Source organism: Pontibacter flavimaris (assembly GCF_001907195.1).
In the GTDB taxonomy this organism is placed as follows: Bacteria; Bacteroidota; Bacteroidia; order Cytophagales; family Hymenobacteraceae; genus Pontibacter; species Pontibacter flavimaris.
This window is the reverse complement of the sequence record NZ_LVWA01000004.1, coordinates 115,343-172,720: the sequence shown is the minus strand read 5'-3', so window position 1 is coordinate 172,720 and position 57,378 is coordinate 115,343. Positions and strand designations below refer to the sequence as shown.

Sequence of the window (57,378 nt, the reverse complement as noted above, 5' to 3'; positions counted from 1 at the left end):
TCAGCGTATACATGGTCAGCTTCACGTTCACCGACAGCATGTAGGGGATCACCATCAGGAAAAGGACCACCAGGTTGATGCCATACATGATGGCCGGCCCCAGGTACATGCGCACGCGGCTCACGTCCTCGGAGATGCGCGCCATCAGGTCGCCGGTGTTGTTCTTGCGGTAAAAACTCAGCGGCAGGCTCTGGTAGTGCGCGTAAATCTCGTTCTTGAGGTCGTTCTCTATCAAACGGCTCATCACGATGATGGTCTGGCGCACAAAGAAAAGGAACACGCCGCGCAGCAGCGCCATTAAAAGTATGATGACGCCGTAGACAAGTATACTTCGGGAGAAGATATCGTACACCAGCTCCTGCTGCGCCATGCCGCCAAAGAGGCCGTGCAGGTTAATGCCCTCTTTTATCAGGTTAAAGGCGTAGCGCACCACCTGCGCCGGCAGAATCTGGAAGAAGTTGGAGATGATGATGAAAACCAGCCCCAGCAGCAGCCTGTGCTTATACTTGAGGAGGTATTTATTTAAATATCGTAACGATTTCACAGTCAGAACTTGAAGCCTTTTGCGCTTTTACGCAGAGATAGCCCGCGCAAATTGAAATAACCAAAAAAAGATTTAATTTTGCAGCGCGAAACGGTGAGGGCGATCTTTTGCCTCCCCCTTCACAAAGATAGAAAACCCCTAATCAAAACTATCAATGGTGGAATTAAAAGAAGTTGAAGTGAAAAGAGACAAATCAGTCTTTGATCAGATATCAGAGCACAACCACGAGAAGGTTGTTTTCTGCCACGACAAGGAGACTGGTTTGAAAGCTATCATCGGCATACACAACACCGTGCTTGGCCCGGCGCTGGGTGGTACCCGCATGTGGTCTTACGCTTCGGAGGCCGAGGCGCTGGACGACGTGCTGCGTCTTTCCAGAGGCATGACCTACAAGGCGGCCATCTCAGGCCTGAACCTGGGTGGCGGCAAGGCCGTGATCATCGGCGACGCCAAGAAAGACAAGAGCGAGGCGTTTATGCGCCGGTACGGCCGCTTTGTGAAGAACCTGAACGGCGCCTACATCACCGCTGAGGACGTGGGCACCACGACCAAGGATATGGAGTACATCCGCATGGAGACGGAGCACGTGGCTGGCCTGCCTGAGTCTATGGGCGGTAGCGGCGACCCTTCTCCGGTAACGGCTTACGGCACGTACATGGGCATGAAGGCTGCCGCTAAAAAGGCATTCGGCTCCGATTCGCTGGAAGGCAAGAAGATCTCTGTGCAGGGTGTTGGCCACGTGGGTGGCTACCTGGTGGAGCTGCTGGCCAAGGAGAACGCCCAGATCTTCATCACCGACATTTACGAAGACCGCCTGCGCGAGGTGTCTGAGAAGTATGGCGCCAAAGTGGTGGGCATGGATGAGATCTACGACCTGGACGTGGACATCTACTCTCCGTGCGCCCTGGGCGGCACAGTGAACAACGATACCCTCAGCCGCCTGAAGTGCCAGGTGATTGCCGGCTCGGCCAACAACCAGCTGCGCGACGAGCTGGTGCACGGCCCTGCGCTGGTTGAGAAGGGCATCTTCTACGCCCCGGACTTCCTGATCAATGCCGGCGGCGTGATCAACGTGTACTCTGAGCTGATCGGCTACAACCGCGAGAGCGCCTATGCCCAGACAGAGCGTATCTACGGCTATACCCTGGATATCTTTGAGCTTGCCGAGAAAGAGGGCATCCATACCCAGGCTGCCGCTATGCAAATGGCCAAGAAGCGCATCGAGAGCATCGGCAAGGTGCATTCCACTTACTAAGTATACAGGTTCTGTACCGATACCGTTAAAGTCAAAAGTGCTGCATTAACCTGTGGCACTTTTGCTTTACATCCCCAAACTGCGGAACTATCGCCTGCCTTCTCCGCTTTTAAGTAGCAGGAAAAACGATTTACCGGGCCACCGGCCTAAATTATACTTTACCCAACACACGCTCTTTAAAATAAGATTATGCTCAACCGCAGAACATTACGAATTAAGGCGATGCAGGCGATCTATGCCTATCAGCAGGCCGTAAGTTCAGACTATCTGCTGGCCTTAGACCAGATAAACGAGGACTTCGCGCCCGATTTGAACTCCATGGAGGTGCAGGACCGAAAGCTGCTCGAGGGCAGAAAGCAAATGGCCACGCTGATGTTCAAGGAATGGTACGAGAAGCAGGAGTTCGATGCCGAAGGCGCCGACAAAGATGCCATTGACGCGGTGAACAGAGCGATCGTGTTCTACAAAAATGCCACCAAGAAGGACCTCCGGTACTACGGCAACCAGATGCTGAGCGCCGTGGAGCGCATCTACGACCACTACCTGGGCACGCTGCAGATACTGCAGGTGGTGGTGAGCCTGATAGAGGAGGAGGAAGAGAAAAAAGCCAACCGCTTTACCGCCTCCGAGGGCCCCGATACCACCGCCTTCCTGCGCAATGTTGTGGTGCAGCGCCTGCTACAGAGCAAGTCCTACCAGGACAGCATCATCCGCCGCAACATCAGTTGGGGCTCCGACATCAGCGAGATCCGCGCCGTTTACAAGAACATCCTGAAGAAGGACGAGGTGTTCCTGAGCTACGTCAGCCAGCCTGCCCATACCCTGGAAGAGGACGCTGAAGTGGTGAAACATATTTTTAAAAACATTATCTTTAAAGAAAAAAACTTACAATCTTTGTTTGAGGAGCAGGACTTGAACTGGGTGGAGAACAAGTCGATTGTACGAAGCCTGGTAAACAAAACCGTCAAGATTTTTGCCGAGGAGGCCGAGGAGGAAAAGCAACTGCTGGACCTGTCGGCCAACTGGGAGGATGACAGAGCCTTCTTCGAGGATTTATACTTTCAGACGGTAGAGCAGGACGAGAAGTATGAGGCCATGATCGCGGCCAGCGTAAAGAACTGGGACGTGGAGCGCGTGGCCCTGCTCGACAAGATCATCCTGAAGATGGCCCTCAGCGAGATGTACATCTTCCGCAGCATACCGGTAAAGGTAACCATCAACGAGTACATCGAGATTTCCAAGTTGTACAGCACCCCCAAGAGCAAGCAGTTTATCAACGGTGTGCTGGATAAGATGGCACAGGAACTGACGGCAAAAGGCGATATTCGCAAATCCGGCCGCGGCTTGATAGACAACAAGTAGGCCTGGTCCGGCAAAGGCGGCCTTTACGGCAATTTCTCCGTAGTATGAGAAAAAGTTTGTACCCGAGATAAATAAGCATACTAGACCTATGAGTAAGAAGACAAGTGCATTGCTGGCTTTTGTGTCCGGCGCCGCTGTAGGAGCCGTGGCCGGTATACTTTTCGCCCCTGAGAAAGGGCGCGAAACACGATACTGGCTGAGCTACCGCCTGGAGAAATACCGCGATACCCTATCAGACCTGCTGGAGCAGCTGATCGCCAAGGGCGAGAGCATGCCCACCACGGCCAAATCGGAGGGCCAGCGCGTGATACAGGACGCAAAGGAGAAAGCCGAGAAGCTGCTGGGCGATGTGGACTCACTCATTAATGAAATTAATAGCAGGAAAGAACTGTAAAATGAAACAAGTAACCCTGATACCCGGCGACGGGATAGGCCCTGAGATTACAGAAGCTGTAAAAGCGATATTCAGTGCTGCCAACGTTCCCGTAACCTGGGAAGAGGAAAACGCCGGGCAGACCACCTTTGACGCGATGGGGGAGTTGATCCCAACCACGCTGATCGCCTCCCTGGAGAAGAACAGGGTAGCCCTGAAAGGGCCGATCACCACGCCGGTGGGCAAAGGCTTTAAAAGTGTAAATGTGCAGCTGCGCCAGATGTTTGACCTCTACTCCAACGTAAGGCCGGCTAAAACCACCAAGGGCATCGAGACGCGCTTTGACAACGTGAACTCCGTGCTGTTCCGCGAGAACACCGAGGGCCTGTACTCCGGGCTGGAGATGTTCGACGAGCGCCTGCAGATCTCCGACTCTGTGGCCCGCCTGACGCGCGTAGGCTGCCGCAAGATTGTACGCGCCGCCTTTGCGTACGCAGATAAGCATGGCTGCAAAAGAGTAACGGCTGTGCATAAGGCCAATATCCTCAAGAGCGCGGGCGCTTTGTTCCTGGACGAGTTCAACACCACCGCCAAAGAGTATCCGCACATCCAGGCCGACGACAAGATCATCGACAACATGTGCATGCAACTGGTGGCCAAGCCGGAGCAGTTCGACGTGATCGTGACCACTAACCTGTTCGGCGATATCCTCTCCGACCTGTGCGCAGGCCTGGTGGGCGGCTTAGGCGTAGTGGCCGGTGCCAACATCGGCGACGACATGGCCATCTTTGAGGCCGTGCATGGCTCCGCACCCGACATTGCCGGCAGAGGCATTGCCAACCCAACGGCGCTGCTGCGCTCTGCCATCATGATGCTGCACCACATCGACCTGAAGGAGGAGGCGGACCGCATTGAGGTAGCTTTGGAGGCCACGCTGGCCAACAAAGAGGAGTGCACCGGCGATCTTGGCGGCAAGGCCAGCACCATGCAATTTGCGCAGAACATCATCTCAAAACTTTAACCAAGTATACTGATCATGAAAAAGAATCTGTTTCTGGTAGCAGGTATGGCAATTATGATGCTTGCCACAAGCTGCGAAAATAACAAGGCTGGCAACGATACGGTAGCTGAGAACACCACAGCGGCGGAAGCCCCGGTGCAGCCAATCGAGAACCCGAACGTGGTGGCCACGGCTACCCAGGGCGAGACCGCGGCTACGGGCAACTCAGCCGTGATGTCATTCGAGCAGACAGAGTATGACTTCGGCTCCATTCAGGAAGGCGAGACCATAGAGCATACCTTTGAGTTCACCAACACCGGCAGCACCCCGCTTGTCATCGAGAGCGCCACGGCTACCTGCGGCTGTACCGTGCCTGAGTGGACAAAGTCTCCGGTTGCCCCTGGCGAGAAAGGCTCTGTAGCCGTTAAGTTCAACAGCAACGGCAAGCCCGGCCAGCAGCAGCCAACCGTTACCATCCGTGCCAACACCGAGCCGAACATCGTGCGCGTGTCCATGAAAGGTAGCGTAGAGCCTAAGAACAGGATGCCTGTAGCGGGCTCAGACGGACCGGTGCGCCGCAACTAATTCATACTTCCAAAGAGCGTTTTTTCAAGAGAATACATCACACATGAATACGATACTTCTTCAGACTCCGGACGGTGGCATGCTGCCTCAGCTGCTCATGTTCGGGGCCATTATCCTAGTGTTCTACTTCTTCATGATCCGTCCGCAGCAGAAAAAGGTGCGCGACCAGAAGAAGTTCCGCGAGGAGCTGGCAAAAGGCATGACCGTGGTAACCATTGGTGGCCTGCACGGCAAGCTGATTGCACTAGACGACGATACCATCACCCTGGAAGTGGACAAGGGCGTACGCCTGACATTCGATAAAACCGCCGTCTCCATGGAAGCGACCATGAAGGTGCAAAACCCAGCCTAACATTGGCTTTAGAGGGAGTAAAAAATATAGCTTTATGGTTCATGAGGCCATTTCAGCCACGGACAAAGCAATACTGGCGCGTCGTATTGCTTTGTTTCATGGCGGCCTCTACCTTCTGGCTCCTGAATGCCCTCAATAAAAGCTACAGTACGCAGACCTCTTACCCCATCCGGTTTGTGTACGACGAGAATGAGCTGGTCCCCATCAAGCCGCTGCCGCAGGAGATCGCCATTAACGTGACCGGCAAGGGATGGAAGCTGCTGCGCAAGAGCCTGAGGGTGGAGGTGCAGCCGGCCGAGATCTACATCCGCGACCTGCCGCGCAACAACTACCTGCTGGGCTCCGCCCTGCGCCCCTCCCTGGTAAACGCCCTCGACGGCCTCCAGCTCAACTTCGTGGTAACCGATACCATTTACTTTGATTTCGACCCGAAGGTGCAGAAGCGCATGGCCCTGCGGCTGGACCCGAGCCAGAAACTGACCGACAACCAGCACGCCGTGGTGGGGCGGGTGCAAATCAGCCCCGACAGTATCACCTTTACCGGCCCCGCATCCCTGATCGACAGCCTGCCGGACCCTTTCCTACTGCGCCTGCCCGAGCAGACGCTGACCGAGCCATCCAAAGTGCCTGTCCCTATCAACTACAACTACAAGTCGTTGGTGGAGGCCGATGTGGAGGAGGCGCAGGTGACCGTGAACGTGAAGAGCCTGGTGTCGGAGGAGCGGCAGGTGCTGCCGGAGCTGGTGAACGTGCCGGAAGGGGCCTCGCTTACCCTGCGGCCGCCCATTGTGGTGCTGCGCTACCAGGTGCTGCAGGATTCCATGTCGCTGCTGAACCGATCCGCCTTTAAAGTGGTGCTCAACTACAACCGGTTCAACCCCATCGACTCCACGCTGGTGCCGGAGCTGGTACAGCAGCCGCGCGGGATACGCAACGTGCAGGTGTGGCCAAACCGCGTAAGGGTTTCCAGGAGATAGTATGCGGAGGATAGGAATAACCGGGGGCATAGGCACGGGCAAAACGATTGTGAGCCGCCTGTTCGCGGTGCTCGGCGTGCCGGTGTACGATGCCGACACCCGCGCCAAATGGGTGATGCACCACAACAAGGCGCTGCGGCAGGAGTTGCTGGAGGCCTTTGGCCCGGCCACCTATACTAATGCCGGGGAACTGGACCGGACATATTTAGCAAGTATGGTTTTCAATAACCCGCAGCGGCTGGAGCTGCTCAACAGCCTGGTGCACCCCCACGTCGGGAAGGACTTTGAAGTATGGGCAGCCTCGCATGCCGACAAGCCTTACGTGCTGAAGGAAGCCGCGCTGATGTTCGAGTCAGAGTCGTGGAGGCAGATGGATGAGGTGATTACCGTATACGCGCCACTGGCGCTGCGCCTCCAGCGCCTGCTCCAGCGCGACACCCACCGCACCGAAGCCGACATAAAAGCCATCTTGGCCCGCCAACTGAGCGAGGAGGAGAAAATGCGTCGCGCCCAGCACGTCATCTTCAACGACGACAAGCAACTCATCATTCCGCAGGTGCTTAGCCTGCACGAGCAGTTCTCTAAGGCCGGAGCCTAAGTATAAATCCTGATTTTTCTGGAGGAAGTGACTGACAGCCAGTGTGGCGGCAGGAGGGGTATACTATGCCTGAAGTTAAGCCGTTGGTAAAATATAACCAATGCTAAAGTATAAGCAGTGGGAGGGATAACGGAAAAGTATGGATATAAAAAAAGGACAACTTTGCAGTTGTCCTTTTGTGGGGCGTACTGGATTCGAACCAGTGACCCCCTGCTTGTAAGGCAGGTGCTCTGAACCAGCTGAGCTAACACCCCTTTTTTGTTTCCGTTGACCTTTTGTCCCCGTTTGATGATGCAAATATGAAGGTTATTTTTGAGACTGCAAAACATCTGCAAAAAAAATCTTAAAAAATTTCCCCATCCCGGGGCGCCTATTGCTCACTTGTTATTACTGCTGTACCTTTAGGGTTTGTAAGGTGCTAAAAATCTGAACTTTCGCCAGGTGAGAAAAGGAGTGGTAAGAAAAGTGCTATTTTACGGCGTCGCTATTCTGGTAGCGGCCCTGGGCCTGGCGTTGGCACTGGTTTATACTTATCAGGATAAAATAATCGAGCTCTTTGTGGCCGAGGCCAACAAGCACATCAAAACAAAGGTGGATGTGCGGCAGATTTCGCTCTCGCTTTTCGACAAGTTTCCGCAGGTGGCTGTTAGCCTGGACGAGGTGAACGTGCACGAGGGGCTGCCGGAGAGCCGGGAGTCGCTGGCGCGGGCCGATAAGCTATACTTTACCTTCAGCCTCTGGGACGTGCTGCGCGGCGAGTACAGCGTAAAGCAGTTTTACATGGAGCAGGGCGAAGTATACGTGAAGGTACTGCCCGACGGGAGCGTGAATTACGAGATTATCACCACCGACACCTCCTCCTCCGGCGACAGCGGCTTCTCCTTCGACCTGGAAAGTATAAACCTGCGCGAGGTGGCCATCCACTACATCGACCAGCAGCTGAAGCAAAGCTACGAGGTAAACGCGCACCAACTGGCCGCGGCGCTTGCCATCTCCCCCGAAACGATAGACATACAGGCCGAGGGCCAGGCCACCATCCATACCATCAAGATCGGCACCGGCGAGTATTTTAAGGGGAAGCAGGTAAACCTGAGTTCGGCGTTAAGTATAAACCGGCAAGCGCAGACCATCGCGCTGCAGCCATCGATGGTGCAGGTGGGGGAGGCGGCCTACGAGGTGGGCGGCGGCATTGCCTACGGCGGCGTAACGGAGCTGGACCTGAAAGTGGACGGCAAGAACACCAACGTCCAGTCGCTGCTCTCGCTGCTGCCCCAAAGTATAGCCGAGGAGTTTAGCCAGTACCGCAGCGAGGGCGAAGTATACTTTAACGGCACCGTGAAGGGCAAATCCTCCGGCAAGCATGTGCCAGGTATAAACGTCAGCTTCGGGGCACGCGACGCCTCGTTCTTCCACCCCGACGCAAAGCAGCGCGTGGAGAAGATCTTCCTGACAGGCAGTTTCACGAACGGGGAGAAGCAGAATGCCGCCAGTTCGGTGCTGGAGCTAAAGGAATTGAAAGGCATGCTGAACGGCAGGCCGTTCAAGGGCAACCTGAAGTATAGCAACTTCGATAACCCTTACATTGCCTTCGATGTGCAGGGGATGCTGGACGTGGCCTATGTGCTGGGACTGGCGAAGATCGAGCAGGTACGCAGCGGTAGTGGCCTGGCGGATGTGCGCATCGCTTTCTCGGGCAACCTGAACGAATTCAAGGCGCGGCCTGGCAACAGCACCCTCAACACCACCGGCGACATCACGCTGCACAACGTGTCGCTGACGCTGCAGGAAATGCCGCTGCCGCTGAGCAACCTCAACGGCAACTTCATGTTCAAGCGCAACGACGTGGCCGTGTCGGACTTTAAAGGCAAGCTGGGCGAGTCGGACTTTACCGTGAACGGGATGTTCCGGAACGTGATGGCCTGGTTGATTCTGGAGAACCAGCGCCTGCTGGTGGAGGCGGACTTTAAGAGCCGGTACCTGAACTTCGACCAGCTGCTGAGCGAGGAGCAGAACACGCCTGAGGGTGCCCGCACCGGCGAGAGCTACAAGCTGAACGTGTCCCCGAACATCGCCTTCGATCTGAGCGCCTCCATCGACAGGCTGCGGTTCAGGAGGTTCAGGGGCAAGAACATACAGGGGGAGGTGAAGCTGCGCAACCAGGTGGTTTCCTCGCCTAATATCTCCTTCCAGGCCATTGGCGGTAACTTTGCCGTGCGCGGCAACCTGGATGCCCGGTCCCCGAACCACATCAAGGTAAGCACCGCCGCCAAACTCAACAGCATGAGCGTGGACAGCCTGTTTTACGTGTTCGAGAACTTTCACCAGAACTTTATAGAGGAGCGCCACCTGCGCGGCCTGCTCACGGCCAACATCGTGTCGGATGTATACTTCGACAGCCAGCTCAACCCCAAGACCAACCTGCTGCAGGCCGAGATAGAGGCCACCGTGCGCGACGGGCAGCTGATCAGCTTCCCGCCCATGCAGAAGATGTCGGCGTTTGTGAAGCGCACCGAGCTGGCCAACATGCATTTTGCCGAGCTGCACAACTCGTTCTGGATACAGCAGGGCACCATTTACATTCCGGAGATGGATATCCGCTCCAACCTGTCGGCGGCGCCGGTGGTGTCGGTGTCGGGCACCCACACGTTCGACCAGAAGATGGACTACAAGATAAAGCTGCCGCTCTTCAGCAAGCAGCGCCCCGACAAGGACGCCCGCTTCGGCACGGTGGCCGAGGACCCGGATGCCGGCAACAGCAACCTCTTCCTGACGCTGCGGGGCAGCGAGCGCGATTTTAAGATCGCCTACGACGATGACCGGGTGCGCCAGAAGATAAAGACTGACCTGAAGCAGGAGGGGCAGGAACTGCGCGACCTGCTGCGCGGGAAAAAGCCGAAGCAAAAAGAGAAGGAAGTGGAGCTGGAGGAAGGCGAGTACTTTGACTTTGATTAACCGGCAAGGTTCCCCGGAAGCCCGCCTTGGGCGGCATAAAAGGAAGTATCCTTTAAAAATTCTATCCCTTTACTTATCAATTGGCCCTGTTTACCTTAAAATAAGGCCCATATAAGGGAAAAGTTATACTTAGAGTGTAACTATGAAATAAGGGGGCCGTTAAAGAAATCAACTCTGCAGGAAAAAGCTTGTAGCGCCTGAGGAATCAGGTTTACGGGGAGTGATTCCCGAACGCTTAAGAGGATAGTATAACCGTGTAATTCAGAAGAATTTAAGATATAAGGGTGAAAAAAAAGCCGGAGCTTCTCCGGCTTTTTTATTTTCAGTGGTTTTTACTCCAGGTCAGTCCCTCCCACGTACGGTCTCTCCGCGGGTTGCGTCGGAGCACCTTTCGGTGCCTGCTGCAAGTATAGCCTTTGTGTGGGCAAGGCGAACTCTGCCCCATAGTTTTCCACAATTTCCACGATCCTGTAGTTGATCTCTTCTTTGATGTCGATGAAGTCGAACCAGTCCATGGTATCCACAAAGTATAGCACCATCACATCCTTCGCGTCAGGGCTCAGCCCCAGAAAGCGGACGCGGCCATCATCGTTTGTGCGCGGGTGCTGGTCGATGTAGGCCTGTATGTCGCGGGTGATGTCGCGCAGCTGCTGAGAGGTGGTCTGGTAGGTCAGGCGCACATCGAACTTGGCGCGCCGGAAGGTGCGCAGCGTCAGGTTGTCGAGCGGCTTGTCGATCATCAGCTTGTTGGGCACCGTTACGAAGCTTTTCTCCAGCGTGCGGATGCGCGTGCTCCGGAAGCCCACTTTCTCTACGGTGCCGATCATCTCCCCCACCTGTACCAGATCGCCGGCCATGAAGGGTTTGTCCAGGAAGATGGTAAACGAAGCCAGGAGGTTCTCTATACTTTCCTTGGCGGCAAAGGCAACGGCCAAACCGCCCACGCCCAGACCTGCCACCAGTCCGGTAACGTTTACGCCAAACACCGACCCCAGCATGGCCATAAAGGAGAAGATGACGATCAATACCTTGGTGAAATCCTTGAAGAAAGGCACCAGTTGCTCATTGAGTTTGGAGGCTGACCGCTCGGTGCGGTGCTGGAACACAAGCCCCACAAAGTCGGCAAAGCGCAGCAGCACCCATGTAAGCGCCACGATGATGAACACCTGGTATGTCCGGAGCAGGAACGTCTTCAGGAACGGGTCGCCGGCCTTCAGGTCTCGCGGCTGCACCGGGTAATCCAGCACCTGGAAAGCAAAGTATAAAAACACCAGGAAAAGCAGCACCTCCAGCGGCTGTACCAGCAGGCGGCGGAACTCCGGCAAAGCGGCCTCCGGCCAGAACCGGCTTCCCAGCTTGTAAACCAGGCCCGAAAGCATTCTGGACAGCAGCGTGTTAAAGAGAAGTCCGAATAAAAGTATGGCTGCGGAAGTAAGGTACTCCGCCACGGTATTTCCTAAGAACTCGTGGCGGAGCCATTCGCTGTTAAGCAACTCTTGCATAGGTAAAAGGTATACTTTAGAGCAACTGGCTCAGGGCAATTTCAAAACTTGTTTTGGCGATCTCGGTCTTCTGGCCGTGCTTGCCGTGCGATTTCTCCAGGGCCTTCCGAATGATGTGGGAAGTATCGCTGAAGATGGCCTCGTCCGTGATCTCCACCTCGCTCTCCATCAGGTAAGCGAACACACGGGCCATGCCGCAGTTGGCGATAAAGTCGGGGATAACGGAGAGGTTGCGGTCGGCAAACTCGCCGGTTGGCCCAAAGAAGATCTCCGGGTCCTGAAAAGGCACGTTGGCGCCACAGGAGATCACCTGCATGCCGCTCCGGATCATCCGGTCCACCTGGTCGCGGGTGACGAGCCTGGAGGCGGCGGCAGGAATGAAGATCTCTGCCGGCAGGTCCCAGATGCGGCTGTTGGTATCTTCGAAGGTAAGTATGCCCGGTGTGGCCGGGTTCAGGGTGTTGCCCTGGCGGTTCAGGAACAGGTCCGTAATCTCCTCGAACGTGTAGCCGGTATCGTTTATCACCCCGCCGGCACGGTCCATAATGCCGACTATCTTCACGCCCTTGGAGGCCAGATAATAGCCTGCGGCGGCTCCTACGTTACCCCAGCCCTGGATGATGGCGCGCTTGCCCTCAAACTGGCCTCCCCAGATGTCGTAGTAGTGGCGCACGGCCTCCGCCACGCCAAACCCCGTGATCATGTCGGCCACCGTATACTTGCGGGCGGTGGAAGGGGAGAAGTGCGGGTCCTCGATCACCTTCACCACGCCCTGCCGCAGCTGGCCGATCTTGTTTATCTTTTGAGGCTCAGTGGCGTTAAAGTGGCCGTTCACCACCCCCTCCTGCGGATGCCACAGGCCATAGTCCTCCGTAATCGGGATTACCTCGTGTATCTCATCCACGTTCAGGTCGCCGCCGGTGCCGTAGTAGTTCTTCAGCAGCGGGATAACGGCCTTGTACCAACGCTCCAGCACGCCGCGCTTGCGCGGGTCTGCCGGGTCGAAGTTGATGCCGGACTTGGCACCCCCGATAGAAGGGCCGGATACGGTGAACTTCACTTCCATGGTCTTGGCCAGCGACTCCACCTCGCGCTTGTCCAGGCCCTTGCGCATGCGGGTGCCACCGCCCGCCGCGCCGCCGCGCAGCGAGTTGATCACCACCCATCCTTCGGCCTCGGTTTCAGGGTCTTTCCACTCAAAAACTATCTCGGGTCTCTTGTTCTCAAATTTAGCCAGTAAGTCTTTCATTCCAGTTAAGGGTGTATCAGGTGTATGGTGCAAAGGTAAATAAATTAAACAGGCCGGACTTATGCCAGGTAGATAGCGCCGCCTATGTTGTTGCGGCTGGCGCCCGTTACGCTGCTGAGGCAGTTGTGCTCTCCGCGCCAGCGCAGCACGCCCAGGAAGGCGAATATCAGCGCCTCCTTAAACGACACCACCTCCGGCGACGGCACCTCCACGTTATACATTGGCCCCAGCTGCTGCTGTATCTGCTCCACCAGGTAGCCGTTAAACGCGCCGCCACCCGTTAATAGTACACGGTGCTGCCCCTCGTGCAGCTTCGGCAGGGCATGCTGCAGCTGCTGGGCAATGTGGTGGCAAACGGTGTGCAGCTTGTCGGCTACGGAGGCATCGCTCTCCCCTATACTTTTCAGGCTGTGCGCCAGCACCCACTCCTTGCCCAGCGACTTGGGCGCCGGTGCCGAGAAGTAGGCTGGCTGGTTGAGGTCCTCTAATAATTTTGGATGCAACGTACCGGAGCGGGCCAGGGCACCGTTATCATCATAAGGGAGGCCCACACTGTTGGCCAGCGTGTTAAGCAGCATGTTGCAGGCGCTCGTGTCGAAGGCCAGGCGGGCGCCGTTGCGGTTGTAGGAAACATTGGCGATGCCCCCGAGGTTGATACAGTAGTCGTAGTGGCCGAACAGCAGCTCGTCGCCGATGGGCACGAGCGGGGCGCCCTGCCCGCCCAGGGCGATGTCGAGGGTGCGGAAGTCGCAGACGACGGGCAGCTGTGCGCCTGCGGCCAGGTAAGCACCGTGCCCCAGCTGCAGCGAGACGTGCTTTTCGGGCTGGTGAAAAATGGTATGTCCGTGAGAGGCAACAAAATCCGGGCGTATTGCGTGTTGTTGTACAAACTGGTGAACCTGCTGCCCCATAAACCTGCCAAAGGCGTGGTCCAGTTCCACCAGTTTCAGGCCGCTTGCAGACTCGGCTCCCCGGAGAGAGTCAATTAGAGTATCCGTATATGGTAATGTATTAGTATTTAGTATCTCATATATCCAATTATGAGATTTGTACGTAAATCTACAATAAGTAATATCGAGGCCGTCGAGCGACGTCCCGGACATTAAGCCGATTACATGATAAGAAGTATCCATTGGCCAAAAATACTAAATGCATGCCAATGATTTTCAGCCAAATAGTGCAGGCTTCGTATATATCTTATTATGAATAAGAATGAAAATTGATTTTAGAACTGTTAGGTATAATTTTAATTATGAAAAGTTTGTTGTCAAGAGTTGAATCGAAGAAGATAGATAAGGCGGCAGCCATGCTGAAGGTATTGGCGCACCCTAAAAGACTGGCGATTGTGGATTTGCTCGGAAAAGAGGATAAAATGACTGTTACGGAGATATATAAGCAGTTAGACCTTCCCCAAGCCATCGCATCGCAGCACCTCATTACACTGAAAGACAAGGGCGTGCTCTCGTCCTTTAAAGTGGGAACCAAGATCTATTACTCCCTGGCCATCCCCAAATTGATCGACGTGATTGATTGCCTGGAAGAATGCTGCATTGATATATAAGTCTGAGCCTGCACTCCGGTGCGGTTTTCTTTGCCAGTGGATGAAACAGCTGAGGCCCCCGTGCATCTCAGAAATGGGAGATTTGCGGAGGCCTCAGTTGTTTTTTCACTAAGAAAATTGTACTGTTTACTCAGTTTTTTGGTCTTCGCTTACCGGCTGATTCTCCAAATTGAAGAGGTCGTTGAGCAGGTCGATGAGGGTTTCGGCCTCGCCGCGCTTGCAGGCGGCCTTGAGTTGCAGCACCGGCAGCTTTATGATTTTTTGCATCATCGACTTGGTGATGCTGTCTACTAATTTTGTCTCTTTCGGCCCCAGCTTCTTCACGTAGCGGGCTATTTCCTCCTGCCGTATTGTTTCCAGCGCGCTCTTCAGGCGGTGGATCGTCGGCGACACCATCATCTCCTTCGACCAGTCGTTGAACTGGTCAATCGACTCGGCCACAATCTCCTTTACCTTCGGCACCGAGTTTATGCGACGCTGCAGCGCTTCGGAAGCTTTGTTCTGAATGGCATCGATGTTATACACCAGCACGCCAGGTATACTTTCCAGGTCGGATTCCACGCTGCGCGGCACAGACAGGTCTATAAAGAACTTGTAGGTAAGTATGTTCAGGCGCTTCACCATTTCCTTGGTGAAAAACGGCGTCTCGCGGGCGATGGAAGAGATGATCACGTCGGCCTCCTTCATGCCCGGCACGATCTCCTCGAACGGCAGGATCTCCATGTGGCACTCCTCGGCCAGGGCCTGCGCCTTCGCCTTGGTGCGGTTCGAGATCTTGACGTTCTTAAAGCCAAGGTCCTTCAGGTTGCGGCACACATCGGCACCAATCTCGCCCAGGCCCACCACCAGTATACTTGGATCGGCAATGTCGGCGGTCAGCTCCTCGATCAGCTCAATGGCGGCATAGGAGGTAGAGGCGGCGCCATCCCGAAAAGAAGTCTCCTGCACCACGCGCTTGTTGGTGAAGAAGATGGTATGCATCAGGCGGTGCAGGAACGGGCCGGCAGTTTCGTTGTCGGCGCTCCACTGGTAGGCCGTCTTCACCTGGTTCGAAATCTGCATATCGCCCACCACCTGCGACTCCAGCCCCATCGACACGTCGAAGAGGTGCTGCACGGCATCGTCGTGCCCGCTCAGGATGGTGAAGTAATCGAAGTACTGGGAGATGTTCTCGATGCCCTTGGTGATGCCCAGGAGCTTGACGATCTCCTGGCTGTAGTCGTTGTCGGAGTTGTAGTATACTTCGGTGCGGTTGCAGGTAGACAGTACCAGGATGTCAGAAGCCTGTATAAAGCCCTTGAGCGTCTGAAGGAAAAGTCTGCACGAGGATTCATCTAAGGCAATCAGCTCCCTGATATCCAGCGGCGCTTTCTTATACGACAGGCTGATTGCTTTAAAGTTCTGAAGCATAATAACGTGGGTTCTACTAAAGTGCAAAGTTAAGCCTCTAATTTTTAAAATGAAACTTACTTGCCCTCTATGTTCAATTTATACTAATTTCAAATAAATTACGTGATTACTGCATGATTCCCATCTACTCCCAGAAGAACAGGATAAAGCTTGTCGTTGTTATCATTGCCCTGATCATCGGTGCCGCCACCATTACCTATACCAACATACTTGTAAGTAAGTTATCGGAGCGGGAGCAGGAGCTGGTGCAGCTCTATGCCAAGGGCCTGCGCTACATGATCAACGCCCCCTCAGACGACAACATCGTGTTCATCGAGGAGGAGATCCTCTCGTCCAACACCACCGTGCCCGTTATACTTACGGATGAAAACGAGAACATCCTCGACTCCAAAAACATCAGCATCCCTGAAAACATTTCGGACAAGCCGGAGAAAATAAACGACTACCTGCAGGGCGAGATCGGGAAGATGAAGGAGCAGCATGCGCCGATTGTGGTGCCGTGGGCGGAGGGCTCGGTGAACTATGTCTTTTACAAGGACTCGGAGTTGCTCTCGCAGCTGCGCTTTTACCCTTACGTGCAGCTGATCGTGATCTCGTGCTTTGCGCTGGTGGCCTACTTTGCCTTCAGCTACTCGCGCCGCGCTGAGCAGAACCGGGTATGGGTGGGCCTGGCCAAGGAGACGGCGCACCAGCTGGGCACGCCGCTCTCGTCGCTGATGGCCTGGTATGAGTACATCAAGGGCAACCCGAAGTTTGAGAACGAGCCGATCCTGGAGGAGTTGGGAAAGGACGTGCGGCGGCTGGAGATCATTACCGAGCGTTTCTCCAACATCGGATCGGTGCCTACGCTGCGCGACGAGAACATCCTGCAGGTAACGCAGAATGCCATCAACTACCTGCAGAACCGCATCTCGCGCAAGGTCACCTTCACGGTGGAGTCCGCCTTCTCGCCCGACATCACGGCCAAGGTGAATGTGTCGCTGTATGACTGGGTGATCGAGAACATCTGCAAGAACGCCGTGGATGCCATGGAGGGCCGCGGGAGTATAACCATACAGATGGTGCTCCTGGGCAAAAGCAGCATCGCAGTGGATATTACCGACACCGGCAAGGGCATTCCCAAAAGCAAAGTCGATTCCGTGTTTCTGCCTGGCTTTACTACCAAGAAGCGCGGCTGGGGCCTGGGCCTTGCCCTTGCTAAGCGCATCATCGACAACTACCACGATGGCAGGCTCTACGTGAAGTGGTCGGAAGTGGGCAAGGGAACAACCTTCCGGATCGTGCTGAACAGGTAGTGGAAGTTAGAAAGCTTAGAAGTTAGAAGGTTAGAAAGTTAAAGGGTGTCTTTTGTCTCGCAGTCTTTTGTCAAGAGCATGGTTGAAGTAGTAAAGTATAACGGCAAGTATAAAGCCGAGTGGGATACATTTGTGCGGGCGTCAAAGAACGGCACGTTTATGCTGCTGCGCGATTACATGGAGTACCACGCCGACAGATTCACGGACCACTCGCTGCTGTTCTTCCGCAAGGACAGGCTGGTGGCGCTGCTGCCGGCAAACGAGGTAGGGCGGCAGGTGCAGAGTCACGGCGGCCTGAGCTACGGCGGGCTTATAACAGACAAGCGCATGAAGGCCGCGCTGATGCTGGAGGTGATGCAGGCCACGAAATCATACTTTCAGGAACTGGGTTTCCTGAGTATACTTTATAAGGTTATCCCCCATATCTACCACCAATTGCCTGCCGAGGAAGATCTGTACGCCTTGTTCCGCCACGGAGCCATACTTTGCCGGCGTGATGTAAATTCTGTGGTAGATGTTGCTGCAGGGCTTGGCTACAGCAGAACCCGGAGATGGGAGGTGAAGAACGCTTGGCGAGGAAATGTGCAGGTGCAACTATCAGAAGACTATATGGGCTTCATGCAGCTGGAGCGGGAGCTGCTGCAGGAGAAGTATAACATCCTGCCCGCGCACACCGCAGAGGAGATGACGCTGCTGGCCTCCCGCTTCCCGGAGAATATCAAACTTTATACTTCCACTGATGCGGATGAGCTGCTGGCCGGCGTGCTGGTGTATGAAACGCCGCAGGTGGTGCACTCGCAGTATATTGCCACCTCAGCGCGGGGCCGCAACCTGCACGCGCTGGATGTGCTTCTGGATTGGCTGCTAACGGAAGTATACCCGCACAAATCATACTTCAGCTTCGGGATTTCAACGGAGCAGGGGGGGCAGTTCCTGAACGAGGGGCTGGCCCAATACAAGGAAAGCTACGGCGCCCGCACCGTGGTGCATGACTTCTATGAGCTGAGGCTGGGGGAGTAACCAGCGTGAGCAGCAAGTATAAAAACAGCGGCGGCTGCTCTGGGTTGAGCAGCCGCCGCTGTTTTTATACTTGCTATACGTTAAGCCATTTCTGCGGCAGGCACAAACCTGACCTCGTTCTTTTTGCCAATAAGCCTGATCAGGCCCCAGAGCGTGGCGGCACCTATCACATACACCAGCGCCCAGTGCACGCCGAAGGCAGAGAGGTTAGTGCAAATGATGTTGGCAACCAACGCCACCGAAACAGCATAGGGCAGCTGCGTGTTCACGTGGTCTATGTGGTTGCAGCCCGAGGCAAGCGAGCTCAGGATGGTGGTGTCGGAGATAGGGGAGCAGTGATCGCCGAACACGGCGCCTGCCAGCACCACCGATATCACGTTATACATGATGGGCATGGTCTCGTCCATGGTAAAGCCCTGCTGCTGGCACACGTACCAGGCCGCCGGCATCATGAGCGGGTAAAGTATGGCCATGGTGCCCCAGCTGGATCCGGTGGAGAAAGCAATGGCCGCCGCCAGGAAGAACGTGATCTCCGGCAGGAAGTAGGGCGACACGTTGCCCGAGAGCAGCGAGGTGAGGTACTCGGCGGTGTAGAGCTCCTGTGTCACCGCCGCCAGCGACCAGGCCAGCACCAGTATCAGGATGGCGGGCAGCATCGTTTTAAAGCCCACCAACAGCGACTCCATTGTGGCTGTCATGCTCATGATGCGCTGGCCCACTGTCAGGGCTATCGCTACGATCACACCTCCCAGCGAGGCCCAGATCAGGGCAAGGTAAGAGTTGGAGTCGCCGATGGTGGCGGAGAGCTTGCGGAAGAAGCCCATGCCGGGGTCGGCCCAGACCTCCGGGCTATATCCGGTGTAAAGCAGGCCCGCCATGGTGCCGCCGATGACGGTGAGCACGGGCAGCAACGCATTGATAGCGTAGGTACGGGTGTCGTCAACCGGCTCGAACTCGGCCATCTCCTGCTCCTGCTTTTTCTGGCCGGCCTTGTCAAAACCTGCGGCTGTCACGGCTCCTGTTTCGCGGGCACGGATTTCAGCATGGTGCATCCCGCCAAAATCGCGGTTCATCAGGATCAGCATCAGCATAAACACCAGCGTCAGCACTGGATAATAAGCATATTCCAGGGAGTGGAAGAACAGCGAGTAAGCGCCCTCCTCGATGCCCAGCTTGGCGGCCGCGTCCTTTATGTAGCCCAGCTCGGCGCCGATCCAGGTGGTAACAAAGGCAATGGCCGCCACGGGGGCGGCGGTGCTGTCCACGATGTAGGCCAGCTTCTCCCGGGAGACCCGGTGCTTATCGGTTACGGGACGCATGGTGTTGCCCACAATCAGGGTGTTGGCGTAGTCATCGAAGAAAATGGCGATCCCCAGCACCCAGGTTACCACCTGCGAGCTTTTGGCGGAGCGGGCGTAGCGCGAGAGCAGGTTTACCACACCGGCCATGCCGCCGTTCTTGGAGATAATGGCCACCATGCCCCCAATCAGCATCGAGAAGATAATAACGGAGGCATGGTCGCTATCCACAAGGGCTTTGAGCAGGAAAGTGTCCGCAGCGGCCAACAGGCCTGTGAAGATGGACTTGAAGGACAAGCCGTAGACCACAAAGCCGCCCACCCAGATGCCCGCGAACAGCGCCAGGAGCACCTCCCGGAAAATGAGCGCCAGCACGATGGCAATGAGCGGCGGAAGTATGGACAGCCACATCGGGAACTCGCGCACGCCGCGCTCCTCCTCCACATCCAGGCGGTAGAGCCGGGCAATGGTATGCGTGCCCAGGTTGGCGCTCACCTGCACCAGTTCGGCTCTCTCAGGAAGCGAGAAAGTCGTTTCACCCTCCGTGAACTCGTTGTCCTGCATTTCCCCGTTGATGCGCAGCGGCAGCGTGCCGGTATACTTGGTCAGGTTGCCGGCCTCGGTAACGGTGCGCAGGGCAAAGGCGGTGTCGTTAATGGCCTGTAGCTGCAGTTCTTCTATTTCGTCTTTGGAGACCAGTTCTTGCGCCGGGGCTTGCACCGATACCAGCACAAGCAGCAAGAGGCTCAGGAGGGGCTTGTAAAGCTTCATTCAAATAGTTCAGGGATTTTTAAACTCCCTAATATAGAAAAGAATCAGGAAACCCAGAAATGCTTGTACATCGCTGCGCCGGGTATACGTAAAAAAATGAGCCCGTACGGCGCAAAGTATAGGGCATAGTTTGAAGTATAAAACTTAGCAAGTATACTTCCGGACAGGTGGTGCTGCTCCTGTGAAAGCGATATCCTACCTGGCCCGGTTCACGATAAACACGCCCAAAAGAATCACTAACATGCCGGCGTAGTGCCACACATGTATGGTTTCGCCATCGAGCACGCCCCACATGAGCGCCACAACAGGTATCAGGTAGGTGGTGGAACTGGCAAAGAGGGTGGTGGATATCTGGATGAGCCTGTTGAAAAGTATAAGCGCGATGGCGGTACTGAACACGGCCAGTAGGGCGATGTACAGGAGCGCCTCCCAGGCCCCGGGCACATGCTGCAGCTTGTACACAAAATCAGTGGTGAGCAGGTAGAGCAGCGCCACCGGGCCCACCGTGAGCAGCGCCAGGCTGGAGACGGCAATGGCCTTCATGCCCTGCAGGCGGTGCTTGATGATGTTGGCGCTGATGCCGTAGAAGATGGTGGCCAGCACAATGTACAGGCCATAGTACATGTTATCGAGGTCGGCGTTGCCATTGCCCGAGAAGATAAGTATGGCCGTGCCCGCAATCCCGATAGCAATGCCGAGCATGCGCAGCCAGGTGATGGACTGGCCGAAAAGCAGGGCTCCTGCCAGTAGCGTGAACAGGGCCGTGAGCGAGTTTAGCACGCCAGCCAGGCCGCTGGCCAGGCGCGTTTCGGCAATGGCGAACAGGAAAGCCGGGAAGAAGTTGCCCAGCAGGCCGGTGCCGAGCAGAAACTTCCAGCGGCTGGGCTCCACCTTCGGCAGGTTCTGAATAGCGAAGGGCAGCAGCGCGGCGCAGGCGATCACCATCCGCAGGGCCCCCACCTCATCAGATGCGAAAACCACCAGCCCCTTCTTGATAAGTATGAACGAGGTGCCCCAGATGAGGGCCAGTATAACGACCAGCAACCAGGCCAGCGCCGGTATAGCGGTTTCTTGAGCAGCGGGAGAAGCTTTAATAGTTAGAAAGTTTAGAAATTAGAAGGTTAGAAAGTAAAGACAAAAGTAAGGAGTTGGAACGTCAGATTCAGGTTTCTGATGTCCCAACTCCTCAGTTTTTTTGGTGATGTGGTAAAACGATGAGAGCAGCCGCAAGTATAGCGGGAGCGCAGCGTGCGGCTAAGTATAAGGCAGGTTTGCAAATGCTTTCTGCGGCGGCAGAAAAGATGCTTTAATCGCGACTTGCGTTTTATACTTTGAAAGCTGCTGATGTATCGCTTGTTGGTGATAACACCAACAAGGGCAGGAAAAGTATAAAACCTGAGTTGCAATATACACATGCAGTGCAGGTGTAAACCCACCCCTAACCCCTCCGAGGAGGGGAATCACTTACTCTTTTGCAAAATTCCCCTCCTGGGAGGGGAAGGGGCGGGTGAATCGCAACTCGAGTTATAAAGTATAACCAGCACCAGACAGCCCAAGCTTTTCAAAACAAAGAGCCGAATAATTCTGCCTAATGCTGCCACAAGTTGCGCTAACGCTACACCTGCGGCAGAACCGTACTCTTAACTTTCTAACTTTTTAACCTTCTAACTTCCTAACTCCCAAACTCTCCAACTTCTAAACTTCCACATAGCTCATCGTCTGGGCGATCTCATCCAGCGTATCGTAGATTTCCTGGATGTCCTCGGATTGCACCAGCTTCATGCGGAGCGGCTTGAAGTGCGGCAGCCCACGGAAGTAGTTGGTGTAGTGGCGCCGCATCTCAAAAATACCCAGCTTGTCGCCTTTCCACTCCAGCGAGTGGGTAAAGTGCTGGCGACATACTTCCACGCGCTCCTCCAGGGTTGGTCCCGGCAAAACCTCTCCGGTAGCCATGTAATGTTTGATCTCGTTGAAGATCCAGGGATAGCCGATGCTGGCGCGGCCGATCATGATGCCGTCCACGCCATACTTGTTGCGGTACTCCAGCGCCTTCTGCGGCGAGTCAATATCGCCGTTACCGAAGATGGGGATGTGCATGCGCGGGTTGTTCTTCACCTCGGCAATTAAAGTCCAGTCGGCCTCGCCTTTGTACATCTGCACGCGCGTGCGGCCGTGTATGCTCAGGGCTTTTATGCCGATGTCCTGCAGCCTTTCCGCTGTCTCCACAATATACTTGGTGTCCTCATCCCAGCCGAGGCGGGTTTTTACGGTAACCGGTAGGTTAGTCGCTTTCACGATCTCCTCGGTCATCTTCACCATCTTAGGCACATCGCGCAGCAAAGCGGCGCCCGCACCCTTGCAGGCCACGTTCTTCACGGGGCAGCCATAGTTGATGTCGATCAAATCCGGACCGGCCTGCGCCGACACAATAGCCGCCTCGCGCATCGACTCAATATCAGACCCGAAGATCTGGATGCCGATAGGGCGCTCGTAGTCAAAAATGTCGAGTTTTTGCACACTTTTGGCGGCATCACGTATCAAACCCTCAGAGGAGATAAACTCCGTGTACATCAGGTCGGCACCGTTGGCCTTGCATACTTTGCGGAACGGCGGATCACTCACGTCCTCCATCGGTGCCAGCAGCAACGGAAACTCCCCTAGCTCTATGTTAGCAATCTTTACCAAAGCAAAATCTAATTATTCGCGTAAATTTACGCCAATTAAACCTAAATCTCCCTATGAAAGGTTTCATCTCGAAGGATCTGCACCCAAGTTGGGTATTGTTACTGCTGATCGTATACATGGCCGGCGGCTACTTCGTGGCCATGTTTGTGGTGGGAATCCTCTCCAACTGGATCTTCGGGATCAGCTTTATTGAGCTGGCCGGCGTGGCCACCAACCCCGCCGACCACCCGCAGGGACCGCAGGTGATGCTGCTGCTGCAGGGCGTGCTGCAGTTCTTTGCGTTTGTCGTGGCGCCGCTGTTCCTGCTGCTCTCGCTTAACTACAGGCTCGGCGATTACCTGAACCAGAAACTACCTTCTCCGTGGCTGCTCGTGCTGCTCAGCGGCCTGCTGGTTGTTGCCATCATGCCGGCCAACTCGGTTATCATCAACTGGAACGCCAACATGAACTTCCCCGACTTTATGCGCCCCTTTGAGGAGTGGGCGCGGGCGCAGGAGGAGCAGCTGGCCGAGCTTACCAAGCTGATCACCAGGTTCAACTCGGTGCCGGAGCTGCTGATAGGCCTGGTGGTGTTTGCCCTTATCCCCGCCGTGGGCGAGGAGCTGGTTTTCCGGGGCATTGCGCAGCAACAGATTCACCGCTGGTCGGGCAACATCCATGTGGCCATCTGGGTTACGGGCATCATCTTCGCGGCCATACACGTGCAGTTTTTTGGGTTTTTGCCGCGGGCCATACTTGGCGCCCTGTTCGGATATTTATACTTTTGGTCGGGCCGCATCATCGTGCCGATCGTGGCGCACTTTGCCAACAACGGCTTCACCGTTTTCCTGCTGTACCTGCAGCAGACCCGCGCCATCGATGCCGACATAGAGAGCACCGAGGCCATGCCCTGGTACAGTATCGCGGTGTCGGCGCTGGTGAGCGCGGCTATCTTATACTTCCTCTACCAGGCCTACGGCCACGTTCCGCTGCGCAGGCAGCGTGTGGCAGAGGCTGCAGCGGCGGAAGACCGACTCTAAACACAACCCTAAACCCTTACACCCGTCGCCTGTTCCGGCGCAAGTCCTTTACATGAGTAACAAGCTATCAACCCTCAGTAACTTAAACCAACGGATCATAGTAGGGGTGCTGGGCGCCGCGGTGTTTGTAGGCGGCATCTGGTTTAGCGAGTGGACGTACTTCCTGCTGTTTCTGGGGCTCACGCTGCTGGGCATTTCCGAGTTTTATACGTTGGTGGGCGTGCAGGGCATGCGGCCCAACAAACCGCTGGGGCTCCTGCTTGGGTTCGTGTTCTTTTCCTCTATGTTCCTGGTGCAGAAGGAGGTGATGCCGCCTGAGCTGCTCTACCTCTCGCTGCCGCTGCTCTTCCTGGTGTTCATCGCCGAGATGTACCGCAAAAAACCGCAGCCCTTCACCAACATCGCCTTCACCATAACCGGCGTGATCTACATTGCCGTTCCGTTCGGGCTGCTGCACCTGCTGGGCTACCTGGGCGAGGAGTACAGCTGGCAGCCCATCCTCGGCCTCCTGCTGCTTATCTGGGCCGCCGACACGGGTGCGTACATCGCAGGCAAGAACTTCGGCAAGCACAAGCTATTCGAGCGCATCTCTCCGGGTAAAACTTGGGAGGGCTGGGTCGGCGGCACGCTGCTCACGGTGCTGGTGGGCTACGGCCTGTCGTACCTGTTCCTCGACCTGGAAGTATACCAGTGGGTGGGCGTGGCCGTGATCGTGGGGGTGATAGGGGTGCTGGGCGATCTCTCGGAGTCCATGCTCAAGCGCAGTTTGGGCGTGAAGGACTCGGGCACGCTGCTGCCCGGCCACGGCGGTATCCTCGACCGCTTCGACAGCCTGCTGCTGGTCGTTCCGTTTGTGGTGGCTTTCCTCAAAATCTTCTAAAAAATTTTGCTGGCAGCCCTTAGGAGGTTGCAAGTATAATTCCCAACTTTGCCCCGAATCTAATTCACTGATTAATTACTCACTGATAACTTAAAAGAGTAGATGATGCTATACAAAGAGCCAGCTCCGATCAAGGATAAGGAAAACCCTTTTGAATCGATGATGTCGCGCTTCAACATCGCGGCGGAGGTGCTGGGGTTGGATGAGGAAGTATACAACGTGCTGAAATCTCCGACACGTCAGGTAATCGTGAACGTGCCCGTAACCATGGACGACGGAAAAATACGCGTGTTCGAAGGTTACCGCGTGATCCACTCCACCATCCTGGGCCCATCCAAAGGAGGCGTGCGCTTCGCGCCGGACGTGTTCCTGGACGAGGTGAAGGCCCTGGCTGCCTGGATGACTTGGAAGTGCGCCGTGGTGGACATTCCGTACGGTGGTGCCAAAGGAGGCGTTATCTGCGATCCGTTCTCGATGTCTGCCGGTGAAATGGAGCGTTTGACAAGAGCCTATACCCAGGCATTGGTGGATACCTTCGGTCCGGATCAGGACATACCTGCCCCTGACATGGGTACTGGCCCGCGCGAAATGGCCTGGCTGATGGACGAATACTCCAGAATGAAAGGCTCTACCATACACGCTGTGGTAACGGGCAAGCCGCTTGTTCTGGGTGGCTCATTGGGCCGCGTGGAGGCGACCGGTCGCGGTGTGATGGTGTCGGCCCTGGCGGCCATGGATAAACTGGGCATGGACCCGTCCAAATCCACTGCCGCGGTGCAGGGCTTTGGCAACGTAGGTGCCTGGGCTGCCAAACTAATGGCGGAGCGCGGCGTGAAGATCCTGGGCGTTAGCGACGTGAGCGGTGCTTACTGGAACGACAACGGCATCGATATTGAAGAGGCCATCGAGTATAAGAACGCGCACAACGGCCGCCTGGAAGGCTTTAAAGGAGCGGAGCTGATGAGCGATGGAGGCGAGCTGCTGACGGCCAAGGTGGACGTGCTGGTGCCAGCCGCTGTGGAAGACGTGATCACGATCAAGAACGTGGATCAGATACAGGCCCGCCTGATTGTGGAGGGTGCCAACGGCCCTACTTCGTACAAAGCCGACAACATCATCAACGAGAAGGGCATTATGGTGGTGCCAGACATCCTGGCCAACTCCGGTGGCGTAACCGTTTCCTACTTCGAGTGGGTGCAGAACCGCATGGGCTTTAAGTGGACGCTGGACCGCGTGAACGAGCGTGCCGAGCGCATCATGAAAGAATCGTTTGAGCGCGTTTACGCTGCTTCGCAAAAGTATAACGTACCGATGCGCATCGCAGCTTACATCGTGGCAATCGACAAGGTGGCCATGACATACAAGTACCGTGGCGGCTTCTAAAAAGATTTTTTAGAGGAATAACCGAAAGATTATATAATTTTGAAGCAGGTAATAGCCCATCCACGTAACTGGATGGGCTATTATGAGTTATATAGTACCTGCGGCAAACATAAAAACGGATGAAAATTCACAAGGAAGGACGGAAGATATTATTTATTACTTTACTCACCCTGGTAGCGCTCAACGTGCTGCTCTACATTTTTAACGCCGGGAACGACACCTTTAACAAAGTATTCTCCGCTGTGTCAGCCTTTCTTTTCCTGCTGATCCTGCAGTTCTTCCGTAGCCCTTACCGCACCCTGCTGCTGCACGAAGATTTGATCATAGCCCCTGCCGACGGCAAGGTGGTGGTGATTGAGGAAGTGGAGGAGCCGGAGTATTTCCAGGACAAGCGCAAGCAGATCTCTATTTTCATGTCGCCGATAAACGTGCACATCACGCGTAACCCGGTGTCCGGCATCGTCAAGTATTTCAAGTACCACCCGGGTAACTACTTTGTGGCCTGGCACCCGAAATCGAGCACGCAGAACGAGCGCACCACCGTGGTAGTGGAGTCTACTGCCGGTCCGGAGGTGCTGTTCCGCCAGATTGCCGGTGCCATGGCGCGCCGCATTGTGTGGTATGTGAACGAGGGCGATGAGGTGAGCCAGGGCGAGGAGTTCGGCTTCATCAAGTTCGGCTCCCGCGTGGACATCTTCGTGCCGCTGGACACAGTGATAAAGGCAGAGCTAGGGCAAAAAACCAAGGGCGGGCAAACCGTCATCGCACAGCTGAAAACACCGCCACCGACGTTGTTTGGGTAAGCCTACCAGCGTATCACGTAGCACGACACACGTATCAAGACAAAAGAAAAGCCGCTGCAATTTATACTTGCAGCGGCTTTTTATTTTTCTGAATCCTGATTTTCAGGATCAGGATTGAAAGATTGAGCAGAATTTGTAGAGGCTCAATATATTACGCCTCTTTTGGTCTGCTATAAGTATAGCAAAGCGCAACTTAGGGTAACTGCCAAGCCAACAACGGATAACTATCAACCAATAACGAAATTAGTACCAGCTTTCCACCAGTTTCATGAGTTGCTCCAGATACTGCTGGTCCACCTCGTCGAAGTCGTTCAGCTGGTCGCTGTCTACATCCAGTACCAGTTTCACCTCACCGTCTTTTATGGCTGGCAGCACGATCTCTGATTTGGAGTCGCTGCTGCAGGCGATATGACCCGGAAAAGCCTCAACGTCCGGTACCAGCATGGTTTTCTGCTGTGTGTAGCAGGCGCCGCAAACGCCTTTGTGGTACGGGATGCGGGTGCAGGCAATCGGCCCCTGGAACGGCCCCAGCACCAGCTGTCCCTCCTTGTTAAAGTATACCCCTACCCAAAAGAAGCCCATCCCCTGGCGCAGCGCGGCCACCATGTTCGAAATATTCGCGATCAGGTCAGTTTCACCGGCGGTTAAGGCTTCGATTTGCGGAAGCAGCGCTTTATACTTTTCTTCTTTGCTGAGGTTGGTATCTATGATTAAGGATTCGGCCATGGGTAAATTTTGAGTGAGTGATTGAGTGAATGTGCTGGTGTATTGATAATTGATCAATGATAACTGTTAAATGTTACGGTAGTGCAACAGCTGATCGGCGCCTAAGGTTTGGATGCTTTGCAGCCGGCCGTACGTCATGCCTGGCGCTTTTGTGCCTTCCCCAAGTGTTTTGTGCGAATTCTTGAACACAAGAGCCTCGTCCCAGAGCCCGGCCTGCAGCAGGCTCTCCAGCAGAAAGGTGCCGCCCTCCACCATCACCGACAGCACGTTGCGCCGGTGCAGGTCCTGCAAGATCTGCGGAAGCAGAGGCTCGTCCTCCCGAAGCTGCGCAAAGTATAAGTTCTCCCGGTTGTCCTGCTGCCTGTAAGTATAAACCACCGTTGGTTGGCTTCCGTCGAACAGGTGCAGGTGCGGCGGCAGCAGCAATTGCTTGTCTATGACCAGGCGCAGCGGATTGGGGCCCTGCCACGCCCGCACGCTGAGCTGCGGGTTGTCATGAAGCGCAGTGCGGGTGCCCACCATAATGGCTTGCTCTTCGGTGCGCCACTTGTGCACCATTCGCTTGGCTAGGGGTCCGCTGATCTGCTCCTGTTTATAATCAGCCGCTGCAATAAAGCCGTCTGCCGACTCAGCCCATTTCAAAAGTATAAACGGCCGCTTGTAGGTATGAAACGTGAAGAAACGCTTGTTTAGCTCCAGTCCTTCCTCCTCCAGCACGCCCACCTGTACCTTTGCGCCGGTATCGAGAAGTTCATTAATACCGCGCCCGGCCACCAGCGGGTTCGGGTCTGTGTTGCAGATCACTACGTCCTTCACGCCATGGCTGATGAGCAGGTCGGCGCAGGGCGGCGTTTTGCCGTAGTGCGAGCAGGGCTCCAGCGTGACGTACACCCGGCTTTTGGGCAGCAGGCGCTTGTCCCCTACGGCGGCAACGGCATTTACCTCGGCGTGCGGCCCGCCATACTTTTGGTGCCAGCCTTCACCGATGATCTGCCCCTCGTGCACCACCACGCATCCCACCATCGGGTTAGGCGAAGTATGGCCACTGCCCAGGCGGGCCAGTTCCAGGGCGCGTCGCATGTATCGTTCGTCAGACATAGGAGAGTTTAGGAGTTAGAAGGTTAGAGAGTTGAAGTATGGGAGCCCGCAGGAGAAATTCATTTGCCTGTTTGCCAATCCCCACATCCGCAAATCTTCAAATTCCCAAATCTTCACATTTTCAAATCTATAAACCTTACTTTTGCAAAGATACCGAAATCAACAGAAAGTATAGGCGTGGCGACCATCCAGCAATTACAGCAGCACATCCGGGAAAGTATAAGAGCAGTGTACCCCGAGCCAGAGGCGGGAAGTATAGCCCAACTGGTGCTGGAGCACGTGCTGCAGAAAGGCCGCGTGCAGCTGACACTAGCCCAGCAGGAAGAGGTACAGCCAGGGCAGGAGGCGCAGATAGAGCAGATAATACTAAGGCTGCAGCGGCAGGAGCCGGTGCAGTATGTGCTGGGCGTGGCGCACTTTTATGGCCTGGAGCTGCAGGTGGATGAGCGTGTGCTGATCCCGAGGCCGGAGACGGAGGAGTTGGTGGATTTGGTGCTGCGGGAGCATAAAGGATTACAGAGGCTGCAGGTACTCGATATCTGCGCCGGTAGCGGCTGCATTCCGCTGGCGCTGGCGGCCAATCTACCAAATGCACAAGTATACGGACTGGAGGTGTCGGCGGGGGCGCTGGAGGTGGCGCTGGCCAACGCGGCAAAGTATAAGCTGCCGGTGCAGTGGCTACAAGCGGATATCTTTGAGTCAATTCAAAGTATAAATTCCGCCTCCCTGGACATTATCACGAGCAACCCGCCCTATGTGCTGGAAGAGGAAAAGCGGCAGATGCGCGAGAACGTGTTGCAGTATGAGCCGCACCTGGCGCTGTTCGTGCCCGACCAGGACCCGCTGAAATTCTACAGGAGGATAACGGAGGTGGCGCAGCAGCTGCTGAAAGAAGGCGGCAAACTATACTTCGAGGTAAACGAGCGCTACGGCCGGGACGTAAAAGCGCTGCTGCTGGCAGCGGGCTTTGCGCAGGCGCAGGTGGTGCAGGACCTCTTCGGGAAGGACCGCATCGTGTGGGGCACGAAGTAGCGCTGGCGTAAAAATCAGGTGAATTTATATAAAGTATAAGTTAAAATTGTACTTTTGTGGTAAAATTGGCCGTATACTGTTTTGCTGCTGTTTAATCTGTAGTTTCAGCGCAATGAGGAAGTATAAAGGGCCGTTTTGCTCCTGAACTGGCTGGTTCAGTCGGGCTTATGATCTTGCAACAAAACTAAACAATACATAACGTGTACCAGGAAATACTCAACAAAGAAGCCAAACTGGCCGTGATTGGTTTGGGCTACGTGGGGCTGCCTATAGCCTTGGCCTTCGCTAAAAAGGTAAAAGTGATCGGGTTTGATATCAACTCAAAGCGCGTGGAGATGATGCGCAACAGCGTTGACCCAAGCGGGGAGCTGGATAGCAGCGAGTTTGAAGGCGCCGACATTGCGTTTACCGACAGCCTGGACGTGCTGCGCGAGGCCCGCTTCTTCATTGTGGCCGTGCCTACGCCCATCGACCAGCATGCCCAGCCAGACCTGAAACCCTTATTGGCTGCCTCTGCCACGGTAGGCAAGGTGCTCAAGAAAGGCGATTACGTGGTGTTTGAGTCAACGGTATACCCTGGCTGCACGGAAGAGGATTGCGTACCGGTGCTGGAGCGCGAGTCAGGCCTGAAGTTTGGCGTGGATTTTAAAGTGGGCTACTCCCCGGAGCGCATCAACCCGGGTGATAAGGAGCATACCTTGTCCAAGATCGTGAAAGTGGTTTCCGGCAGTGACCCGGAGGCGGCTGAGGAGGTTGCTCAGGTATACGAGCTGGTAATTGATGCCGGCGTGCACCGTGCCTCTTCCATTAAAGTGGCCGAGGCAGCCAAGGTGATCGAAAACACGCAGCGCGACCTCAACATCGCCCTGATGAACGAGCTGTCCATCATCTTCGACAGGATGAACATCAACACTTACGAGGTGCTGGAGGCTGCCGGAACCAAGTGGAACTTCCTGCGCTTCTCGCCAGGCCTTGTGGGTGGCCACTGCATCGGCGTAGATCCTTACTACCTGACCTACAAGGCAAAGGCACTTGGTTACGATGCCAAGGTAATCCTGAGCGGCCGAACCACCAACGACACCATGGGCGCGCACATCGCCAACAAACTGGTGAAGATGATGATCATGCGCGGCAAGAACATTTCGCAGACGAAGGTGCTGGTAATGGGCGCTACCTTTAAGGAGAACGTGGAGGATATCCGCAACTCGAAGGTAGTGGACGTGATCCGGGAACTGCAGAGCTTCAACGTGAACGTGGAGGTAGTGGACCCCTACGCCAACTCTCAGGAACTGCAGCACGAGTACGGCTTTGGCCTGGTAGAGGAAGCTGGCAAAGACTATGATGCCGTGGTGGTGGCTGTGCCGCACAAAGCCTACATGGAGCTGGACGAAAATTACTTCAAGTCGATCATGAACGGCAGCCCGATCCTGGTGGACCTGAAAGGCATCTTCCGCAACAAAATCAAGGACATCGAATATACAAGCTTATAGGTTTTGGCAAACGCAAAGATATTGGTTACCGGCGGAGCCGGTTATATTGGCTCCCACACGGTGGTAGCGTTGGTGGAGGCAGGCTATGAGCCGGTGATCATCGACAACTTCTCCAACTCAGAGGAGAGCGCGCTGGAGGGCATTGCCGCCATACTTGGTTGCGATATCCTCTGTCACCGCATCGACTGCACAGACACAGAGGCCCTGCGCCAAGTGTTTGAGCAGGAGCAGAACATACAGGGTGTTATCCATTTTGCGGCCTACAAGGCGGTGGGCGAGTCGGTGGCAGAGCCGCTGAAGTATTACCACAACAACGTGGGCTCACTGGTGGCGCTGCTGCAGGTGATGGAGGAGTATAAAGTATACAACCTGGTTTTCTCCTCATCGTGCACTGTGTACGGCATTCCGGAGCAACTGCCTGTAACCGAGGAAACGCCGGTACAGAAGGCCAACTCCCCGTATGGCAACACCAAAAAAGTATGCGAGGAGATCCTCACCGATCTGGCCAACAGCGGGAGCAGCAGCATCAAAGCTACGGCGCTGCGTTATTTTAACCCGATCGGGGCGCATCCTTCCGCCAGAATTGGAGAGTTACCGCTGGGCGTGCCGAATAACCTCGTGCCGTTCATCACGCAAACTGCTGCTGGCATTCGCAAAGAGCTGACTGTGTTTGGCGATGATTATGATACCACGGACGGTACCTGTATTCGCGATTTCATCCATGTCGTGGACCTGGCCAAGGCACACGTAGTGGCGGTAGAGCGTCTGCTGCAGGGCAAAGCCCAAAGTATAGAATTCTTCAACGTGGGCACCGGAACAGGCTACAGTGTGCTGGAAGCAATCAGCGCATTCGAAAATGCATCCGGCCAGAAGCTGAACTATAAAATTGGACCACGCCGCGCCGGCGACGTGCCAAAGATCTTTGCCGATGTGACGAAATCAACCCAGGAACTCGGCTTTAAAACCACCAGCACCCTGGAGGAGGCCATGAAAAGCGCCTGGGACTGGCAAGTATCACTTCAGAAGACAAAAGTATAAGCATGAAAATATTAATTACGGGCGGTGCGGGCTTTATCGGCTCGCATGTGGTGCGTCTGTTCGTTACCAAGTACCCGAACTACCAAGTATACAACCTCGACAAACTGACCTACGCGGGTAACCTGCAGAACCTGTCGGATATTGAGGAGCGGGAGAATTATACGTTCCTGAAGGGCGACATTGTGGATGCGGATTACCTGGAGGAGATCTTCTCGGCCTATAAATTTGATGCCGTGATCCACCTGGCCGCCGAGTCGCACGTGGACCGTTCCATCTCCGACCCGCTGGCCTTTGTGCAGACCAACGTGATCGGCACGGTGAACCTGCTGAACGTGGCTAAAAAACACTGGTCCGATGACCTGAGCAAGCACCTGTTCTACCACATCTCCACCGATGAAGTATACGGCTCGCTGGGTGAGGACGGACTGTTTACCGAGGAGACGTCTTATGATCCGCGCTCGCCCTACTCAGCCTCCAAAGCCAGCTCCGACCACTTCGTGCGTGCCTGGTACCATACCTATGGCCTGCCGATCAAGATCTCCAACTGCTCGAACAACTACGGGCCGAACCACTTCCCCGAAAAGCTCATTCCGCTGGCGATCCACAACATCAAAAGTGAGCGCCCAGTGCCGGTGTACGGCAAGGGCGAGAACGTGCGCGACTGGCTCTACGTGCTGGACCATGCCCGCGCTATCGACGTGATCTTCCATGAAGGCAAACTGGGCGACACCTACAACATCGGCGGCGTGAACGAGTGGAAGAACCTGGACCTGATCCACCTGCTCTGCGACCAGATGGACGAGAAATTGGGCCGCGAGAAAGGCCACTCCAGAAAACTGATCACCTTTGTGAAAGACCGCGCCGGCCACGACTTGCGCTACGCCATCGACTCCTCCAAGCTGATGGACGAGCTGGGATGGAAGCCCTCGGTGACCTTTGAGGAAGGCCTGAGCAAAACGATAGACTGGTACCTGGAGAACCCGGAGTGGCTGGAGAACGTCACATCGGGCAACTACCAGAGCTACTATGAGCAACAATACACGCATCGGTAAGTATAGAACTTGAGCAACATTATGTACGATTCCCCATTCCACGACCAGCCCCTCGATGGGCTGTCGTTTTTAGTAACAGGCGGGGCCGGCTTTATCGGCTCTAACCTGGTGGAGTACCTTTTAAAGTATAAGGCAGGCAAGGTGCGCGTGCTGGACAACTTCTCCAACGGCTACCGCAAGAACATCGAGCAGTTTCTGGGTGATCCGGCCTTTGAGCTGGTGGAGGGCGACATTCGCGACGTGCAAACCTGCATGGACGCCTGCCAAGGCATGGACGTGGTGCTGCACCAGGCGGCGCTGGGCTCCGTGCCCAGAAGTATAAACGACCCCATCACGAGCAACGACGTGAACGTGGGTGGCTTTGTAAACATGCTCACCGCAGCCAAAGAGCAGCAGGTAAAACGCTTCGTGTACGCAGCTTCTTCCTCGACCTACGGCGACAGCAAGGAGCTGCCGAAGGTGGAGGATCGCATCGGCAAGCCGCTCTCGCCTTATGCTGTGACCAAGTATGCCAACGAGCTGTACGCCGATGTGTTCGGCAAGACCTATGGTATGGAGATCATCGGGCTGCGCTACTTCAACATCTTCGGCCCGAAGCAGGACCCGAACGGCGCCTACGCCGCTGTAATTCCGCTTTTCATTGACGCGCTGCTCCACAACCGCTCGCCGAAGATCAACGGCGACGGCGGCCAGACGCGCGACTTCACCTTCGTGGAGAACTGCGTGCAGGCCAACATCAAGGCGGCGCTGGTGCAGAACCCGGAGGCGGTGAACCAGGTCTACAACATCGCGGTGGGCGACAGAACCTCGCTGCTGCAGATGTTCCATATCCTAAAGGAGACGGCCGGTGCCGACGTGGAGCCGGTGCACGGCCCCAACCGGGCAGGCGATATCCGCGATAGCCTGGCTGATATTTCCAAGGCGCAGCGCCTCTTGAAGTATGACCCGCAGGTGAGAATCCAGGAGGGACTGAAGCGCACGTTCGAGTGGTTTGAGCAGAACCAGGAGTTTATCTACAGAGACACCAAGGCCGCTACGGCGGAGTAAAAATCAGATTCAGATGAAAGGAATCATACTTGCCGGGGGCTCCGGCACGCGGTTGCACCCGCTGACGCTGGCAGTAAGCAAGCAGCTGATGCCGGTCTACGACAAGCCCATGATCTACTACCCGCTTTCCACGCTCATGCTGGCAGGCATCCGGGAGATCCTGATCATCTCGACGCCCCACGACCTACCCATGTTTGAGCGGCTGCTGGGCGACGGCTCCCAGATCGGCTGTAAGTTCAGCTATGCCGTGCAGGAGATACCCAACGGGCTGGCGCAGGCCTTCGTGATCGGCGAAGAGTTTATTGGAGAAGATAAGGTGGCGCTGGTGCTGGGGGATAACATCTTCTACGGAGCGGGCATGAGCAAGCTGCTGCAGGCTAATAACGACCCGGATGGCGGGGTGATTTACGCCTACCACGTGCACGACCCGGAGCGCTACGGCGTAGTCGAGTTCGATCAGGACATGAAGGCCGTCTCCATCGAGGAAAAGCCGAAGGAGCCCAAGTCGAGCTACGCCGTGCCGGGTCTATACTTCTATGACAACGATGTGGTGGAGATCGCCAAAAACCTGGAGCCCAGTGCAAGAGGCGAGTACGAGGTGACCGACATCAACAAAGAATACCTCCGGCGCGGCAAGCTCAAGGTAGGCATCCTCAATCGCGGCACGGCCTGGCTCGACACAGGCACCATCCAGTCGCTGATGCAGGCGGCCACCTTTGTGCAGGTGATTGAGGAGCGGCAGGGTCTCAAGATCGGCTGTATCGAGGAAGTAGCCTGGCGCATGGGCTTCATCTCCGATGAGCAACTACGCCAAGTGGCAGAGCCGCTGCGGAAGAGCGGCTACGGCGAATACCTCCTCAGGATGCTGAAAGAGAAAATGTAAAGTATGAAAGGCTGCCGAAAGGTGGTCTTTTTTGTTTGTTGAGGTGGAATAGCCTTCTATTTTTACAGCACAAATCCCAGCAACAGTCCTGTAAGTATAAGCACCGGCGCGGGGACTTTGGTGAACATGAGCAGGCAGAAGGTAGCCACCACAATCCCAAAATTCAGGATGGTGCTTTCGATGGGGTGGTAGAGCAGGATGGCGGCGGCTACCACCATGCCGGAACTTACGGCACTGATGCCCTCCAGCGAGGCGCGGACTACCCTATACTTTTTCAACTCATCCCAGAACCGGATGACAAAGAAGATGAGAAAGGTGCCCGGCAGAAAAATGCCTACGGTTGCCACAAAAGAACCCAGGAACTGCCCGGCGATGCCATACTCGCGCATGGCCAGGTTACCTACAAAAGAGGTAAACGAGAAGGTTGGCCCCGGCAGCGCCTGCGCAATGGCATAGCCCGACAGGAACTCCTCGCCCGTCAGATAGCCCTTAAAGTCCACGAACTCGGTGTATAGCAGCGGAATGAGCACCTGTCCGCCCCCGAATACGAGGCTGCCGTTACGGTAGAAGTTCTCGAACAAGCGCACCGGCAGCGACGAAGTATAAGCACCCAGCAAAGCCGCGGCCACCAGCACCGCCACATAAAGTATAAAGTTGGCCCACTCTATGTGCAGGCGCTTGTTAGGTTCGTGGGGGTGCTGCTTAAAACGAAATGCCGTTACGGCGCCCCCTGCCAGCAGCAGGACCGGGAACACCCAGGGCGAGTGGAAGAAGTAGGCAAGTATGGCCGAGACTACCATCAGCGATACGGCCGTCTTGGTATGGATGACCTTGGCGCTGATCATGTAGGCGGCGTAGGCCACAAATCCTACCGCCATTGGCTGTATGTACTTCAGGAAGCCCAACGACACCCCCTGCCCCTGCAAGTAGGAAATAACGACAGCGGCTACGCCCATAAAGGTAGCGGCCGGCAGAATCCAGACCAGCAGGGTGAGGTAGGCCAGGCTGGGCCCGCCGATCTTATAGCCAATGGCTGTGAGGGTTTGCGTGGAGGTGGGGCCGGGAAGGATGGAGCAGAGCGCGTTCAGTTCTATCAGTTCCTGTTCCGTAAGGTAGCGGCGCTTTTCCACCAGCAGCTTGAACATCATGGCAATATGCGCCTGTGGCCCGCCAAATGCTGTGAAGGCCAGAAGCAATACGTCTTTGAGGAAGATGTAGTAGCGCAGACTCATGATGGCATAAAAATAGAAAAAGAGAGACAGCTTTCTCGCTATCCCTCTTTTTTATGTTCATAGGTGCATGTATACCTGTTTCTTAGGATTTCTTCAGCAGGCCAAGCTCCACCAGGCGCTCGGTCAGGTACTCGCCTGCAGTGGCATCCGGGAAGGCCTTGGGGTTCTTCTCGTCAATGCAGCTCTCCAGGCAGGTCAGGTCCATTTCGGAGCGCGGGTGCATGAAGAAGGGGATGGAGTAGCGCGACGTGTGCATCAGCTCGCGCGGCGGATTCACGACGCGGTGGATGGTGGACTTCAGCTTGTTGTTGGTCAGGCGGGCCAGCATATCGCCCACATTTACCACCACCTGCTCGGGCAGCGCCGTGATTGGGATCCAGTGGCCGTCGCGGCGCAGCACCTGCAGGCCGTCGGCGCTGGCGCCCATCAGCAGCGTGATCAGGTTAATGTCGCCGTGCTCGGCAGCGCGAACCGCATCGGCCGGCACGCTGTCCGGGTTCTCGATCGGGAAGTAGTGGATAGGGCGCAGAATGCTGTTGCCATACGTCACCTTCTCGTCAAAATAATTCTCCTCCAGGCCCAAGTGGATGGCAATGGCGCGGAGCACCTGCTTTCCGGCGCTCTCCAGCTTGCGGTACGCCTCCAGGGTCACTTCCCTGAATTCCGGTACTTCTGCCGGGAAAATATTTTCAGGGTATTCTGCTTTGATCGGATCACTGTCCGGAATTTCGCTTAGTTCCTGGCCAACGTGGTAGAACTCCTTCAGGTCGCCGGTGTTAAATCCCTTGGCCTTCTCTTTTCCCTTGCCCACGTAGCCGCGCTGGCCGGCAAGCTCCGGGTGCTCATACGTTTGCTTTACATTGTCCGGCAGGGCAAAGAACGCTTTGGTGGCCGCATAAAGCTTTTTGGTTAGCTCGTCGCTGAGGCCGTGGTTGCGCAGGGCTATAAAGCCAATATTCTGGTAGGCTTCGCCAAGCCGTTTTACAAACTGAGCCTTCCTCTCCGCATCTCCCGATGTGAAATCCGCCAGGTCCAGGGACGGGATTTCATCAAACAAAATCTCGCTCATACTGCTCGAATATAAAATTTTTCGTATACTTTACTGTGATATTCACGTACTTCGCAATATACAAAGAATAATTGCTAAATTAGCTACATCGAAAACCTAACGATACAGAATAAACTCATGAAAAGAACGTACCTACTGCTTGCCTCGGCCCTGATGCTTAGTTTCTCCGCCTGTGATACTGCGCGCCAGACACAGGAAGCTGAGAACCAAACACCTGAAGCATCGAAAGTAACCGGAGGGCCAACACCCTCGGGCGCTGTTATGAGCAAAGGCGGGCTGCGCGTTTACGCCTTCGATAACTCACAGAAATACCCTGAGTCGCAGCTGCGCCTAAACACACCGCCGGCCGGTGGCGTGGTGGAGCCGGGCCCTGTTCAGTTTGTGTACACGCTATCCAACTTCGAGCTGACCCGCATGACGCCGCACTCCAACGCCGAGCACATGGCCAACTCCATGCAGGGGCAGCACATCCACAACATTGTGGACAACCAACCTTACACCGCCCATTACGAGACGGAGTTTACCAAGGAAATACCAGAAGGGGAGCACGTGATCCTGTCGTTCCTGTCGCGCTCTTACCACGAGAGCCTGAAGCACAAGGGCGCCTACGACCTGCGCAAAATCACCGTCGGCAAGCCCACCGAAACGATGGAATTTGACGAGAGTGCGCCGCACATGTTCTACAGCCGCCCGAAAGGCGAGTACGTAGGACCACAGGAGACAGAGCGGGTGATGCTGGACTTCTACCTAGTGAACACCGACCTCTCTACCACCGGCAACAAGGTGCGCGCCACCATCAACGGCACCGAGTTCATGCTGGATCGCTGGATGCCTTACATCATGGAAGGCCTGCCGATGGGCGAAAACACCATCAAGCTGGAACTGGTTGACAACAGCGGCAACGTGCTGCCTGGCCCGTTCAACAGCGTGGAGCGAAAGATTACGCTGAAAGCGCAATAGCCTGCAAAGTATAAAGTATAAGAAAGCCCGCTTCTGGTATACAGGGGCGGGCTTTTTTTTATTTAAGGTAAAGTGCCTTAATAAGTTATGTTGTTATAGGGTTTTTTGTATATTTAAATTATTATATGCAATGGTGATATGTGAAAATTAAATTTAACCTATGAAAATGAGAAAGCACCTCCTCCTGATTGTCTTGCCTTTATTCTTTTTCTCCTGTAATAAAGAAGAAGAAATTGCGGTTCCTGATCCTGAATTTACCATCCCAGATGAGTTTTATACGATGGAAGAGTATGTGAACATCAAAGACGTGAGCGAAGCAGATGGATATCAATGGGATTTCGGTAACGGTACAACTTCAACAAAGCGGGTGCCTGATTCATTTATGTATGCTGAGCCAGGCGCTTATACTATTACATTAACAACTTACACGGCCGGCGTTGCAAAAACAGTTGAAAAGGAGGTAAAGGTGGCACGCCTATACGTATACGAGGTGCAATTGCTGAGCTATCTCGAAAACTATGCCTTGGAGGGAGGCGATTTATCTGCTCCATCGGAAGGCAATCCGGATGTTTATCTGCAGGTCTCTACCTATGAAAGCAATGAGGAAAAGGTACTATATAAAAGCGAAGTACGGCCTGCTGTAACCAGAGAAGACCTGCCACTGACTTTTGTCGTAGATAGGATTCCCCTTGGTGGTGGAGTTCCTGAGTTGCCCTACATGCATACTCCGTTCTTTAAATTCTTTGACCATAACGAAGACAAAGCAGACCGGCTAATCGCACATAATTTAGTGACGGGGGGTAGTTCGCAACTATACCTTAACAAAGCAACAAAAGAAGGATACTACACACAGCAGCGCGGTAGCGACGACTGGGGCTCTCATGTTGTTGTAAAGTTTAAGGTTGAGCTTCCTTAAGCTTATCCCAAGTCTGCTGCTGCTGGTTGCATCCGCCGGATGCGCTACAAAACAGCCCCAGTATACTTTTGCTGGTAAAGAGGTGCTGATGGAGCAGCATAATGTGAGCCTTTACCGGAAAACACCGAAAGTATGGCCCGCAAAAGGAAAAGTTATTGCGACAGCAGATAAGCTGATCTTCATTCCCACGCCCCATTATGGAGTACTTCATGTCAGTAGGAGGGATAGCACCTTTATCAATTCAGGTGAGGTTGTGGGCCTCCGGGAGAAAAGGTGGATGCTGGTGTTTCCGTTCGGGCTGGAGGTTATCACCGCCGATAGCACTACCTACTCATTTGTTACCGTGCGGCGCGACGAACTTGTCCGGAAGATCAACGGGCTGGGGCAGGGAGAGTAAAGTATAGCATCGCCTGCCTCCGGTTAGCCAGAGCGGGCGGTCTTGCATCAAACGAGCCTGATTTGCTTCGTGCGGAAGTCCCTGGCGCAAGTTCTCAGTCACCGTAGTTTACCGACCTGACCGTGCTGTCGGCACCTATGTAAAATTGAAAGAAGTCGGAGGCAAGCGGGGGTGATTGGTACAGGTATACCTGCCCCTCTCTTTGCGTGCCTTCCCTCCAGTCCATAGGAGGCTTTACAAATGTTGGCGGACCCATGACGCGGAGAAGATCGTTTCGGGTCATTCCTGCCTGCACCTGTTGTATGTTTCTCCGGTTCCGGTTTCCTTCCCTGGCCTCCGGGCTGAGCCAGAAGCTATAGAATACAAGTACGGTGAGCGGCGCCATGACTGCCGCGGCTACGGTGAGCGCTACTTTGGTAAAGGATCTCATGGCATGTTGTTCTCACAGGAGATTTCTTCCGCGCGCCATACTTTTGGCTGCATGGTTATACTTGGCCGCCTTTGGGTGGTCCGCTCCCAGGTGCCCGTCCCGCTGCAAAAACGACCACCCCAAAGTATGGAGTGGCCGCTGCTGCGAAGTATAAAGAAGTATAAATTCTGGTTATTCTTTCGCTCTGTTTGGCGTGTTACTGCCTCCGCCACCCTGTCCCGGGTTGGCAATGTTGTTGCGCATTTCAGTATCGGACTGGATGTTCTGCATTCTGTAGTAGTCCATAATGCCGAGGTTGCCGCTGCGGAAAGCCGCTGCGATGGCCTGCGGCACCTCCACCTCCGCCTGAATTACGTTGGCGCGGGCCTCCTGTGCCTTGGCCTTCATTTCCTGCTCCACGGCCACGGCCATGGCGCGGCGCTCCTCTGCCTTGGCCTCTGCCACCTTCAAGTCGGCGCCCGCCTGGTCTATCTGCAGCTTGGCGCCTATGTTCTCGCCCACGTCCACGTCAGCGATATCAATGGACAGAATTTCATAGGCTGTTCCCGCGTCCAGGCCTTTCTGCAAGACAAGCTTAGAGATCATGTCGGGGTTTTCGAGTACGGTTTTATGGGATATCGAAGAACCGATGGAGGTTACAATGCCCTCGCCCACGCGGGCAAGTATGGTTTCCTCGCCGGCGCCACCCACCAGCTGGTTAATATTGGCACGAACCGTTACGCGCGCCTTTGCAATAAGCTGTATGCCATCCTGCGCCACCGCGGCCACGTTGGGCGTGTTGATCACCTTCGGGTTCACGGAGGTGGTCACGGCCTCAAACACGTTCCGGCCGGCCAGGTCAATGGCCGTGGCTTGCTTAAAGGAAAGCGGGATATTGGCCTTGTCTGCCGAGATCAGCGCCTTGATCACGGTCGGCACGTTGCCGCCTGCCAGGTAGTGCGTCTCCAGTTCGGTGGTGGTCAGGTCGATGCCGGCTTTGGTGGCGTTGATCATGGAGTTGACGATGAGGCTTGGCGGCACCTTACGGATGCGCATGAACACCAGCTCCAGCAGGCCCACGCGCACGCCCGAGAACAGGGCTGTGATCCAGAGGCTGATCGGCACAAAGTATAAAAAGATGATAAGCAGGATAATAGCGCCTGCTATAAGAAAAAGGGGAGTTAAATTTTCCATCTGTGTACGTTAGGAGATTGCTTCTACGATAATCTTATGTTGACTTAATCTGATAATACGAATAGGGGTGTTGGGGGCCAGAAACTCCCCTTCGGTCTGTACTTCGTGGTGCTGGTTTGCGAACAGGGCCCGGCCCTGCGGGCGCAGCGCCGAAACGGTCTTGCCTTCCTCGCCTACCGCCAGCGCATGCTGGTAATCCTCGTTCACGCGGCCCCGGTTCTGCTCCTTCAGGGCAAAGCGCGCCCAGCTGTCCGAGCGGAAGCTATAGAAGAAGGCCAGCCCGCCAAGGAGTACGGTGGCGGCAAGTATAAGGTGGCCGGTGTTGGTGCCCAATGCTGCATAGCCTACCCATATGCCGATGGCGGTAAGTATAAAGCCAAGAATGCCCACAATGGTAGTGCCCGGCACAAAGATCAGCTCCACAACGATCAGGAGCAGGCCAATGCCGACCAGCGAAATAACGGTAATCCAATCCAAAAGCATAGGGCAAAAGGTTATCATCTACAATATAGTAATTTCTTCATGATTTGTAAGTATAGATGCCTAACCAAAGTATAAACCAGCCCCAAAAACAAGAGCGCCACTCCCGGTTAGGGAAGTGGCGCTCCAAAAAGTATAGCTGCCGTCGGTTACGAATAGCTGATAGCGAACAGCGAATAAAGTATATCAATAGGCTCTGGCAAAGTATACGCGGCGCTTGCTTGGCTTGCCGGTTACCAAATCCACACCGTCTTCCTCCGGCGTGTTCAGACCGATGCAGCGGATAGTGGCCTTTGTCTCTTCCTTGATACGCTCCTCGGTCTCAGCCGTGCCGTCCCAGTGGGCAAGCACAAAGCCGCCCTTGGTCTCCAGCACCTGCTTGAACTCTTCGTAAGAATCCACCTTTGTGGTGTGCTCCTCGCGGTGGTTCAGGGCCTTGGTGTAGATGTTCTCCTGAATCTCGTCGAGCAGGGCCGGGATGTAATCCGCCAGCGTGGCGAATTGCTGCGTGCTTTTCTCCTTGGTGTCGCGGCGGGCCACTTCGGCAGTGCCGTTCTCCAGGTCGCGTGCGCCGATGGCGATGCGCACCGGCACGCCCTTCAGCTCCCATTCGGCAAACTTAAAGCCAGGGCGCTCGGTGTCGCGGTCGTCGAACTTCACGCTGATGCCCTTGGCCAGCAGCTCGCGCTTCAGTTGGTTCACCTTCTCCGTAATCTGCGCCAGCTGCTCCTCGCCTTTGTAGATCGGCACGATCACCACCTGGATAGGGGCGAGCTTTGGAGGCAGCACGAGGCCCTCGTCGTCGGAGTGGGCCATCACCAGCGCGCCCATCAGGCGCGTGCTCACGCCCCACGAGGTTCCCCATACGTACTCCAGGCCGCCGTCTTTGGTGGCGAACTTCACGTCAAAGGCCTTGGCAAAGTTCTGGCCCAGGAAGTGCGAGGTGCCCGCCTGCAGCGCCTTGCCGTCCTGCATCATGCCTTCGATGCAATAGGTCTCCACGGCGCCTGCAAAGCGCTCACTCGGGGTTTTAATGCCGCGAATCACAGGCAGCGCCAGGTACTGTTCGGCAAAGGTGGCGTATACTTCCAGCATCTGCTCCGTTTCGGCGATGGCCTCCCTGGCGGTGGCGTGGGCCGTGTGGCCCTCCTGCCACAGAAACTCCGTCGTGCGCAGGAACAGGCGCGTGCGCATCTCCCAGCGCACCACGTTGGCCCACTGGTTTATCAGCAGGGGCAGGTCGCGGTAGCTTTGTATCCAGTTTTTGTACGTATTCCAGATCACGGCCTCCGAGGTGGGGCGCACGATGAGTTCTTCCTCCAGTTTGGCATTCGGGTCCACGCGCAGCTTGCCGGCCCTGTCCGGGTCGTTTTGCAGGCGGTAGTGCGTTACCACGGCGCACTCCTTGGCAAAGCCCTCGGCATTCTGCTCCTCGGCCTCAAACAAGCTCTTGGGCACGAACAGCGGGAAGTAGGCGTTCTCGTGGCCGGTGGCCTTAAACATGTCGTCGAGCTGGCGCTGCATCTTCTCCCAGATGGCGTAGCCGTACGGTTTGATCACCATACACCCGCGCACGGCCGAGTTCTCCGCCAGACCTGCCTTTTTCACCAGCTCGTTATACCACAGCGAGTAATCTTCGCTTCTTTTAGGTAACCCTTTGCTCATTTTACTTTTAATTTATTATAAATATCTGATTTGGACTGATTCTGGAACAAATTTTGTTATCTAGATATATTGAATCCGGACATCGTTCCGACTCAAAATTACGTTAATATTGTTATACTATAGATAAGGTTTTGCCCAATTGTGCTTATCTTTGATATAGAAGAAGTTATTACCCACAGAACATCAGCAGAAGGCCATGAAAAAATATACTTTACTTGCCGTAGCCCCCGCGCTTGCCCTGCTGGCTGTAGGCTGTAGCAGCCCCATCGCGATGCAGTCGTCGGAATACGACGACATGTACTACAGTTCTTCGGACCAGACAGTGTACGTGGAGCCGGCGGCGCAGCAACCGCAGCAGCAACACCAGGCGCAGGCTTACCAGCAGCAGTACGAAAGCAGCGACCAGCAGGCGGCACCGCTTGCTGAGGGAGAGGTACTGAATCCGGAGTACTCGGAAAACTACGTGACACAGAACTACAGCGGCGATGAGTACTACGACGGCCGCTCCTACGACGAGCGCGACAACTGGTACCGCCCGAACTACTCTTACGTAGACCCTTACTGGGGCTCGGCTTACGTGCCGCGCCGCACCAGCTATGCGTTCTATGATCCTTTCTACGACCCATTCTACAACGATCCGTTCTATTATGATCCGTTCTGGAGTAATGCCCGTTTCAGAACCGGCGTCAGCATCAGCTTTAACTATGGCTGGGGCGGCGGAGGCTACTACGGCCACCCATATGGCTACAGCAACTGGTGGCCAGGCAGCTACGGTCATGGTTACTACAACGGCTATTACAGAGGCTTCTATAACGGACACTATGCCCGGCACAACCCCTACGGCTGGTACAACGACAGGCCAGTGGTAGTTGGCAAAGCCAGCAGGGTGCAGTATGGCCCACGCGACAGCCGCAACACGCAGGTGAACAACGGAGGCGCCGGCAGGCCATCCAGGGACGGTGTTATCCGTAGCGAGAGCACCGGGCAGCAACAGCAGCAAAGCGTAGGCCGACAGTCGCGCAGCAGCCGCAGCACCGTGGCACCAGCTACCGGAGGCACCAGGCAGGAACTGCCGGCAAGGCCAAGCCGCAGCAGCCGTAGCACCACCGTGCAACCACAGCAGCAGAACGCACAGCCGGCGCCAAGCAATAACCGCAACACCCGTAGAACCCGCGAGTATGTGCCGAGCCGCTCCACAGAGCAGCCGCAGCAGCGCCGCGAGGTCCGTACCCGTACGATTGAGCGCCAGCCTAGCCGCACCATCGAGCGAAGCCAGCCTGTGCGCATTGAGCGTAGCCAGCCGAGCCGCACGATAGAGAGCAGGCCGAGTCGTACGTATGAGAGCTCACCGAGCCCTAGCCCAAGTCCAAGCAGGAGCAGCAGCAACAGTAGCAGCAGCAATTCATCTTCCGGGGGCGGCCGTCCATCGCGAGGAAACAATTAGACCCATAGTATAAAAACTATCTAACAGATGAAGAAGACACTATTGGCCAGCCTGGCTTTACTGCTGGGCTGGGGCGGTACTGCTTTTGCCCAGACGGAGGTAGACGCCCTGCGCTACTCCCAACTGGGCGTATCGGGTACTGCGCGTATACAGGGTATGGGCGGTGCGCAAACGGCACTGGGCGCCGACATCTCCAGCCTCTCCGGCAACCCGGCCGGCCTGGGCATGTTCCGCCGCTCCGAGTTCACCATCTCCCCGGGCATCCAATCCGTCAACAATAATACCTCCATACTTGGCGAGCGAAACACAGGAAGCAACAGCAACTTCGTGTTTCCGCAGCTGGGCGTGGTGATCTCCAGCAGGAAAGGTGACAGCGATGCCAGCGACTGGCGCGGCGTAACCTTCGGCATCGGGTTTACCAGGCTCAACAACTTTAACGAGAACTATACTTCCTACCGCACCCAGTCCGGTGAGCTTGACCCCACGATTGTGGAATACTTCGCGGACCTGGCCTTCCAGAACAACCGCACCCGGGCCAGCCTGGATCAGGAGTATGACGCGGGCATCACCACCCTGGAGGGGCTGGCCTACGGAGGGTTTTTGTTTGATGTTGACGATGATAGCGTGATTTACGAGGTGGAGCGCGTCGGAAGTATAACCCAGCGCGAGGAGATCAGAAGAACAGGCTCCCAGAACCAGATCGACATCGGCGTGGGTACCAGCTACAAAGACAGGCTCTACATTGGCGCCTCGTTGGGCATTGTAACGGCGGATTTCAAGGAAGAGAAGATTTATACAGAGGCTGAGGGCGACGCCAGCACGCCGTTTACCAGCCTGGAGTACGTGGATGAGTTCTCGACCTCCGGCGCCGGTGTAAACCTGAAGGTGGGCCTGATTGCCCGCCCAATAGATGCGCTGCGCCTGGGCGTGAGCATACAAACGCCAACGGCCTACACGTTCGACGACGACTACCAGCGCAGGATCGCCACCACCTTTAACGACGGCGTGGAGACAGCCGCAGAGGTGCCGGGGCAGTTCTCTTACCGCTTGGTTACCCCGTTCAGGGCTACGGGTGGCGTGGCTTACTTTATCGGCAAGTATGGCTTCATCACGGCCGACGTGGAGTTTGTGAACTATGGCAGCGCCAAGTTCAGAGAAGACGATGATTTCTCCTCCGGCGGCTTTTTTGATGATATAAATGACGGCATCTCCGACAATAATAATTCGGTGGTGAACTATAAGATCGGGGCGGAGGCCCGCTATGAGGTGTTCCGGCTGCGCGCCGGCTATGCCTATAACGCCGACCCGGAAGGTGGCTCCAGCTACGATGCCGGTTTTATCAACTACAAGTATGGCCCGACGCAAAACTATACTTTTGGCGCCGGTATAAGGCTGCAGAATTTTTATGTGGATGCGGCTTACGTGCACACCCAGCAGGACTCGGATTATGCTCCATTCGTGAGCGGCACGGATTATTCCCCTTACGCGCTTAAGAGCTCCGGGGAGCCCATGCTGAACATCGACAAAAAGCAAAACTCAGTGGTGCTGACAGTGGGTGTGAATTTTTAAGATCAGCAAGTATAAAACATAACAAGCGGCGGTTCCGGAAGGGGCTGCCGCTTGTTGTTTGTGCTCAGCCTCAACATAAAGTATAGGGAAATGCGCTTCGGTAGCATTGGGTCCAACCACCCTGGTTTCACCCCACCCCGGCCCTAAAAACAGGGGAGGGAGCTTCTACAGCACTTGTACCAACCACCCCTGCCCCTCCTTATCCAAGGAGGGGAGCTTTTCAGCACACGATTACACCCCTATAGTCCCCTCAAGGGGACAGTTGTAATAGCAGAAGCTATCGAACTGAACCCAGTCCTTGGGTGGAGCGCCTTGTGAGATCCGGTGCCCGTAAAGGGCAGCCGTAGCGCAGCGGAGGCAGGAGGGAACACAGCGCGATGCCAAAGGACGAGCCCTCTCGGGCTTGAGAGCACCAAAGTCAGAAATGCAACAGTAGGCTTGTGGGAACTATAGGATCAGCGGAAGCTAGTACGGATAGCTTGTCTCAAGTTGCGGAAAGCGGCGGCCAGGGAAGTATGGCTCAAGTATAAAAGTATGGCTTACGCGGACTTGGAAGTCCGCAACAGGCAAAGTTCCGGACAAGGATATCCGGAACAGCAAGTATAAAAGGTATAGCAGCAAGTATAAAAAGGCACAAGCGGACGCTTGCGCCAGCGATGATCTGAAGTATGGCCGAAGTATAAAAGTATAGCCGGACAAGTATAAGGCAGGATAAGACCCAGGCGGGAAGTATAAGCTCAAAGCATAAGTCTCCTGAAAATTGCCGCTCAAAACAGCTACAGGTATGGTTTTGGCTACAGAATCATGGCTAAACCACATTATTCCCCTAACTTAGAGGGGCTAAACTATAACGAAACCTTAAACATGCATATCAGACTAAGAACAAACCTTTTGGCTGCCGTGCTTCTGTGCTTTGCCTTTGTGGCGCAGGCGCAGCAGAAAAAAGACATCACCCTGGAGGATATCTACCAGAAAGGGACCTTCCGCGCCAAATCGGTGTATGGCGTGAACTGGATGAACGACAGCCGTTACTACAGCTCGCAGGTAGCCGACGAGAAGAATAAAGTATACGACATCGTCAAGTATGACGTCACCACCGGCCAGCCGGTCAGCACCATCATCGAGGGCGAGAACCTGGTGCCGGAGGGCGGCAACCAGCCGATCCAGTACGACGGCTACACGTTCTCTTCGGATGAGCAGAAGGTGCTGTTTTCCACGGATACCGAGCAGATCTACCGCCGCTCCTCCAAGGCAGACTTCTACATCTACGACATCGCCTCTAAAAAACTGACCAAGCTGAGCGACGGCGGCAAGCAGATGTACGCCACCTTCTCGCCGGACGCCAAGCGCGTGGCCTTTGCCCGCGAGAACAACATGTTCGTGACGGACCTGGGCAACATGCAGGAGACGCAGATCACCACCAACGGCAAGTATAATTCCATCATCAACGGCTATGCGGATTGGGTGTACGAGGAGGAATTCTCGTTTGCGCAGGGCTTCCACTGGTCGCCGGACGGCAAGAAGATCGCCTTCTATACGTTTGATGAGACCAACGTGCCGGAGTTTAACATGCAGATGTGGGGCGAGCTGTACCCGCAGGATAACAAGTTCAAATATCCCAAACCAGGCGAAGCCAACTCTATTGTAACCGTATCGGTGTACGATGTGGCCAGCGGCAAAACCGTGAAGATGGATACCGGCAACGAGACCGACATCTACCTCCCGCGCATGAAATGGACGAACAATCCGAACCTGCTCTCTATCCAGCGCATGAACCGCCTGCAGAACACGCTGGAGATCCTGCACGCCAACGCTTCAACAGGCAAAGCCGACGTGGTGCTGAAGGAAACCGACAAAGCCTACATCGACGTAACCGACGACCTGACTTACCTGAAGGATGGCAAGCACTTTATCCACTCCTCGGAGGTGAAAGGATTTAACCACCTGTACCTCTACAACATGAAGGGCAAGCTGGTACGCCAGATCACCAACGGCAACTGGGAAGTGAGCAGCTACGTGGGCTTCGATGAGAAGAACGACCGCCTGTACTACATGTCCACGGAGGTATCGCCGCTGGAGCGCCACCTGTACAGCATCAGCAGCAAAGGCAAAAAAAAGCAACGCCTTACGGAGAATGCCGGTACGCACCGCGTGAACATGAGCAACGACTTTACCTACTACCTGGATTATTTCTCTGCCGCCAACGAGGTGCCAACCGTAAGCCTGCACACGGCCAAAGACGGCAAGCTGATCAAGGTGCTGGAGGATAACGCACAGCTCAAAAACACGCTTGCGCAGTACGACATCGCCAAGCAGGAGTTCTTCCAGATGAAGACCGCTGACGGCACGCAACTGAACGGCTGGATGATCAAACCAACCGACTTTGATCCGAACAAAAAGTACCCGGTGCTGATATTCGTGTACGGCGGCCCGGGCTCGCAGACAGTGACCAACAGCTGGGGCGGCACCAACTACCTGTGGTACCAGGTGCTGGCCGACAAAGGGCTGATCATTGTGAGCGTGGATAACCGCGGTACCGGTGCCCGCGGCGCGGAGTTTAAGAAAGTGACCTACGCCAACCTGGGCAAGTATGAGATCGAGGATCAGATTGAGGCGGCCAAGTGGCTGGGCAACCAACCGTATGTAGACAAGAACCGCATCGGCATCTGGGGCCACAGCTACGGTGGCTACATGACCCTGCTGGGCCTTACCAAAGGCAACGGCGTGTTTGCAGCCGGCATCTCAGTGGCGCCGGTTACGAACTGGAGATACTATGACACGATCTACACGGAGCGCTTCCTCAAGACGCCGCAGGAAAACCCAGCCGGCTACGACGACAACTCGCCGCTGTTCTTTGCCGATAAACTGCAGGGCGAGCTGCTGCTCATCCACGGCACCGGCGATGACAACGTGCACTTCCAGAACGCGGTGGCCATGCAGGATGCCCTGATCAGCGCCAACAAGCAGTTCGAGAGCTTCTACTACCCGAACCGTAACCACGGTGTGGGCGGTGGCGTAACGTCCATTCACCGCTTTAAGATGATGACGGACTTCCTGGAGCGCAAGCTGATCAACCCGACCAAGGTAAACCAGTAAGTATAACGTATAAATTGAAGTATGAAAGGCCTGCCGGAAACGGTGGGCCTTTTTTTGTCAGCCCCCTGTTAGCTTGGCCAGGCAAGTATAGAGGTACTGTTTTTCCTGCTCATCAACGGGGAGCCTGTCTATGTGGCTGCGCAGCTGCGCTACGGTTACTTGCGGCCCCGCTGCCGGGCCCTGGTTGTACCGCTGCAGCGCATCAGAGAGCGCCTGTATTTGCGTGGCCACCTCGTCGGCGGTGCTCGTAAAGCGGTTTAACAGCCCCAGCAGCCGGTGCAGCAGCTCGTTGGGCGTGCGGTCGGGGTAACGGACGCAGTGGTCTATCTCGCTCCAGCTTTCCTCCAGCAGTGTCTTCACCTGAACCTCTACAAAGTATAACTGCCGGGCCGGCTTTACTTTCAGGATGTAGTGCTGCGCCTTGTACCCTCTGCCATTTACCAGCACCCTGTACTTGTCGGCGTAAAATTGCCTGGCTTCTATGTTATTTTCGTCCTGCACATAGGCGTAAGGCTCCCGTTTCAGCTCCCAAGCCTGCTGTATGTAGTTGCCGATGTCGTGGCAGGCGCTTTTGTACAGGTGCAGGATGCGCAGGCCCGCCAGGTCGTTTATAAACTCCAGGTAGTTGGCGGAGGTGAGGTGGCGGTCGGGGTACTCCTGTTTTTTGCGGAGGATCTTTTTGAGCAGGTGCAGCGGCTCTTTTACCCTGTAGCGTACGGCATGCACGTCTTTGTGCCGCCTCAGTGCGCTGCTTACAAGTATGGCCAGGTCCTCCAGCTCGCTCAGCCGGGAAGTATAGTCGTTGTAGATGGCGGCCAGCTCCCTTGCCTCCAAACCCTGCGCACGAAGCTCCGCCTCCCTAACATCAAGTATGGAAAGTATAAACGGCACCGTGGCCTTAGCTTTATGATCGGATGGGCGCATAAACACGAGGGCATCATCGAAGCCTCCTGAGAAAGTATAGCCGATTTACTGCGAAATGTTGCGCCTGCTGAAGTATACTTTACTCTTTCATACCCAGCTGCGCGTTTATCAAAGGTGTTTTAGGCGCCAGGAAAAAGCCCGTGAGGCTGGCAAACATGATCGGGATAAACTGATTGAAACCAGTTAAGGTGGCCAGAAGGATGATGGTACTGATAGGGGTGCGGGTTACGCAGGCGTTAATGGCGGCCATGCAGCTGACAAGTATAAGCGGCAGGTTCTGGCCCGGAAACAGGTTGTTTATGATCAGGCCCACGGTGGCGCCCAGAAAGAACAGCGGGATGATGAAGCCGCCGCGCCAGCCGGAGGTTACGGTAAAGGCAATGGCCAGGATCTTGGCCACCAGCAGTAGAAGCAGGAACTCTAGCGTAAACTGCTCCTCTAAAAGTATGTTCAGCTCGTCGTGGCTGAAGTAGCGGGAGAGGGGCACGAAGTAAGCGATGGCGCCGATCAAAATGCCGCCCATCATCATCTTGATGTAAATCGGGACATGAAACCGCTTAAACAGGCTCCTGCTCCAGCGCACCGTGAAGATGAACAGCCAGCCCGCCGCCGTACCTGCCAGCGCATACAGCATGGCATAGAAGAAGTCGGTGAGTTCCGGGGTGCCGTAAACCGGGAAGTTCCAGGTGGGGCCGATGCCGATGTGCGTGATCAGGATAAAAATAACGTAGCTGGAGCAACTGGCCACAAAGGCCGGTATAAGCGCCTGGTAGTACTCTACCACATGCTTGTGGTGCAGGATTTCGAGGGCAAACAAGGTGCCGCCCAACGGGGCGCCGAACAGGGCTGTAAAGGCCGCAGCCATACCGGCGATGGTGAGCGAGCGCAGGTCCTCGCCGCGTATCTTCAGCTTTTTGGCGATAAAGGTGCCTGTGGAGCCCACCACCTGCACCAGCGGCGCCTCCGGTCCGGCACTACCGCCGCTGGCAATACATAATAACGACGACAGGATCATGGACGGATTGTTCTTCGGCTCCAGGTGCCCGCCTTTAAAGCGGATGTTGTTCACGATGAGGTCCATCTCGCCCGGGTCTCCTAGTTTATGGATGATGAAGCCCGCCAGCAGGCCCGCCGTAGCCATCAGTGGGATCACCCACAGCCCCTGGATGGGGGCCAGAAAATGAAGAAAGCCCACGAGCACAGTCCAGTATAAGCCGGCAATTACGCCACCTACAATACCAATAGCCACCCACAGCAGGAAAATCTTGCTGAACACAAAGGGGTTGAACTGCAAAGGATAGTTTATCTGGTTACGAAGCGTAACGGCCAGTCGTCGTCTCTTAAAGTCCATGGGGCAAAAGTACGGATAAATGTAGGGGAGGGGAAAGTATAAAGTGCCGTTTCTTTGATGAGGAAATGGGTTGTTTGGTTTGGCAGCCCGTTTTCAACTGGCGAAAGTATACTTCTAAGATTTGCCAATAAGAATTCATTTGTGCGCATTAGATATCCTACCAAGCAAAGCCAATTCCCTTCCTTGGAGTAGGGCCGTTAAGTTCTAGCTACACCGTTGTTAAAAAAACCTCTGTCATTCTGTTAAGGATCTTGGTAGCAGGTAGGTTAAGCCGTAGCTACTGGCGGGGGTAGGGGCCCTCTTTTACCAAGATCCCCCGAAACAAGTTCGGGATTTTCCACTTTCAGGATGGCAAAAAACGAGAACGTAACGGCCCTACCTCCCTAGAGAGGTAGGTTACTATTTCTTTGATGCGCACGAGTCACTCAATACTGGTATAAATCAACTGTATAAATATAGCGGGAGATGACAAGAGTACTTATACTTCATACAACACGCTTACAGCTTCACGCAAACATTCTGCGGCTCGGTAAAGAAACGCAGTGCCTCAAAGCCGCCTTCACGGCCTACGCCCGAGTTCTTCATGCCGCCAAACGGGGTTCTTAAGTCGCGCAGGAGCCAGGTGTTGATCCAGATAATGCCGGCATGTACCTGGTGCGCCACGCGGTGCGCCCGCGGCAGGTTTTGGGTCCAGATGGTGGCGGAGAGGCCGTAGTCGGTGCAGTTAGCGTAGTGGATCACTTCCTCCTCGGTATCGAATGGCATAAGCGTTACCACAGGGCCAAAGATCTCCTCGGTGTTGGTGCGGCAGTTGTAAGGCAGTCCTTCGATGATAGTCGGCGCGATGAACCAGCCGTTCTGGCAACGTCCCTCTACCTGTATTTGGTGTCCTCCGGCAAGTATGTATCCGCCCTCCTGTTTTGCCAACTCGATATAGGAAAGTACTTTTTGCATGTGCTGCTCCGATACCACCGCGCCCAGTTTCGTGCCTTCCTCCATCGGGTCGCCCACGGTCATGGCCTTCACTTTCTCCACAAAAGCATCCCGGAACTGCTCGTACAGCGGCCGCTCAATGAAGATGCGGGAGCCGCAAAGGCAAATTTGTCCCTGGTTGGCAAAGGAGGAGTGGATGGACGTGTGTAGCGCGTTGTTAAAGTCGCAGTCGGCGAAGATGATGTTGGGGTTCTTGCCACCCAGTTCCAGCGACAGCTTCTTGAACATCGGTGCCGCTGTGGCAGCTATACTACGACCGGTTGTGGTGCCGCCGGTAAAGGAGATAACCGGCACTTTCGGGTGGGCCGTGATAGCCGCGCCCACCTTATGCCCGTAGCCATGCACAATGTTCAGCACACCGGCCGGCAAACCCGCTTCTATACAAATCTCCGAAAGCAGGTAGGCTGTCATGGGCGTTATTTCGGATGGCTTGGCCACCACACAATTGCCGGCAGCCAGGGCGGGCGCAATTTTCCAGGTAAACAAGTAGAGCGGCAGATTCCAGGGCGAGATGCAGCCGGCCACGCCGTGCGGGTGGCGTACGGTATAGTTGATGGCGTCGGTGCCCTCCATATAATGGGCCTCTGAGGCAAAATGCTGAATGGCCGTACCATAAAAACGCATATTGCTGCTGGCCCGCGGAATATCCACCGTCTTTGCCAGTTTCAGCGGTTTGCCGTTGTCTACAGATTCCGCCTCGGCCAGTCGGTCCAGGTTTTGGTCGATCAGATCGGCAATGCGCATCAGGAACTGCCCACGCTTCTCAGCCGGCGTTTTAGACCAGGCTGGGAAAGCCACTTGAGCTGCCTGCACCGCCTGCTCCACGTCCTGCCCATCCGAATCCGGAATCAAAGAGTATGCTTCGCCGGTGGCCGGGTTGTAGTTGTCAATATACTGCCCTGCTAGAGGCGCTACCAACTGGCCGTTTATGTAGTTCTGGAGCTTTTGCACACTTGTTTTAATTGAAGTTTTATACTTGCCATACCGGTTCCAACCACCCCTGCCCCTCCTTAGCTAAGGAGGGGAGCTTGTACTTACCGTAGCACATTTTATTAATATAGCCTCGTACTTCTCTTTTGAATCCTGAACATCAACTATAGGATCTATACTTTCCTAAAGTAATAGCAGACTCCCCGCCTTAGACAAGGAGGGGTTGGGGTGGTTGGATCAATACTTACAAACACCCCGTTCTGCCCCCATCCACCGGCACGTTAATGCCATTGATGTAAGCGGCGGCCGGCGTGGCCAGAAACGCAGCGGCGGCGGCCACTTCTTCGGGCTCGGCAAAGCGGCGGGCAGGAATCTCGGCCTCCATCGCCTGCTGTATGTCCGCTTTGCTTTTGCCTGTCTTGTCGGCCTTATTCTCGATAATAGCGTCTATACGGCCTGTTTTAGTAGAGCCAGGCAACACGTTATTGACCGTAATGCCGAAAGGCCCCAGCTCGTTAGCCATGGTTTTTGCCCAGCTGGCTACCGCCCCGCGAATGGTATTCGATACGCCCAGGCCATGCAAAGGCTGCTTCACGGAGGTGCTGATGACGTTGATGATACGGCCATACTTTGCCTCCTTCATATACGGGATCACCGCTTTGGCCAACAGGTGGTTGGCGATCAGGTGCTGGTTAAAGGCGGCGGTAAACTCATCCGAAATGGCCTCGGTGATCGGTCCGCCCGCCGGGCCGCCGGTGTTGTTAACCAGGATATGTACGCCCGGCCGGTCGTTGAGGTAGGCCTGCACGCGGATGTTCAGGTCGTAGGGGTCCGCAAAATCAGCGGTGATGTAATCGTGCTGCTGGCCCTGTTGCGTATCCAGCTCCTGGGCCACCTGCTGCAGCTTTTCCTCGTCCCGGGCGATGAGCGTAATGCTTGCTCCCAGTTGTGCCAGCTCCAGGGCTATCGCTTTGCCAATGCCCTGTGTGCTGCCACACACCAGGGCGCGTTTGTTCTTCAGGTTTAAATCCATGGATAAATGTACGTAAATCTATACTAAGTAACATAGCTATACTTGTCCTGCTGCTACCATGTTTGCCGGAAAATGCGTACTTTCAAAAAGTAAACCTCAAAATCGAAACTATGGCCATAACAAGACCTTTCAACTTTAAAAAATGGATTGACGAGCACCGCCACCTGCTAAAGCCCCCGGTAGGCAACCAGCAGGTGTTTAAAGGCAACGACGACTTTATTGTGATGGTGGTGGGCGGACCCAATGCGCGCAAGGATTACCATTATGACGAAGGAGAGGAGTTCTTTTACCAGCTGGAGGGCGATATCGTGCTCAAGATCATCGAGGACGGCAAGCCTGTGGACATCCCGATAAAGGAAGGCGAGATTTTCCTGCTGCCGCCGCGCGTGCCGCACTCGCCGCAGCGCCCGGCCAACACGGTGGGCCTGGTGATGGAGCGCTACCGCAAGCCCGGTGAGCAGGACGGCTTCCTGTGGTTCTGCGAAAACTGCGGCGAGAAACTGTATGAGGAGTATGCCGACGTAAGCGACATTGTAGGGCAGCTGCCGGTGATCATGAGCCACTTCTGGGACAGCATGGAGCACCGCACCTGCAACAATTGCGGCACCGTGATGGAGCCGCCGGCCAAGCCTGCCGAGGCCGCTAAGTAAGTATGAGTCACCCCAGCCTGAGCACCGGTCGCCTCCGGCTTCGCCTGGTACAGCCCTCCGACGCGGAGTTTATACTTTGTGGCTTATCCGATAAGCGGGTAACGCAGTATTACGCGGTGCATTATGAAACCCTGGAGGAAGTGGTGCAGGAGCAGATGCAGTTTTACCAGGACCTGCTGCAGAACGGCACCGGCGCCTGGTGGACCATCTCGCTGAAGGAGAATGACAAGCTGCTGGGAGCCTGTGGCCTGAACAACCTGGAGAAGGAGCATCGGAAGGCTGAGCTTGGCTTCTGGCTGCTGCCCGAGCATTGGGGAAAAGGCTATATTCCGGAGAGTGCCGCAGCAGTTGTAAAGTATGGCTTCGAAAGTATGAATCTCAACCGCATCGAGGCCATTGTGGAAGGCGGCAATAATCAGTCAGCGAAAGTGCTGCAAAAACTGGGCTTTACCTGTGAGGGAAGGCTGCGCGAGCGCGAGGTCAAACACGGCCGCTTTATCGACCTGCTATACTTTGGCCTGCTCCGAAAAGACTACCAGCAGCAAGTATAAGCTTTCGCGCCGGGAGGTGCGTAAAAAGTATAAAATGATTATCTTGTTGGATTGCCCGACAGAGTTATACCCCGTATAGCCGCATTTTTGTTCGTTTCTACCATGCAAGACAAGACGCCCATACTTACTGCTGATAACCTGCTGAAGATCGACATCCACACGCATATCCTGCCCGCTACCTGGCCCAACCTGCGCGAGCGATACGGCTATGGCGGCTTTGTCCGGCTGGAGCACCACAAGCCCTGCTGCGCCCGCATGATGATGGACGACAAGTTCTTCCGCGAGATACAGGACAACTGCTGGGACCCCAGGGTGCGTATGCACGAGTGCAGCCAGCACAGGGTAGGGGTGCAGGTGTTGAGTACGGTACCCGTCATGTTTAACTACTGGGCCAGGCCGGAGCATACGTACGATCTCTCGCAACTGCTCAACGACCATATTGCCGGCATCGTAGCCGATTATCCCGACCGCTTTGTGGGCCTGGGCACCATCCCGATGCAGGACACCGACCTGGCCATAAAAGAGCTGGAGCGCTGCGTGAAAGGACTGGGCATGGCCGGCATCCAGATCGGCACGAACATAAACGGCTGTAACCTGGACGAACCGAAGCTCTTCCCTGTTTTTGAGGCGGCCGAGGAGCTAGGCGCCGCCATTTTTGTGCACCCCTGGGATATGCTGGGCAAAGACCGCACCGGCAAGTACTGGATGCCCTGGCTGGTAGGCATGCCCGCCGAGACAACGGTGGCCATCTGCTCGATGATCTTTGGGGGCGTGTTTGAGCGCCTGCCGAAGCTGCGCGTGGCTTTTGCCCATGGCGGAGGTTCCTTCCCGTCAACCATCGGGCGCATTGCCCACGGCTTTGAGGTGCGCCCCGACCTGTGCGCCGTAGATAATAACGTAAACCCGCGCGAATACCTCGGCAGGTTCTACCTCGACTCGCTGGTGCACGACCCGCTGATGCTGGAGTACCTGGTAAACCTGATAGGGGCCGATAAAATAGCCCTCGGCACCGATTACCCGTTCCCGCTGGGCGAGCTGGAGCCCGGCAAGCTCATCGAGTCCATGCCCTACGATTTGGCTACTAAAGAACGCATGCTCAGCGGCACTGCCCTGGAGTGGCTGAATCTGGAGCGCGGGCAGTTTGTAAAGTATGGCTCATCCCTGCGCTTGCCAAAGGATCAAAAAGTATAAATTTGTTAGAATCAGGATTGGATGGACAAGGTTTCTGCAGTACTGGGTCCAACCATCCCTCCTGAGAAGGAAAATATACGTGTC

General features: G+C 55.3%; 53 protein-coding genes and 1 tRNA gene (1 of these 54 running past the window's edge). 31 read left to right on the top strand and 23 right to left on the bottom strand.

Annotation, left to right across the window (positions count from 1 at the left end; genetic code table 11):
* A protein-coding gene (locus A3841_RS05645) for an ABC transporter ATP-binding protein (RefSeq protein ID WP_073851351.1) crosses the window boundary here: on the bottom strand, positions 1-544 show its beginning. Its footprint begins 1,238 nt before the window's first position; the window shows 544 of its 1,782 coding nt (coding positions 1-544); its start codon is at positions 542-544; the stop codon falls past the left edge of the window.
* A gap of 154 nt (positions 545-698) precedes the next feature.
* Between A3841_RS05645 and A3841_RS05640 the strand changes: the two genes are divergently transcribed.
* From A3841_RS05640 to coaE, 8 genes are all read left to right on the top strand, one after another.
* Positions 699-1,799, top strand: a complete 1,101-nt coding sequence (locus A3841_RS05640) for a Glu/Leu/Phe/Val family dehydrogenase (RefSeq protein WP_073851350.1) — start codon at positions 699-701, stop codon at positions 1,797-1,799.
* Between the two features lie 189 nt (positions 1,800-1,988).
* The gene (nusB, locus tag A3841_RS05635; RefSeq protein WP_073851349.1) at positions 1,989-3,161 is read left to right on the top strand and encodes a transcription antitermination factor NusB; all 1,173 of its coding nucleotides are present in this window, start codon (positions 1,989-1,991) and stop codon (positions 3,159-3,161) included.
* 88 nt (positions 3,162-3,249) lie between these two features.
* Positions 3,250-3,555, top strand: a complete 306-nt coding sequence (locus tag A3841_RS05630) for a YtxH domain-containing protein (RefSeq protein ID WP_073851348.1) — start codon at positions 3,250-3,252, stop codon at positions 3,553-3,555.
* Between the two features lies 1 nt (position 3,556).
* Entirely contained in the window at positions 3,557-4,555 is a 999-nt protein-coding gene (locus A3841_RS05625) for an isocitrate/isopropylmalate dehydrogenase family protein (RefSeq protein ID WP_073851347.1), read from the top strand.
* Between the two features lie 15 nt (positions 4,556-4,570).
* Entirely contained in the window at positions 4,571-5,119 is a 549-nt protein-coding gene (locus tag A3841_RS05620; protein WP_073851346.1) for a DUF1573 domain-containing protein, read from the top strand.
* Between the two features lie 43 nt (positions 5,120-5,162).
* Positions 5,163-5,471: a preprotein translocase subunit YajC gene (gene yajC / locus A3841_RS05615; protein ID WP_073851345.1), complete on the top strand. Its 309-nt coding sequence runs from the start codon at positions 5,163-5,165 to the stop codon at positions 5,469-5,471.
* A 41-nt stretch (positions 5,472-5,512) separates the two neighbouring features.
* Complete coding sequence (locus A3841_RS05610) at positions 5,513-6,448, top strand: hypothetical protein (protein ID WP_139307896.1); 936 nt, start codon at positions 5,513-5,515, stop codon at positions 6,446-6,448.
* 1 nt (position 6,449) lies between these two features.
* The gene (coaE, locus tag A3841_RS05605; RefSeq protein WP_073851343.1) at positions 6,450-7,046 is read left to right on the top strand and encodes a dephospho-CoA kinase; all 597 of its coding nucleotides are present in this window, start codon (positions 6,450-6,452) and stop codon (positions 7,044-7,046) included.
* 179 nt (positions 7,047-7,225) lie between these two features.
* Here coaE and A3841_RS05600 read toward each other — a convergent pair.
* A tRNA-Val gene (locus tag A3841_RS05600) sits at positions 7,226-7,300 on the bottom strand.
* A 187-nt stretch (positions 7,301-7,487) separates the two neighbouring features.
* On the opposite strand from A3841_RS05600, the gene A3841_RS05595 reads away from it, so the two are divergent.
* Complete coding sequence (locus A3841_RS05595) at positions 7,488-9,998, top strand: AsmA-like C-terminal region-containing protein (RefSeq protein ID WP_073851342.1); 2,511 nt, start codon at positions 7,488-7,490, stop codon at positions 9,996-9,998.
* 332 nt (positions 9,999-10,330) lie between these two features.
* Here the strand turns inward: A3841_RS05595 and A3841_RS05590 are convergent, their stop codons facing one another.
* The 3 genes from A3841_RS05590 to A3841_RS05580 are packed head-to-tail and all read right to left on the bottom strand — an operon-like array spanning position 10,331 to position 13,882.
* A complete protein-coding gene (locus tag A3841_RS05590) occupies positions 10,331-11,500 on the bottom strand; it encodes a mechanosensitive ion channel family protein (protein ID WP_073851341.1) in 1,170 nt (389 codons plus the stop codon).
* Positions 11,501-11,516: 16 nt separating this feature from the next.
* Positions 11,517-12,749 (bottom strand): Glu/Leu/Phe/Val dehydrogenase dimerization domain-containing protein, encoded by a 1,233-nt coding sequence (locus A3841_RS05585; protein ID WP_073851340.1) that lies wholly within the window; start codon positions 12,747-12,749, stop codon positions 11,517-11,519.
* A 59-nt stretch (positions 12,750-12,808) separates the two neighbouring features.
* Entirely contained in the window at positions 12,809-13,882 is a 1,074-nt protein-coding gene (locus A3841_RS05580) for an anhydro-N-acetylmuramic acid kinase (RefSeq protein ID WP_073851339.1), read from the bottom strand.
* A 119-nt stretch (positions 13,883-14,001) separates the two neighbouring features.
* On the opposite strand from A3841_RS05580, the gene A3841_RS05575 reads away from it, so the two are divergent.
* Positions 14,002-14,310: an ArsR/SmtB family transcription factor gene (locus A3841_RS05575; RefSeq protein WP_025608763.1), complete on the top strand. Its 309-nt coding sequence runs from the start codon at positions 14,002-14,004 to the stop codon at positions 14,308-14,310.
* A 126-nt stretch (positions 14,311-14,436) separates the two neighbouring features.
* Here the strand turns inward: A3841_RS05575 and hemA are convergent, their stop codons facing one another.
* Positions 14,437-15,720 carry a glutamyl-tRNA reductase gene (gene hemA, locus A3841_RS05570; protein WP_073851338.1) on the bottom strand — a complete coding sequence of 428 codons (1,284 nt, stop codon included), beginning with the start codon at positions 15,718-15,720 and terminating at the stop codon, positions 14,437-14,439.
* 113 nt (positions 15,721-15,833) lie between these two features.
* Here hemA and A3841_RS05565 point away from each other — a divergent pair, with 113 nt between their 5' ends.
* Both A3841_RS05565 and A3841_RS05560 read left to right on the top strand, forming a co-directional pair.
* A complete protein-coding gene (locus A3841_RS05565; RefSeq protein ID WP_073851337.1) occupies positions 15,834-17,015 on the top strand; it encodes a sensor histidine kinase in 1,182 nt (393 codons plus the stop codon).
* A 78-nt stretch (positions 17,016-17,093) separates the two neighbouring features.
* The gene (locus A3841_RS05560) at positions 17,094-18,035 is read left to right on the top strand and encodes a GNAT family N-acetyltransferase (protein WP_073851336.1); all 942 of its coding nucleotides are present in this window, start codon (positions 17,094-17,096) and stop codon (positions 18,033-18,035) included.
* 80 nt (positions 18,036-18,115) lie between these two features.
* Here A3841_RS05560 and A3841_RS05555 read toward each other — a convergent pair whose 3' ends face one another.
* The 3 genes from A3841_RS05555 to dusB form a co-directional block, all read right to left on the bottom strand.
* Entirely contained in the window at positions 18,116-20,104 is a 1,989-nt protein-coding gene (locus A3841_RS05555; protein WP_235861303.1) for a Na+/H+ antiporter NhaC family protein, read from the bottom strand.
* A 195-nt stretch (positions 20,105-20,299) separates the two neighbouring features.
* Entirely contained in the window at positions 20,300-21,148 is an 849-nt protein-coding gene (locus A3841_RS05550) for a DMT family transporter (RefSeq protein WP_235861302.1), read from the bottom strand.
* A 651-nt stretch (positions 21,149-21,799) separates the two neighbouring features.
* The gene (dusB, locus tag A3841_RS05545) at positions 21,800-22,789 is read right to left on the bottom strand and encodes a tRNA dihydrouridine synthase DusB (RefSeq protein WP_073851334.1); all 990 of its coding nucleotides are present in this window, start codon (positions 22,787-22,789) and stop codon (positions 21,800-21,802) included.
* A gap of 53 nt (positions 22,790-22,842) precedes the next feature.
* Between dusB and A3841_RS05540 the strand changes: the two genes are divergently transcribed.
* The 4 genes from A3841_RS05540 to A3841_RS05525 all read left to right on the top strand — a co-directional run bounded on the left by A3841_RS05540 (position 22,843) and on the right by A3841_RS05525 (position 26,874).
* The gene (locus A3841_RS05540; RefSeq protein WP_073851333.1) at positions 22,843-23,808 is read left to right on the top strand and encodes a CPBP family intramembrane glutamic endopeptidase; all 966 of its coding nucleotides are present in this window, start codon (positions 22,843-22,845) and stop codon (positions 23,806-23,808) included.
* A gap of 52 nt (positions 23,809-23,860) precedes the next feature.
* On the top strand, positions 23,861-24,688 hold the full coding sequence (locus A3841_RS05535; protein ID WP_073851332.1) for a phosphatidate cytidylyltransferase: 828 nt from the start codon (positions 23,861-23,863) through the stop codon (positions 24,686-24,688).
* Between the two features lie 105 nt (positions 24,689-24,793).
* A complete protein-coding gene (locus A3841_RS05530; RefSeq protein ID WP_073851861.1) occupies positions 24,794-26,071 on the top strand; it encodes a Glu/Leu/Phe/Val family dehydrogenase in 1,278 nt (425 codons plus the stop codon).
* Between the two features lie 119 nt (positions 26,072-26,190).
* Positions 26,191-26,874, top strand: a complete 684-nt coding sequence (locus tag A3841_RS05525; protein WP_073851331.1) for a phosphatidylserine decarboxylase family protein — start codon at positions 26,191-26,193, stop codon at positions 26,872-26,874.
* Between the two features lie 243 nt (positions 26,875-27,117).
* Here A3841_RS05525 and A3841_RS05520 read toward each other — a convergent pair whose 3' ends face one another.
* Both A3841_RS05520 and ribD read right to left on the bottom strand, forming a co-directional pair.
* Positions 27,118-27,600, bottom strand: a complete 483-nt coding sequence (locus tag A3841_RS05520; protein WP_073851330.1) for a GAF domain-containing protein — start codon at positions 27,598-27,600, stop codon at positions 27,118-27,120.
* Between the two features lie 66 nt (positions 27,601-27,666).
* A complete protein-coding gene (gene ribD / locus A3841_RS05515; protein WP_073851329.1) occupies positions 27,667-28,698 on the bottom strand; it encodes a bifunctional diaminohydroxyphosphoribosylaminopyrimidine deaminase/5-amino-6-(5-phosphoribosylamino)uracil reductase RibD in 1,032 nt (343 codons plus the stop codon).
* A gap of 177 nt (positions 28,699-28,875) precedes the next feature.
* On the opposite strand from ribD, the gene prmC reads away from it, so the two are divergent.
* From prmC to rfbA, 6 genes are all read left to right on the top strand, one after another.
* Positions 28,876-29,730 carry a peptide chain release factor N(5)-glutamine methyltransferase gene (prmC, locus tag A3841_RS05510; RefSeq protein ID WP_083610229.1) on the top strand — a complete coding sequence of 285 codons (855 nt, stop codon included), beginning with the start codon at positions 28,876-28,878 and terminating at the stop codon, positions 29,728-29,730.
* A 200-nt stretch (positions 29,731-29,930) separates the two neighbouring features.
* Positions 29,931-31,220, top strand: a complete 1,290-nt coding sequence (locus A3841_RS05505; RefSeq protein WP_073851328.1) for a nucleotide sugar dehydrogenase — start codon at positions 29,931-29,933, stop codon at positions 31,218-31,220.
* Between the two features lie 3 nt (positions 31,221-31,223).
* Positions 31,224-32,258, top strand: coding sequence for a UDP-glucose 4-epimerase GalE (gene galE, locus A3841_RS05500; protein WP_073851327.1), 1,035 nt, complete (start codon positions 31,224-31,226; stop codon positions 32,256-32,258).
* A 2-nt stretch (positions 32,259-32,260) separates the two neighbouring features.
* Positions 32,261-33,310, top strand: coding sequence for a dTDP-glucose 4,6-dehydratase (gene rfbB, locus A3841_RS05495; RefSeq protein WP_073851326.1), 1,050 nt, complete (start codon positions 32,261-32,263; stop codon positions 33,308-33,310).
* A gap of 21 nt (positions 33,311-33,331) precedes the next feature.
* Positions 33,332-34,357, top strand: coding sequence for an SDR family oxidoreductase (locus tag A3841_RS05490; RefSeq protein WP_073851859.1), 1,026 nt, complete (start codon positions 33,332-33,334; stop codon positions 34,355-34,357).
* A 13-nt stretch (positions 34,358-34,370) separates the two neighbouring features.
* Positions 34,371-35,240, top strand: coding sequence for a glucose-1-phosphate thymidylyltransferase RfbA (gene rfbA, locus A3841_RS05485; RefSeq protein ID WP_073851325.1), 870 nt, complete (start codon positions 34,371-34,373; stop codon positions 35,238-35,240).
* Between the two features lie 62 nt (positions 35,241-35,302).
* On the opposite strand, the gene chrA is transcribed toward rfbA, so the two are convergent.
* Together chrA and A3841_RS05475 are read right to left on the bottom strand one after the other, a co-directional pair.
* A complete protein-coding gene (gene chrA, locus A3841_RS05480; RefSeq protein ID WP_073851324.1) occupies positions 35,303-36,472 on the bottom strand; it encodes a chromate efflux transporter in 1,170 nt (389 codons plus the stop codon).
* An 82-nt stretch (positions 36,473-36,554) separates the two neighbouring features.
* Positions 36,555-37,541: an isopenicillin N synthase family dioxygenase gene (locus A3841_RS05475; protein WP_073851323.1), complete on the bottom strand. Its 987-nt coding sequence runs from the start codon at positions 37,539-37,541 to the stop codon at positions 36,555-36,557.
* Between the two features lie 117 nt (positions 37,542-37,658).
* Here A3841_RS05475 and A3841_RS05470 point away from each other — a divergent pair, with 117 nt between their 5' ends.
* The 3 genes from A3841_RS05470 (at position 37,659) to A3841_RS05460 (ending at position 39,814) form a co-directional block, all read left to right on the top strand.
* Positions 37,659-38,501 carry a hypothetical protein gene (locus A3841_RS05470; RefSeq protein WP_073851322.1) on the top strand — a complete coding sequence of 281 codons (843 nt, stop codon included), beginning with the start codon at positions 37,659-37,661 and terminating at the stop codon, positions 38,499-38,501.
* Positions 38,502-38,661: 160 nt separating this feature from the next.
* Entirely contained in the window at positions 38,662-39,417 is a 756-nt protein-coding gene (locus A3841_RS05465) for a PKD domain-containing protein (RefSeq protein WP_235861301.1), read from the top strand.
* Positions 39,418-39,505: 88 nt separating this feature from the next.
* Positions 39,506-39,814 (top strand): hypothetical protein, encoded by a 309-nt coding sequence (locus A3841_RS05460; protein ID WP_139307895.1) that lies wholly within the window; start codon positions 39,506-39,508, stop codon positions 39,812-39,814.
* A 94-nt stretch (positions 39,815-39,908) separates the two neighbouring features.
* On the opposite strand, the gene A3841_RS05455 is transcribed toward A3841_RS05460, so the two are convergent.
* From A3841_RS05455 to proS, 5 genes are all read right to left on the bottom strand, one after another.
* Positions 39,909-40,244, bottom strand: a complete 336-nt coding sequence (locus A3841_RS05455; protein ID WP_139307894.1) for an outer membrane protein assembly factor BamE — start codon at positions 40,242-40,244, stop codon at positions 39,909-39,911.
* Complete coding sequence (locus A3841_RS19970) at positions 40,241-40,456, bottom strand: hypothetical protein (protein WP_139307893.1); 216 nt, start codon at positions 40,454-40,456, stop codon at positions 40,241-40,243. The genes A3841_RS05455 and A3841_RS19970 overlap by 4 nt, the downstream gene beginning before the upstream one ends.
* Entirely contained in the window at positions 40,416-41,417 is a 1,002-nt protein-coding gene (gene floA / locus A3841_RS05450; RefSeq protein ID WP_073851319.1) for a flotillin-like protein FloA, read from the bottom strand. The genes A3841_RS19970 and floA overlap by 41 nt, the downstream gene beginning before the upstream one ends.
* A 9-nt stretch (positions 41,418-41,426) precedes the next feature.
* Positions 41,427-41,900 carry an NfeD family protein gene (locus tag A3841_RS05445; RefSeq protein WP_073851857.1) on the bottom strand — a complete coding sequence of 158 codons (474 nt, stop codon included), beginning with the start codon at positions 41,898-41,900 and terminating at the stop codon, positions 41,427-41,429.
* Positions 41,901-42,083: 183 nt separating this feature from the next.
* Positions 42,084-43,562, bottom strand: coding sequence for a proline--tRNA ligase (proS, locus tag A3841_RS05440; protein ID WP_073851318.1), 1,479 nt, complete (start codon positions 43,560-43,562; stop codon positions 42,084-42,086).
* 196 nt (positions 43,563-43,758) lie between these two features.
* Between proS and A3841_RS05435 the strand changes: the two genes are divergently transcribed.
* Together A3841_RS05435 and A3841_RS05430 are read left to right on the top strand one after the other, a co-directional pair.
* Positions 43,759-45,006, top strand: a complete 1,248-nt coding sequence (locus A3841_RS05435; protein ID WP_073851317.1) for a hypothetical protein — start codon at positions 43,759-43,761, stop codon at positions 45,004-45,006.
* Positions 45,007-45,033: 27 nt separating this feature from the next.
* Positions 45,034-46,575 carry an OmpP1/FadL family transporter gene (locus tag A3841_RS05430; RefSeq protein WP_073851316.1) on the top strand — a complete coding sequence of 514 codons (1,542 nt, stop codon included), beginning with the start codon at positions 45,034-45,036 and terminating at the stop codon, positions 46,573-46,575.
* A gap of 465 nt (positions 46,576-47,040) precedes the next feature.
* Here the strand turns inward: A3841_RS05430 and A3841_RS19965 are convergent, their stop codons facing one another.
* Positions 47,041-47,346, bottom strand: coding sequence for a hypothetical protein (locus A3841_RS19965; protein ID WP_139307892.1), 306 nt, complete (start codon positions 47,344-47,346; stop codon positions 47,041-47,043).
* Between the two features lie 93 nt (positions 47,347-47,439).
* On the opposite strand from A3841_RS19965, the gene A3841_RS05425 reads away from it, so the two are divergent.
* Positions 47,440-49,671: a S9 family peptidase gene (locus A3841_RS05425; protein ID WP_073851315.1), complete on the top strand. Its 2,232-nt coding sequence runs from the start codon at positions 47,440-47,442 to the stop codon at positions 49,669-49,671.
* 57 nt (positions 49,672-49,728) lie between these two features.
* On the opposite strand, the gene A3841_RS05420 is transcribed toward A3841_RS05425, so the two are convergent.
* From A3841_RS05420 to A3841_RS05405, 4 genes are all read right to left on the bottom strand, one after another.
* Entirely contained in the window at positions 49,729-50,595 is an 867-nt protein-coding gene (locus A3841_RS05420; RefSeq protein ID WP_073851314.1) for a RelA/SpoT domain-containing protein, read from the bottom strand.
* Positions 50,596-50,674: 79 nt separating this feature from the next.
* Positions 50,675-51,946, bottom strand: coding sequence for a chloride channel protein (locus A3841_RS05415; RefSeq protein WP_073851313.1), 1,272 nt, complete (start codon positions 51,944-51,946; stop codon positions 50,675-50,677).
* A gap of 498 nt (positions 51,947-52,444) precedes the next feature.
* The gene (locus tag A3841_RS05410) at positions 52,445-53,890 is read right to left on the bottom strand and encodes an aldehyde dehydrogenase (RefSeq protein WP_073851312.1); all 1,446 of its coding nucleotides are present in this window, start codon (positions 53,888-53,890) and stop codon (positions 52,445-52,447) included.
* Positions 53,891-54,113: 223 nt separating this feature from the next.
* A complete protein-coding gene (locus A3841_RS05405) occupies positions 54,114-54,902 on the bottom strand; it encodes an SDR family oxidoreductase (protein WP_073851311.1) in 789 nt (262 codons plus the stop codon).
* Between the two features lie 110 nt (positions 54,903-55,012).
* On the opposite strand from A3841_RS05405, the gene A3841_RS05400 reads away from it, so the two are divergent.
* From A3841_RS05400 to A3841_RS05390, 3 genes are all read left to right on the top strand, one after another.
* The gene (locus A3841_RS05400; protein WP_073851856.1) at positions 55,013-55,552 is read left to right on the top strand and encodes a 3-hydroxyanthranilate 3,4-dioxygenase; all 540 of its coding nucleotides are present in this window, start codon (positions 55,013-55,015) and stop codon (positions 55,550-55,552) included.
* Between the two features lie 2 nt (positions 55,553-55,554).
* Complete coding sequence (locus A3841_RS05395) at positions 55,555-56,103, top strand: GNAT family N-acetyltransferase (protein ID WP_073851310.1); 549 nt, start codon at positions 55,555-55,557, stop codon at positions 56,101-56,103.
* A gap of 102 nt (positions 56,104-56,205) precedes the next feature.
* Positions 56,206-57,294: an amidohydrolase family protein gene (locus A3841_RS05390; protein ID WP_073851309.1), complete on the top strand. Its 1,089-nt coding sequence runs from the start codon at positions 56,206-56,208 to the stop codon at positions 57,292-57,294.
* The last annotated feature ends 84 nt before the right edge of the window (positions 57,295-57,378 follow it).

Excerpts from the sequence above, each read along its gene's own strand:
- A3841_RS05425 (WP_073851315.1), top strand. The coding sequence starts at position 47,440 with ATGCATATCAGACTAAGAACAAACCTTTTGGCTGCCGTGCTTCTGTGC.
- A3841_RS05525 (WP_073851331.1), top strand. The coding sequence starts at position 26,191 with ATGAAAATTCACAAGGAAGGACGGAAGATATTATTTATTACTTTACTC.
- A3841_RS05555 (WP_235861303.1), bottom strand. The coding sequence starts at position 20,104 with ATGAAGCTTTACAAGCCCCTCCTGAGCCTCTTGCTGCTTGTGCTGGTA.
- A3841_RS05490 (WP_073851859.1), top strand. The coding sequence starts at position 33,332 with ATGTACGATTCCCCATTCCACGACCAGCCCCTCGATGGGCTGTCGTTT.
- A3841_RS05475 (WP_073851323.1), bottom strand. The coding sequence starts at position 37,541 with ATGAGCGAGATTTTGTTTGATGAAATCCCGTCCCTGGACCTGGCGGAT.
- A3841_RS05585 (WP_073851340.1), bottom strand. The coding sequence starts at position 12,749 with ATGAAAGACTTACTGGCTAAATTTGAGAACAAGAGACCCGAGATAGTT.
- A3841_RS05420 (WP_073851314.1), bottom strand. The coding sequence starts at position 50,595 with ATGCGCCCATCCGATCATAAAGCTAAGGCCACGGTGCCGTTTATACTT.
- A3841_RS05465 (WP_235861301.1), top strand. The coding sequence starts at position 38,662 with ATGAAAATGAGAAAGCACCTCCTCCTGATTGTCTTGCCTTTATTCTTT.
- A3841_RS05435 (WP_073851317.1), top strand. The coding sequence starts at position 43,759 with ATGAAAAAATATACTTTACTTGCCGTAGCCCCCGCGCTTGCCCTGCTG.
- chrA (WP_073851324.1), bottom strand. The coding sequence starts at position 36,472 with ATGAGTCTGCGCTACTACATCTTCCTCAAAGACGTATTGCTTCTGGCC.
- yajC (WP_073851345.1), top strand. The coding sequence starts at position 5,163 with ATGAATACGATACTTCTTCAGACTCCGGACGGTGGCATGCTGCCTCAG.
- A3841_RS05430 (WP_073851316.1), top strand. The coding sequence starts at position 45,034 with ATGAAGAAGACACTATTGGCCAGCCTGGCTTTACTGCTGGGCTGGGGC.
- A3841_RS05535 (WP_073851332.1), top strand. The coding sequence starts at position 23,861 with ATGAGTAACAAGCTATCAACCCTCAGTAACTTAAACCAACGGATCATA.
- hemA (WP_073851338.1), bottom strand. The coding sequence starts at position 15,720 with ATGCTTCAGAACTTTAAAGCAATCAGCCTGTCGTATAAGAAAGCGCCG.
- A3841_RS05400 (WP_073851856.1), top strand. The coding sequence starts at position 55,013 with ATGGCCATAACAAGACCTTTCAACTTTAAAAAATGGATTGACGAGCAC.
- ribD (WP_073851329.1), bottom strand. The coding sequence starts at position 28,698 with ATGTCTGACGAACGATACATGCGACGCGCCCTGGAACTGGCCCGCCTG.
- A3841_RS05630 (WP_073851348.1), top strand. The coding sequence starts at position 3,250 with ATGAGTAAGAAGACAAGTGCATTGCTGGCTTTTGTGTCCGGCGCCGCT.
- A3841_RS05625 (WP_073851347.1), top strand. The coding sequence starts at position 3,557 with ATGAAACAAGTAACCCTGATACCCGGCGACGGGATAGGCCCTGAGATT.
- A3841_RS05470 (WP_073851322.1), top strand. The coding sequence starts at position 37,659 with ATGAAAAGAACGTACCTACTGCTTGCCTCGGCCCTGATGCTTAGTTTC.
- A3841_RS05395 (WP_073851310.1), top strand. The coding sequence starts at position 55,555 with ATGAGTCACCCCAGCCTGAGCACCGGTCGCCTCCGGCTTCGCCTGGTA.
- A3841_RS05565 (WP_073851337.1), top strand. The coding sequence starts at position 15,834 with ATGATTCCCATCTACTCCCAGAAGAACAGGATAAAGCTTGTCGTTGTT.
- A3841_RS05390 (WP_073851309.1), top strand. The coding sequence starts at position 56,206 with ATGCAAGACAAGACGCCCATACTTACTGCTGATAACCTGCTGAAGATC.
- A3841_RS05560 (WP_073851336.1), top strand. The coding sequence starts at position 17,094 with ATGGTTGAAGTAGTAAAGTATAACGGCAAGTATAAAGCCGAGTGGGAT.
- coaE (WP_073851343.1), top strand. The coding sequence starts at position 6,450 with ATGCGGAGGATAGGAATAACCGGGGGCATAGGCACGGGCAAAACGATT.
- A3841_RS05640 (WP_073851350.1), top strand. The coding sequence starts at position 699 with ATGGTGGAATTAAAAGAAGTTGAAGTGAAAAGAGACAAATCAGTCTTT.
- proS (WP_073851318.1), bottom strand. The coding sequence starts at position 43,562 with ATGAGCAAAGGGTTACCTAAAAGAAGCGAAGATTACTCGCTGTGGTAT.
- A3841_RS05530 (WP_073851861.1), top strand. The coding sequence starts at position 24,794 with ATGCTATACAAAGAGCCAGCTCCGATCAAGGATAAGGAAAACCCTTTT.
- A3841_RS05520 (WP_073851330.1), bottom strand. The coding sequence starts at position 27,600 with ATGGCCGAATCCTTAATCATAGATACCAACCTCAGCAAAGAAGAAAAG.
- floA (WP_073851319.1), bottom strand. The coding sequence starts at position 41,417 with ATGGAAAATTTAACTCCCCTTTTTCTTATAGCAGGCGCTATTATCCTG.
- A3841_RS05590 (WP_073851341.1), bottom strand. The coding sequence starts at position 11,500 with ATGCAAGAGTTGCTTAACAGCGAATGGCTCCGCCACGAGTTCTTAGGA.
- A3841_RS05415 (WP_073851313.1), bottom strand. The coding sequence starts at position 51,946 with ATGGACTTTAAGAGACGACGACTGGCCGTTACGCTTCGTAACCAGATA.
- nusB (WP_073851349.1), top strand. The coding sequence starts at position 1,989 with ATGCTCAACCGCAGAACATTACGAATTAAGGCGATGCAGGCGATCTAT.
- A3841_RS05620 (WP_073851346.1), top strand. The coding sequence starts at position 4,571 with ATGAAAAAGAATCTGTTTCTGGTAGCAGGTATGGCAATTATGATGCTT.
- A3841_RS05540 (WP_073851333.1), top strand. The coding sequence starts at position 22,843 with ATGAAAGGTTTCATCTCGAAGGATCTGCACCCAAGTTGGGTATTGTTA.
- A3841_RS05575 (WP_025608763.1), top strand. The coding sequence starts at position 14,002 with ATGAAAAGTTTGTTGTCAAGAGTTGAATCGAAGAAGATAGATAAGGCG.
- A3841_RS05580 (WP_073851339.1), bottom strand. The coding sequence starts at position 13,882 with ATGGATACTTCTTATCATGTAATCGGCTTAATGTCCGGGACGTCGCTC.
- rfbB (WP_073851326.1), top strand. The coding sequence starts at position 32,261 with ATGAAAATATTAATTACGGGCGGTGCGGGCTTTATCGGCTCGCATGTG.
- A3841_RS05455 (WP_139307894.1), bottom strand. The coding sequence starts at position 40,244 with ATGAGATCCTTTACCAAAGTAGCGCTCACCGTAGCCGCGGCAGTCATG.
- A3841_RS05610 (WP_139307896.1), top strand. The coding sequence starts at position 5,513 with ATGAGGCCATTTCAGCCACGGACAAAGCAATACTGGCGCGTCGTATTG.
- A3841_RS05460 (WP_139307895.1), top strand. The coding sequence starts at position 39,506 with ATGGAGCAGCATAATGTGAGCCTTTACCGGAAAACACCGAAAGTATGG.
- rfbA (WP_073851325.1), top strand. The coding sequence starts at position 34,371 with ATGAAAGGAATCATACTTGCCGGGGGCTCCGGCACGCGGTTGCACCCG.
- A3841_RS05405 (WP_073851311.1), bottom strand. The coding sequence starts at position 54,902 with ATGGATTTAAACCTGAAGAACAAACGCGCCCTGGTGTGTGGCAGCACA.
- A3841_RS05445 (WP_073851857.1), bottom strand. The coding sequence starts at position 41,900 with ATGCTTTTGGATTGGATTACCGTTATTTCGCTGGTCGGCATTGGCCTG.